This window comes from Pantoea sp. C2G6, from assembly GCF_051336815.1.
In the GTDB taxonomy this organism is placed as follows: domain Bacteria; phylum Pseudomonadota; class Gammaproteobacteria; order Enterobacterales; family Enterobacteriaceae; genus Pantoea.
Window position 1 is genome coordinate 1 of sequence record NZ_JBGMNJ010000021.1, and the last position, 42,121, is coordinate 42,121.

Annotated in this window: 37 protein-coding genes and 1 tRNA gene; 22 read left to right on the forward strand and 16 right to left on the reverse strand. The window is 56.8% G+C overall.

The window, feature by feature from the left end; all coding sequences use genetic code 11:
- Nucleotide 1: 1 nt before the first annotated feature.
- Nucleotides 2-77, reverse strand: a tRNA-Gly gene (locus ACCW71_RS19395).
- 154 nt (nucleotides 78-231) lie between these two features.
- Nucleotides 232-780, reverse strand: a complete 549-nt coding sequence (gene orn, locus ACCW71_RS19400; protein WP_436374199.1) for an oligoribonuclease — start codon at nucleotides 778-780, stop codon at nucleotides 232-234.
- A 101-nt stretch (nucleotides 781-881) separates the two neighbouring features.
- Between orn and rsgA the strand changes: the two genes are divergently transcribed.
- The 3 genes from rsgA to mscM all read left to right on the forward strand — a co-directional run bounded on the left by rsgA (nucleotide 882) and on the right by mscM (nucleotide 6,349).
- The gene (rsgA, locus tag ACCW71_RS19405) at nucleotides 882-1,931 is read left to right on the forward strand and encodes a small ribosomal subunit biogenesis GTPase RsgA (protein WP_436374201.1); all 1,050 of its coding nucleotides are present in this window, start codon (nucleotides 882-884) and stop codon (nucleotides 1,929-1,931) included.
- A gap of 171 nt (nucleotides 1,932-2,102) precedes the next feature.
- A complete protein-coding gene (gene asd, locus ACCW71_RS19410; protein ID WP_436374203.1) occupies nucleotides 2,103-3,002 on the forward strand; it encodes an archaetidylserine decarboxylase in 900 nt (299 codons plus the stop codon).
- 14 nt (nucleotides 3,003-3,016) lie between these two features.
- Nucleotides 3,017-6,349 (forward strand): miniconductance mechanosensitive channel MscM, encoded by a 3,333-nt coding sequence (gene mscM / locus ACCW71_RS19415; RefSeq protein ID WP_436374204.1) that lies wholly within the window; start codon nucleotides 3,017-3,019, stop codon nucleotides 6,347-6,349.
- 46 nt (nucleotides 6,350-6,395) lie between these two features.
- Here mscM and mdh read toward each other — a convergent pair whose 3' ends face one another.
- On the reverse strand, nucleotides 6,396-7,334 hold the full coding sequence (gene mdh, locus ACCW71_RS19420) for a malate dehydrogenase (protein WP_436374206.1): 939 nt from the start codon (nucleotides 7,332-7,334) through the stop codon (nucleotides 6,396-6,398).
- A gap of 429 nt (nucleotides 7,335-7,763) precedes the next feature.
- Here mdh and argR point away from each other — a divergent pair, with 429 nt between their 5' ends.
- The 4 genes from argR to yhcN (ACCW71_RS19440) all read left to right on the forward strand — a co-directional run bounded on the left by argR (nucleotide 7,764) and on the right by yhcN (ACCW71_RS19440) (nucleotide 9,692).
- Nucleotides 7,764-8,234: a transcriptional regulator ArgR gene (argR, locus tag ACCW71_RS19425; protein ID WP_031375110.1), complete on the forward strand. Its 471-nt coding sequence runs from the start codon at nucleotides 7,764-7,766 to the stop codon at nucleotides 8,232-8,234.
- A 472-nt stretch (nucleotides 8,235-8,706) separates the two neighbouring features.
- Nucleotides 8,707-8,970 carry a peroxide/acid stress response protein YhcN gene (yhcN, locus tag ACCW71_RS19430; RefSeq protein WP_436374208.1) on the forward strand — a complete coding sequence of 88 codons (264 nt, stop codon included), beginning with the start codon at nucleotides 8,707-8,709 and terminating at the stop codon, nucleotides 8,968-8,970.
- Nucleotides 8,971-9,064: 94 nt separating this feature from the next.
- Nucleotides 9,065-9,331 carry a YdgH/BhsA/McbA-like domain containing protein gene (locus tag ACCW71_RS19435; RefSeq protein WP_436374210.1) on the forward strand — a complete coding sequence of 89 codons (267 nt, stop codon included), beginning with the start codon at nucleotides 9,065-9,067 and terminating at the stop codon, nucleotides 9,329-9,331.
- Between the two features lie 97 nt (nucleotides 9,332-9,428).
- On the forward strand, nucleotides 9,429-9,692 hold the full coding sequence (gene yhcN, locus ACCW71_RS19440) for a peroxide/acid stress response protein YhcN (RefSeq protein WP_436374212.1): 264 nt from the start codon (nucleotides 9,429-9,431) through the stop codon (nucleotides 9,690-9,692).
- 52 nt (nucleotides 9,693-9,744) lie between these two features.
- On the opposite strand, the gene ACCW71_RS19445 is transcribed toward yhcN (ACCW71_RS19440), so the two are convergent.
- The 5 genes from ACCW71_RS19445 to aaeX form a co-directional block, all read right to left on the reverse strand.
- Nucleotides 9,745-10,014 carry a barstar family protein gene (locus ACCW71_RS19445; RefSeq protein WP_436374213.1) on the reverse strand — a complete coding sequence of 90 codons (270 nt, stop codon included), beginning with the start codon at nucleotides 10,012-10,014 and terminating at the stop codon, nucleotides 9,745-9,747.
- 55 nt (nucleotides 10,015-10,069) lie between these two features.
- Entirely contained in the window at nucleotides 10,070-11,521 is a 1,452-nt protein-coding gene (locus ACCW71_RS19450; protein WP_436374215.1) for an NAD-dependent succinate-semialdehyde dehydrogenase, read from the reverse strand.
- Nucleotides 11,522-11,634: 113 nt separating this feature from the next.
- Nucleotides 11,635-13,587, reverse strand: coding sequence for a p-hydroxybenzoic acid efflux pump subunit AaeB (gene aaeB, locus ACCW71_RS19455; protein ID WP_436374216.1), 1,953 nt, complete (start codon nucleotides 13,585-13,587; stop codon nucleotides 11,635-11,637).
- 9 nt (nucleotides 13,588-13,596) lie between these two features.
- Nucleotides 13,597-14,529 carry a p-hydroxybenzoic acid efflux pump subunit AaeA gene (gene aaeA, locus ACCW71_RS19460; protein ID WP_436374217.1) on the reverse strand — a complete coding sequence of 311 codons (933 nt, stop codon included), beginning with the start codon at nucleotides 14,527-14,529 and terminating at the stop codon, nucleotides 13,597-13,599.
- Between the two features lie 7 nt (nucleotides 14,530-14,536).
- Nucleotides 14,537-14,740, reverse strand: a complete 204-nt coding sequence (gene aaeX / locus ACCW71_RS19465; protein ID WP_031375118.1) for a p-hydroxybenzoic acid efflux pump operon protein AaeX — start codon at nucleotides 14,738-14,740, stop codon at nucleotides 14,537-14,539.
- 231 nt (nucleotides 14,741-14,971) lie between these two features.
- Between aaeX and aaeR the strand changes: the two genes are divergently transcribed.
- Nucleotides 14,972-15,889: an HTH-type transcriptional activator AaeR gene (aaeR, locus tag ACCW71_RS19470; protein WP_436374219.1), complete on the forward strand. Its 918-nt coding sequence runs from the start codon at nucleotides 14,972-14,974 to the stop codon at nucleotides 15,887-15,889.
- 33 nt (nucleotides 15,890-15,922) lie between these two features.
- On the opposite strand, the gene tldD is transcribed toward aaeR, so the two are convergent.
- From tldD to csrD, 8 genes are all read right to left on the reverse strand, one after another.
- Nucleotides 15,923-17,368: a metalloprotease TldD gene (gene tldD / locus ACCW71_RS19475; RefSeq protein WP_436374221.1), complete on the reverse strand. Its 1,446-nt coding sequence runs from the start codon at nucleotides 17,366-17,368 to the stop codon at nucleotides 15,923-15,925.
- 64 nt (nucleotides 17,369-17,432) lie between these two features.
- The gene (yhdP, locus tag ACCW71_RS19480; RefSeq protein WP_436374223.1) at nucleotides 17,433-21,254 is read right to left on the reverse strand and encodes an AsmA2 domain-containing protein YhdP; all 3,822 of its coding nucleotides are present in this window, start codon (nucleotides 21,252-21,254) and stop codon (nucleotides 17,433-17,435) included.
- Nucleotides 21,255-21,401: 147 nt separating this feature from the next.
- On the reverse strand, nucleotides 21,402-22,871 hold the full coding sequence (gene rng, locus ACCW71_RS19485) for a ribonuclease G (protein ID WP_436374224.1): 1,470 nt from the start codon (nucleotides 22,869-22,871) through the stop codon (nucleotides 21,402-21,404).
- Nucleotides 22,861-23,454, reverse strand: coding sequence for a Maf family protein (locus tag ACCW71_RS19490; protein ID WP_436374226.1), 594 nt, complete (start codon nucleotides 23,452-23,454; stop codon nucleotides 22,861-22,863). Before ACCW71_RS19490 ends, rng begins: the two co-directional genes overlap by 11 nt.
- Nucleotides 23,455-23,462: 8 nt before the next feature.
- Nucleotides 23,463-23,951 (reverse strand): rod shape-determining protein MreD, encoded by a 489-nt coding sequence (mreD, locus tag ACCW71_RS19495; protein ID WP_436374228.1) that lies wholly within the window; start codon nucleotides 23,949-23,951, stop codon nucleotides 23,463-23,465.
- Nucleotides 23,948-24,970, reverse strand: coding sequence for a rod shape-determining protein MreC (gene mreC / locus ACCW71_RS19500; RefSeq protein ID WP_436374230.1), 1,023 nt, complete (start codon nucleotides 24,968-24,970; stop codon nucleotides 23,948-23,950). Before mreC ends, mreD begins: the two co-directional genes overlap by 4 nt.
- Nucleotides 24,971-25,119: 149 nt before the next feature.
- Entirely contained in the window at nucleotides 25,120-26,163 is a 1,044-nt protein-coding gene (gene mreB, locus ACCW71_RS19505; protein WP_003855260.1) for a rod shape-determining protein MreB, read from the reverse strand.
- A 309-nt stretch (nucleotides 26,164-26,472) separates the two neighbouring features.
- The gene (gene csrD / locus ACCW71_RS19510; RefSeq protein WP_436374232.1) at nucleotides 26,473-28,422 is read right to left on the reverse strand and encodes an RNase E specificity factor CsrD; all 1,950 of its coding nucleotides are present in this window, start codon (nucleotides 28,420-28,422) and stop codon (nucleotides 26,473-26,475) included.
- 286 nt (nucleotides 28,423-28,708) lie between these two features.
- Here csrD and msrP point away from each other — a divergent pair, with 286 nt between their 5' ends.
- From msrP to ACCW71_RS19580, 14 genes are all read left to right on the forward strand, one after another.
- Entirely contained in the window at nucleotides 28,709-29,713 is a 1,005-nt protein-coding gene (gene msrP, locus ACCW71_RS19515) for a protein-methionine-sulfoxide reductase catalytic subunit MsrP (RefSeq protein WP_436374234.1), read from the forward strand.
- 3 nt (nucleotides 29,714-29,716) lie between these two features.
- Nucleotides 29,717-30,319 carry a protein-methionine-sulfoxide reductase heme-binding subunit MsrQ gene (msrQ, locus tag ACCW71_RS19520; RefSeq protein WP_436374236.1) on the forward strand — a complete coding sequence of 201 codons (603 nt, stop codon included), beginning with the start codon at nucleotides 29,717-29,719 and terminating at the stop codon, nucleotides 30,317-30,319.
- A gap of 232 nt (nucleotides 30,320-30,551) precedes the next feature.
- The gene (gene aroQ / locus ACCW71_RS19525; RefSeq protein ID WP_436374255.1) at nucleotides 30,552-31,004 is read left to right on the forward strand and encodes a type II 3-dehydroquinate dehydratase; all 453 of its coding nucleotides are present in this window, start codon (nucleotides 30,552-30,554) and stop codon (nucleotides 31,002-31,004) included.
- A 25-nt stretch (nucleotides 31,005-31,029) separates the two neighbouring features.
- Entirely contained in the window at nucleotides 31,030-31,488 is a 459-nt protein-coding gene (gene accB / locus ACCW71_RS19530) for an acetyl-CoA carboxylase biotin carboxyl carrier protein (RefSeq protein WP_436374238.1), read from the forward strand.
- Between the two features lie 11 nt (nucleotides 31,489-31,499).
- A complete protein-coding gene (accC, locus tag ACCW71_RS19535; protein WP_436374240.1) occupies nucleotides 31,500-32,849 on the forward strand; it encodes an acetyl-CoA carboxylase biotin carboxylase subunit in 1,350 nt (449 codons plus the stop codon).
- Nucleotides 32,850-32,921: 72 nt separating this feature from the next.
- The gene (locus tag ACCW71_RS19540) at nucleotides 32,922-33,164 is read left to right on the forward strand and encodes a YhdT family protein (protein ID WP_436374241.1); all 243 of its coding nucleotides are present in this window, start codon (nucleotides 32,922-32,924) and stop codon (nucleotides 33,162-33,164) included.
- Entirely contained in the window at nucleotides 33,154-34,599 is a 1,446-nt protein-coding gene (gene panF / locus ACCW71_RS19545) for a sodium/pantothenate symporter (RefSeq protein ID WP_436374243.1), read from the forward strand. Before ACCW71_RS19540 ends, panF begins: the two co-directional genes overlap by 11 nt.
- A 17-nt stretch (nucleotides 34,600-34,616) precedes the next feature.
- Nucleotides 34,617-35,498, forward strand: a complete 882-nt coding sequence (prmA, locus tag ACCW71_RS19550) for a 50S ribosomal protein L11 methyltransferase (protein ID WP_436374245.1) — start codon at nucleotides 34,617-34,619, stop codon at nucleotides 35,496-35,498.
- 367 nt (nucleotides 35,499-35,865) lie between these two features.
- Entirely contained in the window at nucleotides 35,866-36,831 is a 966-nt protein-coding gene (gene dusB, locus ACCW71_RS19555; protein WP_436374257.1) for a tRNA dihydrouridine synthase DusB, read from the forward strand.
- A gap of 23 nt (nucleotides 36,832-36,854) precedes the next feature.
- Nucleotides 36,855-37,151 carry a DNA-binding transcriptional regulator Fis gene (gene fis / locus ACCW71_RS19560; RefSeq protein ID WP_003855228.1) on the forward strand — a complete coding sequence of 99 codons (297 nt, stop codon included), beginning with the start codon at nucleotides 36,855-36,857 and terminating at the stop codon, nucleotides 37,149-37,151.
- 545 nt (nucleotides 37,152-37,696) lie between these two features.
- A complete protein-coding gene (locus ACCW71_RS19565) occupies nucleotides 37,697-38,722 on the forward strand; it encodes an amino acid ABC transporter substrate-binding protein (protein ID WP_436374247.1) in 1,026 nt (341 codons plus the stop codon).
- A gap of 68 nt (nucleotides 38,723-38,790) precedes the next feature.
- Nucleotides 38,791-39,969 (forward strand): amino acid ABC transporter permease, encoded by a 1,179-nt coding sequence (locus ACCW71_RS19570; RefSeq protein ID WP_436374249.1) that lies wholly within the window; start codon nucleotides 38,791-38,793, stop codon nucleotides 39,967-39,969.
- A gap of 15 nt (nucleotides 39,970-39,984) precedes the next feature.
- On the forward strand, nucleotides 39,985-41,085 hold the full coding sequence (locus ACCW71_RS19575; protein ID WP_436374251.1) for an amino acid ABC transporter permease: 1,101 nt from the start codon (nucleotides 39,985-39,987) through the stop codon (nucleotides 41,083-41,085).
- A gap of 8 nt (nucleotides 41,086-41,093) precedes the next feature.
- Nucleotides 41,094-41,855, forward strand: coding sequence for an amino acid ABC transporter ATP-binding protein (locus ACCW71_RS19580; RefSeq protein WP_436374253.1), 762 nt, complete (start codon nucleotides 41,094-41,096; stop codon nucleotides 41,853-41,855).
- Nucleotides 41,856-42,121 lie beyond the last annotated feature (266 nt).

Consider the following 42,121-nt stretch of genomic DNA (forward strand, 5'->3'; position numbering starts at 1 on the left):
CTGGAGCGGGAAACGAGACTCGAACTCGCGACCCCGACCTTGGCAAGGTCGTGCTCTACCAACTGAGCTATTCCCGCGCCTTGTACCGTTAATAAATTCTTCACCGGTACGGGGTGCGCATTATACGAGAAATCGTTGCTGCTGCAAGCCTCTGAAAGCAAAATTTTGCGCTTTCCGCGCGATTGCCGATTAATTCAGCAACCTGACGATTTCCTGCGCACCCACCGCTGATTAAAGCTGCAAAAAGTGTTCGCGATAGTAAGCCAGCTCCGCCACCGACTCGCGAATATCATCCAGCGCCTGGTGCGAACCGCTTTTTTTGAAGCCGGGAAGAATCTCCGGTTTCCAGCGACGCGCCAGCTCTTTCAGGGTGCTGACATCGAGATAGCGATAGTGGAAGTACGCTTCCAGCTCCGGCATATACTTAAACAGGAAGCGGCGATCCTGGCCGATGCTGTTGCCACAGATGGGCGAGGTGTTCGCCGGCACCCACTGCTTCAGAAACTCAATGGTCGCCAGCTCCGCCGCGCGATCGTCAATCTGACTCTCCTTGACACGCGCCACCAGCCCGCTGTTGGTGTGGGTGCGGACATTCCACTCATCCATCAGCGCCAGCTGCGCATCGGACTGATGCACCGCCATCACCGGCCCTTCCGCCAGGATGTTGAGGTTGGCGTCCGTTACCAGGGTCGCAATCTCAATAATGCGATCGTGCGTGGGATCGAGGCCGGTCATCTCAAGATCGATCCAGATCAGATTCTGTTCATTTCCAGTTGCCATGCTGTTTCCTGCGGTTGCTGTAGTCGTCATTCGGGGTGAATAGGGTGTATCATAGACGTTTTGCCCAGCCGGGCGAAATCTGGCTAACGCTGTGAGGGTGAGTGAGTAAAAATAAACTGTCGAAAGGCCAACAACGCCGCGTAAGCGCTAACCACGATCGCCGTCTCAACCAGCGCAGAGAGCGTCCCGAAGCGGATGACAACCTGTTTGGTGAAGCTGTTGATGGGGTCGTTGTCAGCCGTTTTGGCATGCATGCCGACGTTGAGGATAGCGCAGGCGTTGCCCACCGCTGCAATATCCGCCGCACTATCCGTTCGCTGGTGACCGGCGACCGCGTGCTGTGGCGTCCGGCCACCAGCGGCGGCAAAGGCATTGTCGAAGCGGTGCATGAGCGCAGCAGCGTCCTGACCCGCCCCGATTTCTACGACGGCGTTAAACCGATCGCGGCCAATATCGATCAGATCATCATCGTCTCCGCGATCCTGCCAGAGCTGTCACTAAACATTATCGACCGCTATCTGGTGGCCAGCGAAACGCTGGATATTGAGCCTCTGCTGGTGCTGAACAAAACCGATCTGCTGGATGAGGCGGCACGTGCCTTTGTCGATCAGCAGATGGAGATCTACCGCGACATCGGCTATCGCGTGGTAATGGTCTCCAGCCGGGCGAAAAATGGGCTGGACGAACTGGAAGCGGCGTTAACTGACCGCGTCAGTATCTTCGCCGGTCAGTCGGGCGTCGGCAAATCGAGCCTGCTGAATGCCCTGCTGGGCCTCGACCAGGCGGAGCAGGTCGCTATTCTGACTAATGAGGTCTCTGACGGCTCCGGCCTGGGGCAGCACACCACCACCGCCTCGCGCCTTTATCACTTCCCGCACGGCGGCGATGTGATCGACTCCCCTGGCGTGCGCGAGTTCGGGTTATGGCATCTGGAGCCAGAACAAATCACCCGCGGTTTTGTCGAATTCAGAGCCTACCTCGGCGATTGCAAATTCCGCGATTGTAAACATGACAGCGATCCGGGCTGTGCGATTCGCGAAGCGGTTGAGCAGGGAAAAATCAATCGTTCCCGTTTCGAGAATTACCACCGCATCCTGGAAAGCATGGCGCAGGTGAAAACACGTAAAAATTTCCCTGACGGCGAAAGCTAACCGCGTCCTGAAGCGATAGCGTTGCCGGGTAGCTGACACAGCAGAGGAAGCGCCGCCGCGGGTTGATGACGCGCGGCGTACCCTAAATCGGGTATAGTCGCCATCTGGCCGGGGCGCTGTTACAATCCGTCCCCTTTTTTATCAACGTCATGAAATAGCCAGGAGGCTAAGGTGTTTGATCGTTTAAAACTCGGCTTGAATCATATTCTCCCGAAGAAATGGCTGACTGAACTCGCCGGCTGGGGTGCCAGTCGCCGCGGGGGCTGGTTGACCAAACTGGTCATCGACATCTTTGTCTGGTTTTATAAAGTCGATATGGCGGAAGCGCGCAAGCCTGATACCGCCAGCTATCGCACCTTCAATGACTTTTTTGTCCGTCCGCTGAAAGACGATGCGCGTCCGGTGGATGCCGACGCCAACCTGATCGCCCTGCCCGCGGATGGCGCCATCAGCCAGCTCGGTCATATCGATGGCGACCAGATCTTCCAGGCCAAAGGACATCATTACAGCCTTGAGGCGCTGCTGGCGGGTGATGAGCGGATGGCGGCCCGGTTTGTCGAGGGGGAGTTTGTCACCACCTATCTGGCCCCGCGCGACTATCATCGGGTGCATATGCCGTGCAACGGTATCCTGCGCGAGATGATTTATGTGCCAGGCGATCTCTACTCGGTTAACCCGCTGACCGCGCGCAACATTCCCAACCTGTTCGCCCGTAACGAGCGCGTGATCTGCTATTTTGAAACCGACATCGGGCCGATGGTGCAGATTCTGGTGGGCGCCACCATTGTCGGCAGCATCGAAACCGTCTGGGCGGGCACCATCACGCCACCGCGTGAAGGGGTGATTAAGCGCTGGCACTATCCCGCGGCCGAGGATGAAGGCGCGGTGGTGCTGCTGAAAGGTCAGGAGATGGGCCGCTTTAAGCTGGGCTCTACCGTGATTAACCTGTTCGCGCCAGGCCGGGTCAAACTGGCTGAGAGCCTGGAAGCGGAAAGCAAAACCCGTCTGGGCCAACCGCTGGCGATTGCGCTGCCGGTGGCGACAGACGTTTCCGGCGTTATCGTCGACTAAATTGAGTCTCCTCTGTGCGTTCAATCCTTCTCCTGCTGCTGAGCCTGTGGCTCAGCAGCCCGGCCTTCGCAGCCAGCCTTCCTGACGCCAGCCAGCTCAAGCAGCAGCTGGAAGAGATCAAATCTGCCAAAAGCTCACCCGCACAGGCAGAGCAGATCCAGTCGATTGAGGCCGCCTTAAACTTCCTTTCTGAACGCGATGATTCGCTGGAGCGCGCGGCGCAATATCAGCAGGTCATTGATGACTTTCCGCGTCTGGCACGCGAGCTGCGTCAGCAGATCGCCGCGCTGAGCGACAGCGGGAAAAGCGTGCGCAACAACATGAGCAGCGCCGATCTGGATCAGGAGATCCTCCAGGTCAGCAGCCAGTTGCTGGAAGAGGGACGCCAGGCGCGGCAGGAGCAGGATCGGGCGCGGGAGATCAGTGATTCGCTGTCGCAGCTGCCCCAGCAGCAGACTGAAGCGCGCCGGGCGATGACTGAAAGTGAACGCCGGTTGCAGGGAGCCAGTAACAGCAACACGCCTCAGGGCCAGCTGCAACTGGCGGCGCGCCAGGCGGAAAACGCCGCTGACAAAGCGCGCGTCGATGAACTGGAACTGGCGCAGCTCTCCGCCAACAACCGTCAGGAGCTGGCGCGGATGCGCGCTGAAATGCATCAGCGCAAGGCGGCTCAGCTCGACGATTATTTGCAGGCGCTGCGCAATCAGCTCAACGATCAGCGGCAACGGGAAGCGGAAGTGGCGCTGGCCCGTACCGAACAGCTGGCGGAAAACAGTGGCGATCTGCCGCCGTCGATCAGCGATCAGTTCCGGGTTAACCGTGAACTCTCCGTTGCCCTGAATCAGCAGGCGCAGCGGATGGATCTGGTGGCGTCGCAGCAGCGACTGGCCACCAACCAGATTATTCAGGTGCGTCAGGCGCTCTCCACGCTGCGAGAGCAGTCACAGTGGCTGGGTGCCTCTAACCTGCTGGGCGAAGCGCTGCGGGCGCAGGTTGCCCGCCTGCCGGAGATGCCAAAGTCGCAGCAGATTGATAATGAGATGGCGCAGCTGCGCGTACAGCGGCTCTATTATGAAGATCTGCTGGAGCGCGAAGAGGGCTTACGCAAAGGCCATCAGGCTGACGGCCAGCCCTTTACCAGCGAGCAGAAGCGCATCCTGGACGCCCAGCTGCGCACCCAGCGTGAGCTGCTGAACTCGCTGATCTCCGGCTGTGACACCCTAATCCTGGAGATCACCAAGCTGAAAGTCGGCAACACCCAGCTTCAGGATGCGCTGACCGAAGTGAAAGACGCCACCCACCGCTACCTGTTCTGGACCGCCGACGTCAGCCCGATTGGTCTGAGTTACCCGCTGGATCTGGCGAAAGATCTCTCGCGTCTGCTGTCGCTGGATACCCTGGGTCAGCTTGGCAAAGCGATGGCGATGATGTTCACCAACCGCAGTTCGGTGCTGCCGATTATTGGCGCGCTACTGCTGGTGAGCTTCAGCATCAGTTCACGTCGTCACTTCAACGCTTTTCTGGAGCGCTCAGCCAGTAAAGTCGGCAAGGTGACGCAGGATCGCTTTCGCCTGACCATCCGCACCGTGTTCTGGTCGATTCTGGTGGCGCTGCCGCTGCCAGTGTTATGGGGCGCGCTGGGCTACGGCCTGCAAAACGCCTGGCCCTACCCTATCGCCGTGGCAATCGGCGATGGCATCACCGCCACGCTGCCGCTGCTGTGGGTCTTTATGATCAGCGCCGCCTTTGCCCGTCCCAACGGCCTGTTTATCGTGCATTTCCGCTGGCCGCAGAATCGGGTGGCGCGCGCCATGCGCTACTACTCGCTGAGCATCGGTCTGATCGTGCCGCTGATTATGTTGCTGATCGCCTTTGGCAATCTGGAAGATCGGCAGTTCTCCTCCTCGCTGGGCCGCCTCTGTTTCATCCTGATTTGCGGCGCGATCAGCATCGTCACCGTGAGCCTGAAGCGTTCCGGCATTCCGCTCTATCTTGATAAAGAGGGCAATGGCGAGAACATGGTCAACCGGATGTTGTGGAACCTGATGATCGCCATGCCGCTGATGGCCGCCCTCGCCTCTGCCGTGGGTTATCTGGCCACCGCGCAGGCGCTGCTGGCCCGCCTGGAGACCTCAGTCGCCATCTGGTTCCTGCTGCTGGTGATCTATCACATTATCCGCCGCTGGATGCTGATTCAGCGTCGTCGCCTGGGCTTTGACCGCGCCCGCCAGCGCCGCGCCGATATGCTGGCGAACCGGGCGAAGAGTGAAGAGGAGAAGGAGCAAGGCGCGCAGAACGCCGATACCATCGAAATTGAGGAGCCGGTGATCGACCTGGATGCTATCAGCGCCCAGTCGCTGCGGCTGGTGCGCTCCATTCTGACGCTGATCGCACTGGTTTCGGTGATAGTGCTCTGGTCAGAAATCCATTCGGCTTTTGGTTTCCTGGAGAATATTCAGCTGTGGGATGTCAGCACCTCGGTGCAGGGCGTAGAGTCGATCCAGCCAATTACGCTGGGTTCGGTGCTGATCGCCATCCTGGTGTTTATTATCACCACCCAGCTGGTGCGCAATATGCCCGCGCTGCTGGAGCTGGCGCTGTTGCAGCATCTTAATCTGACGCCTGGCACCGGTTACGCCATCACCACCCTGACCAAATATCTGCTGCTGCTGATTGGCGGGCTGATTGGCTTCTCGATGATCGGTATTGAGTGGTCGAAGTTGCAGTGGCTGGTTGCCGCGCTGGGTGTGGGACTGGGGTTTGGTTTGCAGGAGATCTTTGCCAACTTTATCTCCGGCCTGATTATTCTGTTTGAAAAGCCGATTCGTATTGGCGATACCGTGACGATTCGCGATCTCACCGGCAGCATCACCCGCATCAATACCCGCGCCACCACCATTACCGACTGGGACCGCAAAGAGATTATCGTGCCGAATAAGGCCTTTATCACCGAGCAGTTTATTAACTGGTCGCTGTCGGACTCGGTCACGCGCGTCGTGCTGACCATCCCGGCCCCGGCGAAGGTCAACAGTGAGCAGGTGACCACCCTTCTGATCCAGGCGGCCGAGCGCTGTAGCTACGTACTGGATACGCCGCCACCGGAAGCCTTCCTGGTCGATTTGCAGCAGGGCATTCAGCTGTTTGAACTGCGGGTCCATGCGGCGGAGATGGGACACCGTATGCCGCTGCGCCACGAGCTGCATCAGCTGATCCTGAACGGATTTGAGCAGCAGGGTATTGAGATGCCGTTCCCGCCCTTCCAGATGCGGATGGAGACCCTGGGTAAGAAACTGCCCGCCAGTAACGGAACGCCTGCCGCCCGCGCCTATAAATCTGGCGGCCTGTAATGCAAAACGCCCGGCTGAGCCGGGCGTTGTCAGGTTATGCGGTGGGTTACTGCTTCACAAACTCTTCGCCCTGGACAATGTCTTTCTTCAGGGTATCCAGCATCCCCTCCAGCGCCTGCTGCTCATAGGCGCTGAGCGAGCCAATTGGCTTGCGTTCGGCGATGCCGTTTTTACCCAGCAGCAGCGGCTGAGAGAAAAAGCGAGCATATTCGCCGTCGCCTTCAACGTAAGCACACTCCACCACGTTCGCCTCGCCATTCAGCGCCCGCACCAGCGACAGACCGAAACGCGCGGCGGCCTGGCCCATCGACAGCGTAGCCGATCCGCCACCCGCTTTGGCCTCAACCACTTCCGTTCCCGCGTTCTGAATGCGTTTGGTCAGATCGCTGACTTCCTGCTCGCTGAAGCTGACGCCCTGCACCTGTGACAGCAGCGGCAGTATGGTGACGCCAGAGTGACCGCCGATAACCGGCACCTCAACCTGATCGGGCTGTTTGCCTTTCAGCGCCGCCACAAAGGTATTGGCGCGGATAATATCCAGCGTGGTGACGCCGAACAGACGATTTTTATCGTAAACCCCGTGCTTTTTCAGCACCTCCGCTGCGATAGCCACGGTGGTGTTGACCGGATTGGTGATCACGCCAATTAAGGCTTTGGGCGCGGTGGTGGCAACCTGTTCAATCAGGTTACGTACGATACCGGCGTTAACGTTAAACAGGTCAGCCCGGTCCATGCCAGGCTTACGCGCAACACCAGCGGAAATCAGTACCACATCGGCACCCTGTAAGGCTGGGGTCGCGTCTTCTCCGCTGAAGCCCTGAATCGCCACCGCGGTTGGAATATGGCTGAGATCAACAGCAACACCCGGCGTAACCGGTGCGATGTCATAGAGTGAGAGTTCTGAACCTGCGGGAAGCTGGGTTTTGAGCAGAAGTGCGAGCGCCTGGCCTATGCCGCCAGCGGCACCGAGAACGGCAACTTTCATTCTTAACTCCTTATTAAGGTGGGGCAGAGACGGGCCGAAATTCTATCTGTGTCAGACCTTAATCAACTGCTCAGGCAATGATGAATATCCGCTGTTAATTCTACGTGTTTTCACACTTAATCTCTGGATTCAAAAGTTACTTATCATCACCACCTGAATGACCGACAACTATGCCGTCGTCAGACAGAGAACGGCTATGTGCGTTTTCTGTTACTACACCACCAATAATATAACAACTTTGCAACCTTCGCCTGACGGCACTGTGACCGGGGTTTTGGTCTGAGCCGATTTATTTGCTATTATCGCCGCCCGCTGGCCGCCCGAACCCTGCTCACCCATTGAACGATTGCATAAAAATGCATTTAAATGCATAATCACCACTCTGCCGCGGGCGGATGCGCGGTTATTCCCTCTATTTATTGGTAACCTATGCGAAACCCATCAAAACAAGACGATCTGATCAAGGCATTCAAAGCCTTACTAAAAGAAGAAAAATTCAGTTCCCAGGGCGAAATTGTTCAGGCGCTTCAGGATGAAGGCTTTGAAAATATTAATCAGTCCAAAGTCTCGCGGATGCTGACCAAATTTGGCGCAGTGCGCACCCGTAACGCCAAAATGGAGATGGTCTATTGCCTGCCCGCCGAGCTGGGCGTGCCGACCACCACCAGCCCGCTGAAAAATCTGGTGCTGGACATTGATTACAACGATGCGCTGGTGGTGATCCATACCAGCCCTGGCGCGGCGCAGCTGATTGCGCGTCTGCTGGACTCACTGGGAAAGTCAGAAGGCATTCTTGGCACCATCGCCGGGGATGACACCATCTTTATTACCCGCGCGCGCGACTTCACGGTTAAGCAGCTGCACGGCGCCATTCTCAACCTGTTTGAACAGGAACTCTGATTGCTGACTGGCGACCGGCCCTTTCGCGCCGGGTCGTCAGCGGCTCTTCGCTTATCTCTTCCGCCTGACCCGACACGCGCGTTTCCGCGCTGAATGCCGGCCTTAGCGCCGCATCTCCCTGGTTTTATCCACTGCCTCACTGCGCGTTTACCGCTATTTTGCCCTGGCTGGCTTTATCCCTCTGGCACCTTGCTCCGGATCTCTCCCGCAGATCGGGCAGTTGCTCTGCACGCTTTCGCACGAAAAGATAAATTGATCTATCTCACTGTTTTTGTAATTAAATCCCGCCAAAAGTTCATTTTTCAACCGCTTTTTATAACGTTAAGTTATTAAAAGTAGCCATAAGGATAAAGAATCACAAAAAAACATTATTAGCCGGGTATTAATTTCTGGCGTTATTAGTTCTATACTTCTTTTCGTGATGCAGATCACACTAACTAGAAAGATAAAAACAGACGACGAGGAAAAAGAAATGAACGTTAAAACCACTATCGCAACTCTGAGCATTCTCTCTGCCCTGTCATTTGGCGCAGTTGCAGCGGAATCGGTCAATGCGTCACAGGCGCAGGAGCTGCACGCGGTCGGCACCATCAGTGTCAGCGGCGTCGCGGGTTCACCGATGGATATTAAGCAGCAGCTGAGTGACAAAGCCGATCAGCAGGGCGCAAAAGCCTATCGCGTGATCGAGGCGTACAACGACGGTAACTACCACGCCACCGCCGCGCTGTATAACTAAGTTCAGACCAACAGAATATCGCCCTCAGCCCGCTTTTTGACGCGCGGATATGCGCCTCGGTGGGGTGAGGCAAACATTTTCAGGAGAGTAAATCATGAAAAAAACTATCGCTATGACACTCGTGAGCCTGGCTGCCCTTTTCTCTCTGGGTGCCAGCGCCGCCAGCCTGGTGACTAACGAACAGGCACAGAATCTGCAATCGATGAACCAGACCATCAGCGTCAGCGGTCGTGACGGCGATCAGACCAATATCCGTCAGGTGCTTTCAGGTAAGGCGGACGCCCAGGGTGCCAGCCACTATCGCATCATCGAAAACAACCAGGATAACACCTGGCATGTGACCGCTGAGCTTTATAAATAATTCACCGTGACGACGCCCGAGCGGCGTCGGATAAATATCGACGACCCGCAGTCACGATTAACCGCAGGTTGTTGAATCTAATGAGGAGACGAAGAACATGAAAATCAAAACAACCATCGCTACAATCGGCCTGCTTTCTGTTATGGCGTTCGGCGCATCTGCCGCACAGCTGGTAACCGGAGAGCAAGCGCAGAATATGCAGCCTGCGGGTACCGTGACCATCAGTGGTACCGCGGGTGCGCCAATGGACTACCGTGCTGAGCTTTCACAGAAAGCGGAACAGCAGGGTGCCAGCGCCTATAAAGTGATTGAGGCGCGTACCGGTGACAACTACCACATCACCGCCCAGCTCTATAAGTAATTCCTCGTCAGATTAGTGACGAACCCTTTGGCCCCGCTCGCCGGGGCCTTTTTTATCTGACGTTAAAGTGAAGCTGGCCTTCCAGTTCCTCTTCCGCTTCATCAAACAGCAGAATCAGTGCGCCATAACGCCGTCGCTGTCCCTTCCCCAGATTCACAAACTCTATTTCCAGCGGCATCGGCAGGATAGCGCCCGTCACCACCTCCCATAATCCATCCAGATCGCAGATACGCCGCTCTTCCAGCGCAAAACGTTCGCTGAACTGACGGAAGAAGTGGGCCTGGTCGACGATCTCATTAAAATCAAAACGCTCAGTTTTCATGCTGACGGCTCCCATGCTCCGTCCGCGGGCGACCTGCGCCGCCCGCTCCTCTTCGCTAACCCAAACCGCCCAGGTGCAGCGCTTTGACCTCCAGATACTCTTCCATGCCGAGTACCGATCCCTCGCGGCCCAGACCCGACTCTTTGACGCCACCAAACGGCGCCAGCTCGGTTGAGACAGCACACTCATTAATGCCAATCATGCCGCTCTCCAGCGCCGCTGAAACGCGGAAAACCCGTTGCAGGTTCTGGGTATAAAAGTAGGCGGCCAGCCCGAATGGCGTGTCATTGGCGCGGCGGATCACCTCCTCCTCCTCGTCGAAACGGAAGCAGGCGGCCACCGGACCAAAGGTCTCTTCCTGCGCCAGCTGCATCCCTTCATGTGCTTCGGTAATCACCGTGGGCTGCCAGAAGTTACCGCCCAGCGCATGTCGCTCGCCCCCTGCCAGCACTTTGCCGCCTTTGGCTACCGCGTCTTTAACGTGCTGTTCAACCTTCTCCACCGCCGAGGTTTCAATCAATGGTCCGACAATCACGCCCTCTTCCATACCGTTACCCACTTTGAGCTTGTTCACTTCGGCGGCCAGCTGCTGGGTAAAACGGTCATAGACCGCGTTGTGGATATAGAAACGGTTGACGCTGACGCAGACCTGACCGGCATTGCGGAATTTGTTGGCGATGGCACCCTGTACGGCGGCATCAATGTCGGCATCCTCAAACACGATATAGGGGGCGTTGCCACCCAGCTCCATCGAGACCTTTTTCATCGTCTCCGCCGCATTACGCATCAGCAGCTTGCCCACCTCGGTAGAGCCGGTGAAGGAGATTTTACGCACCGCCTGACTGGCCATGATGGCATCGCTGATGGCATGGGTATCGCCCGCCACGGCGTTCAGGACGCCGTCGGGGACGCCCGCCTGCTTCGCCAGCGCCAGCAGCGCAAAGGCGGAGAGTGGCGTGTTGTTGGCGGGTTTAATAATGCCGGTACAACCTGCGGCCAGCGCCGGACCCAGTTTGCGGGTCAGCATCGCCATCGGGAAATTCCACGGTGTAATGGCGGCCACCACACCAATCGGTTCACGGGTCGCCAGAATGCGGGAGCCGGGTTTAGCGGGCGGAATGATCTCACCGTTAGCCCGTTTCGCCTGCTCGGCGAACCACTGAATAAAACTGGCGGCGTATTCAACTTCCCCCTCCGCCTCTTTCACCGGTTTACCCTGCTCACTGGTCATCAGCTGCGCCAGCCAGTGCTTGTTCTCAATCATCAGCTGATACCAGCGATAAAGAATTTCAGCGCGCGCTTTAGCGGTCTGTGCCCGCCAGGCGGGAAAGGCCCGCCCGGCGGCGGCAATCGCCTGCTCCGTTTCCGCTTTACCCGCTTTCGCTACCTGAGCGATGACCTCGCCGGTAGCCGGATTGGTGACGTCAAAGGTGCTGGCGGTGCGGTGCCACTGACCCTCCGCTAAATAGCCGGTCTGGAACAGTTCGCTCTCTTGCAGTGATTTCATTGATTCGCTCCTGTCGGTTTTGCGCTTCCGTCAGGAGAGTATAGTTGGCAAAAACGACAGAATTTGTGATGGCGGGGGATTGAGTGGGCCGCTGCGGGATACAGCGGCCAGTTTCAGATTTGGATGAGCGTGTTCTGGTACTTATCCAGCATCATCGCCAGCCGTTTCACCGGCTCCGTGACGCTGGCGGGTGCTTCGTAATGGGCCAGTTTTTCCTGATAAACCTCCAGCTCTTTCAGCAGGCGCTCAAAGTAGTAGCGCCGTTTGTCGTCGCTGCTGGCGGCGATGATCCGATCGGCGGTGTAACGCAGCTGCCGGTGATAAGCGGAGAGATCGGCATTGACCGGCACGTCGGCGTCGCGCAGCCGCTGATGGCCGATAATCAGCGTCAGTGCGATGCGATATTTATCAATATCGCCCGGAAACAGGTTCAGCAGCAGAAAGAGTTGCTGATAGAGCGCTGGCAGATGGTTCTCACGCCGACGCGCCTGGTTGGTCGTCATGGCGGAGACGGCTGCATACATAAAGCGGTTCAGCAGCTTGCGTCCGGTGCGCGCCTTCGATTTATCGCGAATCAGCAGAATCACCATCATCGCCACAAAGCAGCCAATCACCTGACCCAGCACGCTGTCGAGAAAGACGTTAATGTGGAATTGCATGGGATTATCGAGAACCAGCACGTTGAGGGTTCCGATCAACGCCCCTAAGGTGCCGAGCTGACGCCGCTGAATGAAAATGCCACCAATAAAACCGAGCAGGCCGATGGCGATGCAGAGCAGCAGTGCGCTCTGCTGCGTAGCGGGCAGCACATACATAAAGTAGAGCGCGCCCAGCGGCACGGCAACCGTCATGCCGTAGAGGAAATCTTTCGCCATCATCAGCGGATTGGGCATACGCATCGCCAGCGCGGTGATGACCGCCAGCATAACCATACAGCCGCTGCCGGAGGTCCAGCCGGTATAGAGCCAGAAGAGTGAACCCAGCGCGGTGGCGACAAAGGTACGGATGCCGTTGATCATCGCATGATGGGTTTCAGCGGAACGCGCCTGAATCACCACTTCGCGTTGCAGAATCTCCTCTTCCAGCGAGGTGATACGGCTGTTGCTTTTAATCCCTTTCAGCAGCAACAGATATTCCGTTGCCGCGCCGACCCAGCTGGAGAGCGTCACCGGTGTCGATTTGCCACTGGCGCCGATGACCCGCCGCATCACTTTCATCCGCCTGTGGACCTCTTCGACGGTCGAGGCTGGCTTTTCAATCATCAGACGATATTGCGGCGGAATGTAGTCAGGCCGGGAGTTCTGGATCAGAAAGGTTTCGGCGGCCTGGGTAATCAGGGTGAGCGACAGGGTATTGAGCATCTGCAAACGGCGGTTGCTGTTCTGCCAGCGTGATGACTCCATCATCAGCTGGCTGCGCATGCTGTTCAGCGCGCTGGTGCGCCGTACCAGCGCCCCCCAGGCTTTATCGACCTCTTCCTTGTCGGCATGGGCGACACACAATTGCAGCAACTGATAGTGCGACACCAGCAGCGCGTCGACTTCGGCATCAATCACTTTTTTAATCGAGCGCGGCGAGAAGATCATGTCGGCGACAATGGCGCACAGGATGCCGAGCACAATCTCACTGCATCGCTCAACCGCATATTGCGGCACCAGCGTCAGCGCGCCATTGGCGTCGGCGGTGACCACAATAATCAGCGCGGTGTAGCCCGCCAGGCCGAGCGCGTAGGAGTTTTCCACTTTGATCAGCGAAGAGAGCCAGACGCACAAGCCCGCCCAGATGCAGCAGAGCAGCAGCATCACCACCGGCGCGCGCACCGTGGCGATCATGATGGTCAGCGCGGCGATACAGCCGATAAAGGTTCCGATAATACGCAGCAGACCGCGGTAGCGTAACGCCCCGGAGTAAGGGTCGCCACCGGCGGCGAAAGCGGTGCCACCAGCCACGATACCGGCGGTCATCACCGCCCAGCGCGGCGTTTCAAGGTTGAGATGAAAGCCCACCATCAGCGCTAACACCAGCGCGAAGGTGAGCTTTACCGGGAAACGCAGGAACTCAATCATATCGCCCTCTTAACCAAACTCACGCAGGCGATTGAACAGCCGCACCATCGGCGAGACCTGCTCAGGCTGACGATCGGCCTGGCCGGTGATCACCACGGTCGCCGTGGTACCCGCCGGGAAGCGGTTGCCAGGCTGCTGATCCAGCCGGATGCGCACCGGCACCCGCTGCGCCAGACGGACCCACTCCAGGTTGGAGTCGACCGTGGCCATGCCTTTGCTGTCGACCGAGCTGCTGCTGTTGGTGACGCCCGCCGCGATACTGTCGACCGTGCCGCGCAACACAATGTTGCTGCCCAGCGGCGTCACCTCAGCGCGGAAGCCACGCTCCACACCGTGCAGTTTGGTCTCTTCCAGATAGGCCAGCACATAGAAGGAGTGCTGCTGAACCAGCGCCACCGCCACCGATCCACGGGTGATAAATTCCCCCTCGTAGACATTCAGGTTAGTGACCCAGCCATCAGACGGTGCGGTGACGGTGGTGCGCGCCAGATCGATCTTCGCCAGATCGCGGGTCGCCACCGCCTTCGCCAGCTGGTGCTCGCTGGTTTGCAGATCGTTGTTTGATTGCTCAATCGCCTCACGCGACATCGCCGAGGTGCCGAGCTGATTGCGCCGTGCGGCTTCGCGACGTTTCTCGCTCACCAGCGCCTGATAATACTCCACATCGGCCTGCGCCTGATCGAGCGCCTTTTGATAGCGCGGACGGTCCACCACAAACAGCGTATCGCCCTTTTTCACCAGCTGGTTATCGTGGACCGGTACATCGGTGATCAGTCCGGTGACGTCAGGTGAAATCGCCACCACATCGGCGGCAAAGCGCGCGTCACGGGTCCAGGGCGATTCGGTGTAAAACACCCAGGCGCGGAAGATAATAACCACGGCGATAATGACCAGCAGGATGGTGATCGCGTAGCGCGCGATTTTTCTTATGAGTGCTTTCACTTAAACCTCAGACAAATAAACGGGAGACAAGGTAAAACACACAGCAGTAAAGCGCTGTATTGAACAGTGCCGGATGCCAGACAAGATCGTAGATACCACTCGGCGTCAGCACACGTTTCACTAACCAGAACAGCATCAGCGAGATAATTAATTCGATGAAAACGGGCGGGAAAGAGAGCCCAAACATGACAAATACCGGAAGCACACTCATCAGAAATCCTTAGTTCGACCTTGCCGGGATACTCCTTTGCCTTATCCGCTGCCACGGCAACACCGCAGGCAGCGCTATCCGAACCGCAGCTGGCTTAATAATAGCGTATCATCGGAGGGCATCAGGCAATGAAGAATCACCGGGAAATACCCCGGCGCGCTTATAATAACGTGCATGACTATACGTTTTCTACAGAATGTGATCTAAATCACTTTTAAGCCAGAGTAAATAATGGAACGACTGAAAGGCATGTCCGTTTTCGCCAGAGTGGTCGAACTGGGTTCGTTTACCGCTGCGGCACGCCAGCTTCATCTGAGCGTCTCCTCAATCAGCCAGATTGTGGCGAAGCTGGAAGATGCGTTACAGGTTAAGCTGCTTAATCGCAGTACCCGCAGTATCGGACTGACAGAAGCGGGCAAAATCTATTATCAGGGCTGTCGCCGTATGCTGGCGGAAGCCAACCAGGTGCATGAGCAGCTCTACGCCTTTAATAACACGCCGATTGGCGTGCTGAGGATTGGCAGCTCCTCCACCATGGCGCAGAACGTGCTGGCTGGCATGACCAGCGATATGCTGCGCGAATATCCGGGACTGAGCGTCAATCTGGTCACTGGCGTACCCGCCCCCGACCTGATCGCTGATGGTCTGGATCTGGTGATTCGGGTGGGCGAGTTAAAAGACTCCAGCCTGTTTTCACGCCGCCTAGGTGCGATGCCGATGGTGGTCTGCGCGGCAAAAAGTTATCTGGCGCAGCACGGCACGCCGGAAAAGCCGGGTGACATCGATAATTTTGTCTGGCTGGAATATAGCGTGCGCCCCGACAACAATTTTGAACTGATTGCGCCGGAGGGACTGGTGACGCGGCTGGCACCCCAGGGGCGTTTTGTCACTAACGACTCCCTGACGCTGATCCGCTGGCTGAAGTCGGGCAATGGCATCGCCTATGTGCCGATGATGTGGGTGATCGATGAGATTACCAACGGCGAGATCGATATTCTGTTTCCGCACTATCAGTCCGATCCGCGCCCGGTCTATGCGCTCTATACGGAGAAGGATAAATTGCCGCTGAAGGTGCAGGTCTGCATCGACTATCTGACCCACTATTTTGAACAGGTGGCCGAGCAGTATCAGCAGCACCGTAAAAATTAACAACCCGCCAGGCGGCGGGTTGTCTGAGTCACATCAGGCGGTGCCGCCGATGGTGAGCTTATCCAGTTTCAGAGTCGGCTGACCTACGCCGACCGGCAGGCTTTGCCCCTCTTTACCGCAGACGCCGACCCCTTTATCCAGCGCGAGATCGTTACCCACCATTGAGATCTGCTGCATCGCCTCGATGCCGGAACCGATCAGCGTCGCGCCTTTCACCGGTTTGGTGATTTTGCCGTTCTCAATCAGATAGGCTTCCGAGGTAGAGAAGACAAATTTACCGGAGGTAATATCCACCTGGCCGCCACCAAAATTCGGCGCATAGAGGCCATACTCCACGCTTTCGATAATATCCTGCGGCGACGATTTGCCCGCCAGCATATAGGTGTTGGTCATGCGTGGCATCGGCAGGTGCGCATAAGATTCACGACGTCCGTTGCCGGTGGGACTCACGCCCATCAGTCGCGCGTTGAGCTTGTCCTGCATGTACCCTTTCAGCACGCCATTCTCAATCAGCATATTGTACTGACCCGGTACGCCCTCATCATCGATCGCCAGCGAACCGCGCAGCCCTTCCAGGGTGCCATCATCCACCACGGTGCAGAGTTCAGACGCGACCTGCTGACCGATTTTCCCGCTGAACACCGAGGTGCCACGGCGGTTGAAGTCGCCTTCCAGGCCGTGACCGACCGCTTCATGCAGCAGCACGCCCGGCCAGCCGGCACCCAGCACCACCGGCAGCGCGCCAGCAGGTGCCGCCACGGCGGAGAGATTGACCAGCGCCATCCGCACCGCTTCCCGCGCCCAGGCGTCGGCGCGCACTTCGCCATCTTCATCGGCGAGGAAAAAGGCGTAACCAGTACGGGCACCGCCGCCGCTGGCGCCGCGCTCGCGTTTGCCCTGATCTTCAACCTGAACGCTGACAGAGAGACGAACCAGCGGACGAACATCCGCGGCCAGCGTGCCGTCGGTCGCCGCCACCAGCACCTGCTCATACACCCCGGTCAGGCTGGCATTCACTTCCTGTACCCGCGGGTCAGCGGCACGGGCCACCCGGTCAACGCGATGCAGCAGAGCAATTTTATCTTCGCGCGTCAGGCTGCTCAGCGGATCAACCGCCGGGTAGAGCGAGCGGTTCATCACCGCAGAGAGGGTGTGCGCCCGGCCATTACCCTGTTCGCGCACAATGCTGCGCGCCGCTTCTGAGGAGAGACGCAGCGCATTCAGCGTGATCTGATCGGCATAGGCGAAACCGGTTTTTTCGCCGCTGACGGCGCGGACGCCCACGCCCTGATCGATATGGTATGAGCCATCTTTAATGATTTTGTCTTCCAGCACCCAGGATTCGTGAAAGCTGGACTGAAAGTAGAGATCGGCATAATCCAGACGACGTTCTGAAAGCTGCCCTAACAGGGAAAATAGGTCCTGCTGATTAATGTTGTTAGCAGTCAGTAACTGCTCACTTACCAGGTTCAGAGTCATCGTTTCTCACTCATTATGTGCTCAGATAATCATAGCCTGCGGTAATTCCGCTACGGCGTCAAATTCACTTGTTATCCGTTTCACGCGGTTTACGCAGCACTTCATTGATTTCGGGTTTATCCAGCGGGCCGCTGATGTGATACCGCAGCAGCGATATTTTGTTCCATAACGGCCCCAGCACTTTGCTGGCGGCGAAAACGGCCGCGCCAACCACCGGATTGATGACAAACGCCGTCGCTACGCCGACCGAGGCGGAGATTTCCGGGGCCACCACCGCTTCCATATCGATCTGACGCCGGACCAGATCAAGATTGCCGCGCATGGCAATGTCCGCTTCCAGCCCATCCACCAGCAGGTTATCGGTGCGCATTACCCCATTTTCGATCCAGGCGGTGCCGTTGATTGAGTCGAAATAGAAGGAGTTGGTAAAGGTGTCGCTGAAGTCAAAACGCAGCTTACGCAGCAGGGCGTCGAAACTGACCAGCCGCAGGATTTTGCCGGCGGTGCCGGTGTTCACATCGGCGATCTGGCCTTTGCCAAAGTGGGTCTTGAGGGTGCCGCTCAGCGTCTCCGCTGAGGGCTGCCAGGGAGCCGAGCGCCAGTGCAGGTCATAATCGATATTAAATGGCGCATCGCGCAGCGGGGTGTTAACCCCAAACCAGTTGGTGGCGTCGTTGATATTCGGCCCTTTCAGCGTGCCTTTCAGCGAGGTGCGCTGATCGTCGGGACGATTAACCCATTCGCCCTTAATTTTCAGCTGCGAACTGCCGGTATCCACCATTCCGTTAGTGAGTGCTAACGTATCTCCTTTCGGTTGCAGTGTCGCCGCCATCTCGCCATATTTCTGGCCCAGTACCCAGCACTCTTTGCAGCGCAGCTGCAAGGCGGGCCACTGGCTGAAATTAATCGTGCGGGTTTTTCCGCCGCGCCCGTTATCCCCTTTAGCCGCGTCGTTATCCCACTGCGGGTTGTAGTAGAGATAATCCAGGTTCACCTGCCAGGGCGCTTTTTCCGCCATGGTCAGCCTGCCGCGCAGCTCTTTCGCCTTCACGCTGACCTGAGCCGGATTTTGTGCCAGCGTCGCCTCGACCTGGTTCCACTGCTGCCCCGCCAGCGTCACCGCCGGACTGCGCAGCGTGATATTGCCTGGCAGGGTAACGCCACCAGAGTGATACCCATCGCTGCCGCCAGACGCGCCCATCGCCCCGGCATCGCCTGCCGCCAGCATCGCTACCCAGGCCTCGCCATCCAGCGCGGGCAGATTCAGCACCATTCCGGCGCTATCGGGCAGAGCGGGGGTTTTCCGCGCCGCGTTCAGCCAGATGCCGCGCTCTACGCGCAGCGTCGGCTCCAGCAGCCAGCGGCTGTTAAAGCGCTGGTCAGCGTTCACGCTGCCGCTGAGGTCGAATCGATGCAGGTCGCCGCTGGCCTTGATAGTGATGGGCATCGCCTGACCCGCTTTTTTGTCGAGCGGTGAAGGTAAGCGACTACTTACTTCCTTTGCATCCCCTTTCAGATCGACATCGTAGCGCGCACCGCCCTGATGCGGCAGGGTGATATTAACCTCACCCTGCCACGGCAGATGGCCGCTAAGCTGACGTTTTACCGCCGCCGGGATTTCGCTGATTTTCGCCGGTTGCCAGTCGCCCTGGAGTCTGACATTGACTCCGAAGTTATCCGGGTTTTCCTGCGTGCTGAAACTGACGCCCATCGGCTGACCAAACCAGTTCGCCCGCAGCACCTCACTTTGCAGATTGCCATTGTCATAACGGAAACGGCCGGTCAGGGCGGTGAGCGTGCTTTTCAGCGGTTTGATCAGCAGCGAATTGTTATGCAGATCGACATTGCCGCGGGCGTGCACCTGCTTGCCATCCAGCGGAATATCCAGATTGAGATGGCCACCGACGTTGCCTTTGATTTGCAGCTGCTCCAGTGCCGCGCCCAGGGAGGCTTTCAGCGGGGTTTGCTGAAAATAGTCCGCGATCTGTTTACCTTCGCCGCTGATGTCGCCATCCACAATCAGCTTCTCTTTCAGGTAGTCAGGGATCACGGCGCTGACGTTACGCGCACCAACCTCCCCCAGCCGGGCAGTCGGGGCATGCATCCACAATCCGTCATTGAGGAAGTTGAGGTCAATATCGAGATTCTCGATCGCTGGCCATTTGGGCTGAAACGCATAGGTCGCCTGGCGCAGCGGCACCCAGACCTGAAACATGCCATCGTTATGTTTAAACGGGAACAGCGCCGGATTACCGGCAAACAGCAGCGTGGCGTTGTCCACTTTACCGCCCTTCACCGCGCCACTCAGGTAGTGGGTCAGCCCGTTCCCCATCAGTGGCACCGGGAAATAGCGCCAGGCATCACCGGCGTCGGTCACGCGGATCCCGGCCAGAATATCCAGCCGAGGTTCGCCACCGCTGTTTTGCTGGTAGCTGAAGTCACCCCGCGCCCAGAGCGAGCGCGCCTGCACATCCAGATCCTCACCCGCCAGCGTCAGGCCATGCTCGTCACGCAGCCAGCGCAGCGCACCGGTCACTCGCTTGATCTCCAGCGGGGCCTGGAACATGTCGCCATAGGGCACGGTCGCCGTCCCCATATCGACACTCACCTGACCGTTGTTAAGGCTGCCGCGTGCTTCCCCGCTTAACCGGCTGATGCCTGGCAGCAGTTTCCAGTGCTGCCAGCTGAAATCCCGCCACTTCACCTGCAACCGGCTCTGTTCCGGCTGCTGCAACGGAATATCCAGCGCCAGGCCATCAATGGTGCCCTGCGGCTGTAGCCGCTGCCAGTTGTCAAACAGCGTTGGTGAGAGCGGCGCAAACAGCGGAATAATCGGCGCGACGTGATTGAGTACCAGCTGTGTGGCGCGCACCCGCACTTCCGCCTGTCCTTCTGGCCCGCGCTTCTGTTTATCTTCAGGACGCCACAACAGCGAGAAGTGCCCGGCAGGCCAGGGCTGGCCGTCGGTGGTGAGGCGGGTCTGCGGCACATTGACCACCCAGCCATTCTGGAAGCGAGAGAGGTGTGCGGTCAGCCCATCGACCTGTAGGCTGTGTCGCCCGGCCTCACCCTGCCAGCTGGCACCGCCCTGGCGCAGCAGCAGATCGCCCGCGTAAATATCGCCATCGCGCAGGTTAACCCAGGCGGCCAGACTAAAGCGGGCGCTATCCAGTCGGGTATTGTCCCGCATCCAGCGGCCCAGCCACGGACGCATATCGACATCATCGGCCTGCATCCAGATGCGGCCATCATTGAGTAAGCCGTTACTGTCGTTGAGATCGAGTCGCACCTGGACCACGCCGTGCTGACCGGTGAAGCTCGACAAACTGACCTCCCCTTCAGCCCGGTGGCGGTTATTTTCATTCACCCAGGTGAGGCGGGGGATCGCCAGCTCAGCGTGCTGACCGGAAGGGGTGCGGAAACCGATGGTACTGTCACGCAGGTCGAAGTGGTCAAACTGTCGCAGAAAGAGTTCGTTGATTTGCGCCGGGCGGAAGCTGTTTTTTTCTTTGTCGCTATCCAGCAGCGGACGAGGGGTGTCGAGATGCAGCTGCCAGAAGGTCAGATCGCGGAACTGCCAGCGCCAGTGCAGCAGAGACTGCCAGACGTCGAGGGCCAGATTGATGCGGGCAATGCTGAGTTTGCCGTTCTGATGCAGATCGACCTTCAGATCGCGCACCTGCAAAGTGGGACCGAAATTTTCCCATTTACCCTGCAACTGGCTGGCGTTGACGGAGACGCCGCTGCGATCGGAGATGAATTGCAGAAGGTTGCTGCGATAGCTGTCGAGATGCGGCATCACCAGACGCAATCCGCTGACCAGCAGCGCGACAATCACGATAATTGCCGCCACCAGCAGTAACAAAATCCTCGGCAACTGCCTCACTCTCGCCTCTCCTTGTCTTCCGTTAACGACGGATAGTTCGTTCTGATACCCGACCGTCTTCAGGCAAAAGCGGTTTAAACGCGCATTTTATCCCGGACAAGGGCGATTTTTAACCCGCCACCCCAGAAATCCGTGCCGGGGCTGGCGTTACATCATCACGACGTCGAACTGCTCCTGGGTATAGAGCGCTTCGACATGCACTTTAACCTGCTTACCCACAAAGATCTCCACCTCGGCCAGCGCATGAGACTCGTCGGTCTTTAGCGCTTCACCGACCGCGGGCGAAACGTAGACCAGGAAGCGGTCGGCATCGTAGGCGTGGTGTACCCGGACAATCTCACGCATCACTTCATAGCAGACCGTTTCGACGGTTTTCAGCGTGCCGCGTCCTTTACAGACCGGACAATCCTGGCAGAGTACATGCTCAATGCTTTCACGGGTACGCTTGCGGGTCATCTCCACCAGCCCCAGCGCCGAGAAGCCGTTGATACCGGTTTTCACCCGATCTTTGCTCAGCGCGGTTTCCAGCGAATGCAGCACCCGCCGCCGGTGATCTTCATTGCTCATGTCGATGAAGTCGATAATGATGATGCCGCCCAGATTACGCAGTCGCAGCTGACGCGCGATCGCCTGGGTCGCCTCAACATTGGTATTGAATATCGTCTCATCCAGGTTGCGATGGCCGACAAACGCACCGGTGTTGATGTCGATAGTGGTCATCGCTTCGGTCTGATCGATGATCAGATACCCGCCTGACTTTAGTTCAACTTTGCGATCCAGCGAGCGCTGAATCTCATTTTCTACGTCAAACAGGTCAAAGATAGGCTGTTTGCCGCTGTAAAGCTCCAGCTTACCAGCCATCTCCGGGATATATTCGCTGGTAAACTCCACCAGCATGTCACAGGTCAGGCGGGAGTCGACGCGAATGCGATCCAGCGCTGCGCCGGCGAAATCACGCAGAATGCGCTGGGCTAAGGCCAGCTCACCGTAGAGCAGACAGCGGGTCTGGTTGCGCTTTTTACGCTCGCTGACTTTGGTCCAGAGCCGTTTCAGAAAAGCCGCGTCCTGCGCCAGCTCCTCTTCCCCGATTCCCTCTGCGGCGGTGCGGATAATAAAGCCGCCCAGATCGTCGCAGTAGTCCGCCACCACCGCTTTGAGACGCTCGCGCTCTTTCTCACTTTCGATCCGCTGCGAGACCCCGACATGCGACGCGCCTGGCATAAAGACCAGGTAGCGCGACGGCAGCGTGATGTCAGTGGTGAGCCGCGCGCCTTTGGTGCCGAGCGGATCTTTCACCACCTGCACCACCAGATCCTGCCCCTGGCGCACCAGCTCGGCGATGTCCCGCACCACGAAGTTTTTCTTCTCGTCACCCGCCACACATTCGGTGTGCGGCATGATGTCAGAGGCGTGCAGAAAAGCGGCTTTCTCCAGCCCGATGTCGACAAACGCCGCCTGCATCCCCGGCAGAACCCGGCTGACGCGGCCCTTGTAGATGTTACCCACGATGCCGCGCCGCGCTTCGCGCTCTATGTGAATTTCCTGCAATATGCCGCCATCAATGTAGGCAACACGTGTTTCAGAAGGCGTGACGTTAACCAGTAATTCAGCCGTCATGTTGACCCCTTACCGCACGCAGTGACTGAAAATGGTTGAGTAACTCTTCGGTCTCAACCAGAGGGAGTCCCACCACCGCGTGATAGCTTCCATTAATTTTACGGACAAAGTTTCCGCCTTTGCCCTGAATACCGTATGCACCCGCTTTATCCATTGGCTCACCGGTGGCGATATAGTCGTCGATGTCGGTCGCGGTTAAGGTGCGGAAGGTCACATCGGTGGTGACAACACAATCGAGCGCCTGCCATGCATCTGCCAGCGCCACGGCGGTCATCACCTGATGGGTATGGCCGGAGAGTTTACGCAGCATGGCGCGGGCATCATCGGCGTCGCGCGGTTTTTCCAGCACCTCGCCATTCAGCACCACAATGGTATCCGCGCCCAGTACCGGCAGATCGCGCGTAGCCAGTCTGACACCCGCCTGCGCTTTATCGTGCGCCAGACGGCGCACGTAGGTTTCTGCCGCTTCACCTGGCTGACGCTGCTCTTCTACGTCAGTGACGATGCGCTCAAAGGACAGGCCAAGTTGAGTCAGCAGCTCACGCCGACGCGGTGAACCGGAAGCAAGATAGAGGGTTACCATAAATTTCCTTATTGAACAGCGAACTGACGACGAATTTTTCTCATAAGTAAGAATAGCCAGGGCCAGAGAATCCCGTCGACAACACTGCTCCAGAAAATTTCAGGTCGGAATGAAACGTTGATCACCAGGAATTCAGCCCAGAAGACAATCACATCCGTCGCCAGTGACAGCACCATAACCATTAACGCTTGCTGCCACAACGCTAAGTTGCGGAATAACTGGAACTTAAAGGCAATCAGATAGGCGATGATACTGAGCGCCAGCGCGCGCACGCCGAGCGTTGAACCGGCAATCAGATCCATAATGGCACCCAGCACGAATCCGCTGCCGACGTTAACCCGATGCGGCAGGGCCAGCACCCAGTAGATGAGGATCAGTAACAGCCATGAAGGCCGGAACATGTAAATCTGTTCCGGCCACGGCATGATCTGAAGGACAAGGGCAACCAGGAAAGAGAGCCAGATAACCCAGCGCCCCTGACTTCGATAGCGACTCAAGGCTGGCCCCCGCGCGATCGCGATGAGCCTGTGCCCTGCCCGCTGCTGCTGGTCGACGGCGCGGGCGGCCCCATCTGAGCGGCGGGCGCAGGCGGTCCCATCTCACCGGCGGGAGGTAGCACCTGCGGCATCATCTGCATCAGACGTTCGTTCGCCACGCGATGCACTTCATCCTGCGGCAGCGGCATATCGCCATTGCGATCGGCCCCCCACAGTAGCAGCAGGTAACGCAGACGTTGCAGACCGGCGGTCGGATGCGCCTGAATCACTGTGTAAGCGCGCTGAGTATCGACTTTCACCGATGACACCACGCCCACCGGATAGCCTTCCGGGAAGCGGCCACCGATGCCCGACGTCACCAGCACATCACCCACCCGAATATCCGTATTGCCCGGCAGATGTTCAAGCTGGAGATCTTCATTACAGCCATTGCCGGCGGCGATCACCCGGATGTCGTTACGCAGCACCTGAATCGGCAGCGCGTGCGACGCATCACAGATCAGCAGTACCCGGCTGGTCAGTTGTCCGACCGCAATCACCTGGCCGACCACCCCTTTATCGCTGATCACCGGCTGACCTTCATAGACACCGTTCACGCTGCCTTTGTCGATCACCACCTGATCGGTGTAGGGGTCGGTGCCGGTCGAAATGACCTGCGTCACCATCTTGTGCTCATCCTGACGCAGCGGTGAACCCAGCAGTTCACGCAGGCGGGCGTTCTCCTGCTTATATTGCCCCAGCATCAGCAGGTTACTGTTTTTCAGGAAGAGCTCACGACGTAATGCTTTGTTCTCCTGCTCAAGCTGCTGACGCGACGCCAGCGACTCCGACACGCCATCCAGCAGCTGACGTGGCCCATTGGCCAGGAAGTAAAACGGACTGACCGACGTATCCAGATAGTTGCGTATTTGGGTAAACGACCCTACACGGCTGTCAGCAATGATGATGGCGATCGCCACGACAACGGCCAGGAAAAGACGCAATTGCAGGGAGGGTCCCCTGCTAAAAATCGGCTTCATATAATCTGCGTAATCCTCGACGACAGGTAAGGAAGACACGGCACAACACCGCGCTTCCCTGGGCTGGACGCACTATACCGGCACAGATGGTAGCCGTTCACGCGCCACTCCCTGCGCATGATCATGACGTTCTCAGCCGGTTGAGGCAATTATTCTTCGCTGAACAAATCGCCGCCATGCATGTCGATCATTTCCAACGCTTTGCCGCCACCGCGAGCCACACAGGTCAGCGGATCTTCAGCGACAACCACCGGAATGCCGGTCTCTTCCATCAGCAGACGATCCAGATTACGCAGCAGCGCACCACCGCCGGTCAGCACCATGCCGCGCTCAGAAATATCAGAGGCCAGTTCCGGCGGACACTGTTCCAGCGCCACCATCACCGCGCTTACGATGCCGGTTAACGGCTCCTGCAATGCTTCAAGGATTTCATTGGAGTTCAGCGTAAAGCCGCGCGGCACACCTTCTGCCAGGTTACGTCCACGCACTTCGATTTCACGCACTTCGTCACCCGGATAGGCGGAACCGATCTCATGCTTAATGCGCTCTGCCGTCGCTTCACCAATCAGTGAACCGTAGTTACGACGCACATAATTAATAATGGCTTCGTCAAAGCGATCGCCACCGATACGAACCGATGAGGAGTAGACCACCCCGTTCAGCGAGATCACGGCAACTTCTGTGGTACCGCCACCAATATCCACTACCATTGAACCGGTCGCTTCAGACACCGGCAGGCCAGCACCAATCGCGGCGGCCATCGGCTCTTCAATCAGGAAGACTTCACGCGCGCCTGCGCCCTGAGCGGACTCACGAATCGCACGACGTTCAACCTGCGTGGCCCCAACGGGTACGCAGACCAGCACACGCGGGCTGGGACGCATAAAACTGTTGCTGTGGACTTGCTTGATGAAGTGTTGCAGCATTTTTTCGGTGACGAAGAAGTCGGCGATTACGCCATCTTTCATCGGGCGAATCGCTGCGATGTTGCCTGGCGTACGGCCGAGCATCTGTTTGGCGTCATGACCCACGGCCGCGACACTTTTCGGTGAACCGGCACGATCCTGTCGAATAGCGACCACGGAAGGCTCGTTCAGCACGATGCCCTGTCCTTTTACATAAATCAGGGTATTCGCGGTACCCAGGTCAATGGACAAGTCATTGGAAAACATGCCACGAAATTTTTTAAACATACTAAGGGATAATCCTGCAAGCTGGGGGCGGAAAATAAAATCCGCTTACTTTACCAACCACACGAAGCTGCCACAAGGCGCAAAAACGTTCTGCTTCGGTGAAAAAAGAGGCCTGATTGCGTTTAAGTCATCTGAACCGGCTCTCTGAAACAGCAGAATGGCGACAAGACGCCATCGTCAACGGTTTTCACTCTTTGCCGTCCCGTCGTGTCCGACATAAAATCTAACATTTCCGGCGCGGCTGAGCAGGTCTGGCCGCCGTTCAAGGGTAAAAAAAGAGCCTGTCGCCCTCACTCACCTCGCAATCCGCTAAATCCGGTAGCGCTGGGAATACTTCTTCACGTTACTGTTTACCGGTAGCGAAGGAGCAAAGAAGTCACCCTGCCCGCCCGCGACGCCCAGCGCCACTAAGGTCTGCCACTCCGCTTTGGTGCGCACCCCGGTCGCAAACACTTTAGTATGCGTCGATTTACACACTTCCAGCAGGCTCTGAACAAACAGCTGATTTTCGGTACGCCGCTCAATGTTACGCACCAGACCGGCATCCAGTTTGATCAGCTCCAGCGGCAGCTGACGGATATAGGCGCTGCTCACCACGGTTAAACCCGCCTGGTTGACCGCAATGCGGCAGCCAAATGCGTTAAGCGCACGGAATACGGGCGTTAAACCATTGATGTGTTGACAGACATCTGCCTCGGCAAGTTCAAATAAAAATCGTTTTCTTTGCGCTTTGGGACATTGCAGCAGCATGCGCTGAAGCCAGAGGACAAAAGAGCGTTGCAGCAGCGAGTTGATGGTCACCGGGATCACCAGCGTCTCTTCCGGCCAGAGTTCCGAGAGCGCCGCGATGCGCGTCAGCAACTGGCGATCCCAGCTGTCAGCCATGCCAAGCTGTTGCACCAGCGGCATATATTCCGCCGCCAGTACCTCTTTATCGCCGTCAAAGATGCGGGTCAGCATCACCCGATGCTGCACTTTGCCGTCAATATTCACCGTGGGCTTCTGATAGAGCCGCGGCCCGCCACGGCTCAGCGTATTCTCCAGCAGGGTTCGCCAGCGCACGCTGCCCCGCCCGGCATCCTGCGGATTTCCCGCCCCATTGGTCCAGTTGTTGCCGCCCAGCAGCGCCGCGCGTCGCGTCGCCATTTCAACATTCTCCATCACCTGTGGCACCGTCTGCCCGCTGTGCCAGGCGCTGATACCGATATGGATCAGATCATCGCGGTTGACCAGACGCATCGGCGGCAGCGAGTCAACGGCGTTGATCAGTTGATCGGCAATGCTGTTAGCCTCTTTCAGGCTGCGGTGCGGCAGCAGTACGGCAAAATCACTGCGGAAATAGCGCGCCAGCAGCGCGCCGGGATAGCGCAACACAAAGGTCGAGAGCATGTTGACGAAGTTATAGAGGTACTCCTCCCCCAGTCCCGGATCCAGCCGCTCATGGAGCGTATCGAGATCGGGCAGGCGGATCATCATCACCACGCCGTGGGTGCCGACATCCTCCTGATCCTCCAGTAACGTGGCGAGCTGGTTGTCAAAAAACAGGCGGTTGTTCAGGCCGGTGCGCCCATCCTGAGCGGCAAAGGTGCGGATCAGGGTATCGATACGCAGACGCTGCTCACCCGCTTCCTGCAAATCGGAGAGCAACAGATCCAGCGCGCGGCTCGCCCTCGGTGGCCACTCCTCCACGTGGCGTCCTGGCATGATCCTGCGTTCACCCGCGAGAATCGCTTCCGCCCGCGCCTCCAGCAGCTCCATGCCGCGCCACTGACGGCTGAGCCAGCGGTGCATAAGAAACAGCAGCAGACTCATCACCAGCATGACGGTCAGCAGAATGCCCAGCGTCGAGGTGCCGGTGATTGAGCGCAGCCAGGTTTTCGCCGGATCAAGGATGATGACCCGCAGCTGTAAGCCGGTCTGGTGCATTAACGGCACATCCAGCTGGATATAACGATTGGGCTCGTCATCCAGCATCTGATTTTCGTGACGGGAGAGCGTGAGAAAGGTCTGGCGGCCGTTGTGCAGTCGAAGCTGCTCGGCGTTGATGATCGGCATCATGCGCCTCAGCCAGCTATGCATCTCTGCGGGCGTCTGGGTGAACATCGCCTGGTCCACTTCGGTGGCCAGTACCTGCGCCCGATATTCAACCCGTTGCTGGCTGAACCAGAACACGCTGCATGCGCAGCCTGCCAGCATCAATACGAGTGCCAGGAGGCTAAGAAAGGTAATAAACGCAGATAATTTTGTGGTTAATCGCATCCCTGTGCCTGTGTTACTGCGGTGATCACCGAATCACCCCAACCTTGTACCGTCAGCCTGACGAAAACGCGAGCAAAATAGCATAATTTGCGTCTGCGGGCAGTGCTAAGAATTCAGAAGCGGAAGTATATCCTCGCGCTATCCTGACCGATGTTGATCCCGCTACTTTTCGGTGCATTCTCATCGCATCGGGCAACCAGGAAATTTCACATTTTCACAGCGAAAGTGGCTGACATCAGTAATAGTCATCATGCTGGATAATACGATCCCGTCTGGAGAAGGCACCATGAAGCGCAAATCCTGTCTGACCGAAGCCGACGTAACGCCGGAAAGCATCTTTAATATGAAGCGCCGTCAGGTGCTGAAAACGCTCGGCCTGAGCGCGGCGGCCGTGGGCATGCCGGGCGTGGCGAATGCCGATATTCTCAGCTGGTTTAAAGGCAACGATCGCCCACCGGCTCCGGCGGGTCGGGCGCTGGATTTTACTAAACCGGCGCAATATCAGGCCGACCTGACCTTAACGCCCGCCGACAAAGTCTCCGGCTATAACAACTTCTATGAGTTTGGTCTTGATAAGGCGGACCCGGCCGCCAATGCCGGTACGCTGAAGACCGAGCCCTGGAAACTGACGATTGATGGCGACGTGGCGAAGCCGATCACGCTGGATATGGATGACATCTTTAAACGCTTTGCCATGGAGCAGCGGATCTATCGCATGCGCTGCGTCGAGGCCTGGTCGATGGTGGTGCCCTGGGTCGGCTTTGAGCTGAATAAACTGCTTTCGCTGGCGGAACCCACCAGCAAGGCGCGCTTTGTGGCGTTCCAGACCCTCTACGATCCTGAACAGATGCCGGGCCAGAAAGATCGATTTATTGGCGGTGGCCTCAATTATCCCTATGTCGAAGGGTTACGGCTGGATGAGGCGATGCATCCGCTGACGATACTGACCACCGGCGTCTATGGCAAAGCGCTGCCGCCGCAGAATGGCGCGCCGATCCGGCTGACCGTGCCGTGGAAGTATGGCTTCAAAGGGATTAAGTCGATCGTTAAAATCACCCTGACGGCTAATCAGCCGCCTACCACCTGGAACCAGATTGCCGCTGACGAGTATGGTTTTTATGCCAATGTGAATCCGCATGTCAATCATCCGCGCTGGTCGCAGGCCACCGAACGCTTTATTGGTCCGGGGGGCGCGCTCAAGGTGGAGCGTCAGCCAACGCTGCTGTTTAACGGCTATGCCGACCAGGTCGCCTCGCTCTATCGTGGTCTGGATCTGCGGGAGAATTACTAAGTGGTGCGCCTGTCGATAAAACAGATCACCTGGCTTAAGGTGATTCTGCATCTGGCGGCATTTTTGCCGCTGGTCTATCTGGTGCTGGCGGCGATGCAGGGCGGACTGAGCGCGGATCCGGCAAAAGATATTCAACATTTCACCGGGCGCATGGCGCTGAAACTGCTGCTGGGTACGCTGCTGGTCTCACCGCTGGCGCGTTACGGCAGGCAACCGCTGTTGATCCGCACCCGTCGCCTGCTCGGCATCTGGACCTTTGTCTGGGCCTCACTCCACCTGGTGAGCTACTACCTGCTGGAATTAGGCGCGGATAATCTGCGTCTGCTGGGCAGTGAACTGATTTCGCGGCCCTATTTAACCCTGGGGATTATCAGCTGGCTGGTACTGCTGGCCCTGGCGCTGACCTCGTTCCAGCGCGCGCAGCGTCAGCTGGGCAAACGCTGGCAAACCCTGCATAACGCCATCTATCTGGTGGCTATCCTGGTGCCGATTCACTATATCTGGTCGGTAAAAGTCCTGTCACCCCAGCCGGTTATCTATGCGCTGCTTGCGGCGATACTGTTAGCCTGGCGTTACAAAAAATTCCGCAAATGGTGGCCCCGCTAGCGCCTGACCCGTTGTTTTCCTCTCCGCTTTTCTGATAAAAGATGTGGCCCGCGGGCCACATCCGATCATCTTCGCAGATAAGACCAGTATTTTGCTGCGAAATGACACGAAACGGATATAATGCCCGGCTTTATTGCACGTCGGATCGCCTTTTTCATTCTGAAAGGTGACAAATGATGATTCGCAAGGTATTTTACGCGATGCCTCAATGATTGCGGGAGATGGCAGCAAGATGGCGCATAAATTACATATTCTGCTTTTGAACGGACCCAACCTGAATCTGTTGGGAACCCGTGAACCTGAGAAGTATGGTCATACCACGCTGCGTCAGATCGTAGACGATTTGAAACGTCAGGCAGACCAGCTGAATGTGGAGTTAAGCCACTTACAGAGCAACGCTGAATTTCAGCTGATTGATCGCATTCATGAGGCCAAAGGCAATGTGGATTATATCATTATCAATCCTGCCGCGTTTACCCATACCAGCGTCGCACTGCGGGATGCCCTGTTAGCCGTGGACATTCCGTTTATTGAGGTTCATCTCTCAAATGTGCATGCCCGCGAGCCCTTCCGCCATCACTCCTATCTTTCTGATGTCTCTGCTGGCGTAATTTGTGGTCTCGGCGCTGACGGCTACACATGGGCTTTACAAACGGCAGTAAAACGCCTGTCTCAAACTAATTAATCAAACTGAGTACGGAACCCCACTCATGGATATTCGTAAAATTAAAAAACTGATCGAACTGGTTGAAGAGTCTGGCATTTCTGAGCTGGAAATCTCCGAAGGTGAAGAGTCCGTTCGCATCAGCCGCGCACCTGCAAATGTGGGCTACCCGATGATGCAGCAGGCTTACGCCGCGCCAGCACCACAGCCTGCGCTGGCCACCGCGGTTGCCCCGGTTGCCGTTGCGGAAGCCGCACCAGCTGAGATCAGCGGACATATTGTGCGTTCCCCAATGGTGGGTACCTTCTATCGTACGCCGAGCCCGGACGCAAAAGCCTTTGTGGAAGTGGGCCAGAAAGTCAACGCCGGCGATACCTTGTGCATCGTTGAAGCGATGAAAATGATGAACCAGATCGAAGCTGACAAGTCTGGTGTGGTGAAAGCCATTCTGGTCGAGAGCGGTCAGCCGGTCGAATTTGACGAGCCACTGGTTGTCATCGAATAACGGGGCGGACCATGCTGGATAAAATTGTTATTGCTAACCGTGGTGAGATTGCGCTGCGCATTCTGCGTGCCTGTAAAGAGCTGGGCATCAAGACTGTCGCGGTACACTCAAGCGCGGATCGTGACCTGAAGCACGTGCTGCTGGCGGACGAAACCGTCTGCATCGGCCCGGCGCAGTCAGTCAAAAGTTATCTCAACATCCCGGCGCTGATCTCGGCTGCCGAGATCACCGGCGCGGTGGCGATTCACCCGGGCTACGGCTTCCTCTCTGAGAATGCCGATTTTGCTGAACAGGTTGAGCGCTCTGGCTTTATCTTTATCGGTCCGAAAGCGGATACCATTCGCCTGATGGGCGATAAAGTCTCCGCGATCAACGCGATGAAGAAAGCTGGTGTACCAACCGTACCAGGCTCTGACGGATCGCTGACCGATGATATGGAAAAGAACCGTGCCTTTGCCAAGCGCATCGGTTATCCGGTGATCATCAAAGCCTCCGGCGGCGGCGGCGGTCGTGGTATGCGCGTCGTGCGCAGCGACAAAGATCTGGAACAATCCATCAACATGACGAAAGCGGAAGCCAAAGCGGCTTTCAACAACGACATGGTCTACATGGAGAAGTATCTGGAGAATCCGCGTCACATCGAGATTCAGGTTCTGGCCGATGGTCAGGGCAACGCCATCTATCTGGGTGAGCGCGACTGCTCCATGCAGCGCCGTCACCAGAAAGTGGTGGAAGAAGCGCCAGCACCAGGCATCACGCCGGAACTGCGCAGCTTCATCGGCGATCGCTGTGCCAAAGCCTGTATTGAGATTGGCTACCGTGGTGCCGGTACGTTCGAGTTCCTGTATGAAAACGGCGAGTTCTACTTCATCGAGATGAACACCCGTATCCAGGTAGAACATCCGGTCACCGAGATGATCACCGGTGTCGATCTGATCAAAGAGCAGCTGCGTATCGCAGCGGGCCAGCCGCTGTCGATCAAACAGGAAGATGTGATCATTCGCGGTCATGCGGTCGAGTGCCGTATTAACGCCGAAGATCCGGTCTCCTTCCTGCCAAGCCCGGGTAAAATCACCCGCTTCCACGCGCCAGGCGGTTTTGGCGTGCGCTGGGAGTCGCATATTTACTCAGGTTACAGCGTGCCGCCTTACTATGATTCAATGATTGGTAAGCTGATCACCTATGGCGAAACCCGTGACGTGGCCATCGCCCGCATGAAAAACGCGCTGGCGGAACTGATCATCGACGGTATCAAGACCAATATCGAATTGCAGATGAAAATCATGTCCGACGAAAACTTCCAGCAGGGTGGCACCAACATCCACTATCTGGAGAAAAAACTCGGCCTGCACGAGAAGTAGTCGCAACGCTGAGTTAGTCTGAGGCCGGTTAATCCGGCCTTTTTCTTTTGCCGCTGGCGTTAAGGTTGAATCATGGATGCTCGTTTTATACAGGCACATAAAGAGGCGCGCTGGTCACTCTATCTGACCCTGCTCTGGCTCGCGGTCTGGGGGCTTTCTGCCTGGCTGGGTGGCACCGCAACCGGCATTACCGGGCTGCCGCGCTGGTTTGAACTCTCCTGCGTTTTCGCGCCTCTGCTGTTCATTTTCTTGTGCTGGCTGATGGTGCGCGTGGTGTTCCGCGACATGTCGCTGGAGGATAAAAATGAACGTTGAAATTATCCTGCCATTATTAATTTATCTGCTGCTGATCGCGGCGCTGTCGGTCTTCGCGGTGCGCAAACAGCGTCAGGGCAACTTCCTGACCGAATATTTCCTCGGCAGTCGCTCAATGGGCGGCTTTGTGCTGGCGATGACCCTCACCACCACCTATATCAGCGCCAGTTCGTTTATCGGCGGGCCTGGTGCCGCCTATAAATATGGTCTGGGATGGGTGCTGCTGGCGATGGTGCAGGTGCCCGCCGTCTGGCTCTCGCTGGGTGTGCTGGGGAAGAAATTCGCTATTCTGGCGCGCAAACATAACGCGGTGACGCTGAATGATATGCTCTATGCCCGTTATCAGAGCCCGTTGTTAATCTGGCTGGCGAGTCTGAGTCTGCTGGTCGCCTTTATCGGCGCTATGACGGTGCAGTTTATCGGCGGTGCGCGTCTGCTGGAAACCGCTGCGGGCATCCCTTACGACACCGGCTTGCTGATTTTTGGCGGCACTATCGCGCTCTATACCGCTTTCGGTGGATTCCGCGCCAGCGTGCTCAACGACGCGATGCAGGGTATCGTGATGCTGATCGGCACGTTTCTGCTGCTGTTCGCGGTGATCCATCAGGCGGGCGGGCTGAGCAGTGCTGTTGAAAAGCTGCATACGATTGATCCAGCTTTACTGTCACCCCAGGGGCCGGGCGAGATTATTACGCCGACCTTCCTCAGCTCCTTTATCGTGCTGGTCTGTTTCGGGGTGATTGGCTTACCGCATACCGCCGTGCGCTGTATCTCCTATAAAGACAGCAAAGCGGTGCATCGGGCGATTATTCTGGGCACCATTGTGGTGGTGATGCTGATGCTGGGGATGCATCTGGCGGGCGCGCTGGGCCGGGCGATCGTACCGGATCTGACGGTGCCGGATCGGGTGATCCCGATCCTGATGATCACCGTGCTGCCGCCGTTAGCGGCCGGGCTGTTTCTGGCCGCGCCGATGGCGGCAATTATGTCGACCATCAACGCCCAGCTGTTACAGGCGTCGGCCACGCTGATCAAAGATCTCTATCTGCGGGTGGTCCCGCAACAGATCGAGAACGAGAAGCGACTGCGTCGCCTCTCTGGCACCATTACCTTCGCGCTGGGCCTGCTGCTGCTGTTCGCCGCATGGAATCCGCCCGATATGATTATCTGGCTCAACCTGCTGGCCTTTGGCGGCCTTGAAGCGGTGTTCCTCTGGCCGCTGGTGCTGGGGCTTTACTGGGAACGTGCCAATGCCGCCGGTGCCATCACCGGCATGGTGGTGGGCGGCGGCTGCTACGCTTTGCTGGCCAGCCTTAACCTACAGATTCTGGGTTTCCACCCCATCGTGCCCTCCCTGCTTTTAAGCCTGCTGGCATTCCTGGTGGGCAACCTGTTTGGACGCGCGCCGCAGACCTTCGACGCGCCGCAACATTGACCGTAAAGAGAGACGATATGCCCTGGATTCAAATCAAAATTAACAGCTCAGGTGAGCACGCGGAAACGCTGAGTGATGCACTGATAGAGATCGGTGCGGTGTCAGTGACCTTTCAGGATACTCACGATACCCCGGTGTATGAGCCGCTGCCGGGCGAGACCCGCCTGTGGGGCGACACCGATGTCATCGGCCTGTTTGACGCGGAAACTGACATGGCTGCGGTCACCCACGAACTGGCGCAGCATCCGCTGCTGGGTGCAGATTTCCGCCATAAGATCGAACAGATCGAAGATAAAGACTGGGAACGGGAATGGATGGAAAACTTCCATCCGATGCGCTTTGGCGAGCGTCTCTGGATCTGCCCGAGCTGGCGCGATGTGCCGGATCCCGATGCCGTCAACGTGATGCTCGATCCGGGCCTGGCGTTCGGAACCGGCACGCACCCGACCACCTCACTCTGCCTGACCTGGCTGGATGGGCTGGATCTGACGGGTAAAACGGTGATCGACTTCGGCTGTGGCTCCGGGATCCTGGCGATCGCCGCCCTGAAGCTGGGGGCGGCTCAGGCAATCGGCATCGATATTGATCCGCAGGCTATTCAGGCCAGCCGCGATAACGCCGAGCGTAATGGCGTTGCAGATCGTCTCTCGCTCTATCTGCCCCACCAGCAGCCGGAAAATTTGCAGGCCGATGTGGTGGTGGCGAATATCCTGGCAGGTCCGCTGCGTGAGCTGGCGCCGCTGATCAGCGTGCTGCCGAAGTCTGGCGGCCACCTCGGGCTATCCGGGGTGTTAGAGAGCCAGGCAGAAAGCGTTTGTGAAGCCTACCGCGATCAATTCGCGCTCGATCCGGTTGCGGTAAAAGAGGAGTGGTGCCGGATTACCGGGGTTAAAGCCTGACTCCAGCCTCTGGCTCAGCCGTCTGCGCGCGGTCACTACCGCCATAAACCGGCCTGACAGAACATTCAGCCAGCCCGTGGTGTAAGCTGCGGGCTTTCTGACCCTGAACCGGATGCTTGTATCGTTAATCACGGCATGTGACGTTTTTTATCTGGCTATTTGGCGTACTTTTCTGGAAAAATTTTTGTTCACAATTTCATCATTAAAGATTAACTGGCTGATATTTATCGTTATTTAATTCAGGACCTGCTGATCGCCCGGATTTCATTGATCTTTCTTGCTGATTGTTCAAAGTTTGGCCTTTCATCTTCCTGAAAAAATGCGTAATATACGCCGCCTTGCAGACACAGTATGGCATTCTGACTTCATGCGTATTGGAAACCTCCAGCTGAGAAATCGACTGATCGCAGCGCCGATGGCCGGTATTACCGACAGGCCGTTCAGGACACTGTGTCATGAGATGGGCGCTGGCATGGCAGTTTCTGAGATGTTGTCTTCGAACCCCGAAGTCTGGGCTAGCGACAAATCTCGTTTACGGATGGTGCACAGTGATGAGCCAGGCATTCGCGCCGTGCAGATCGCCGGTTGCGATCCCAGCGAAATGGCGCAGGCGGCGCGCATTAATGTTGAGGCGGGTGCACAGCTGATCGACATTAATATGGGGTGCCCTGCCAAGAAGGTTAACCGCAAAATGGCGGGTTCCGCCTTACTGCAATATCCCGCCGTGGTGGAGTCGATTCTCTCGGCCGTGGTCAATGCAGTAGAAGTGCCGGTCACGCTGAAAATTCGTACTGGCTGGGATCCTGAAAACAGGAACTGTGTCGCGATTGCCCAATTGGCTGAACGCTGCGGTATTCAGGCTCTGACGATACATGGCCGCACTCGTGCCTGCCTGTTCAACGGAGAAGCTGAATATGACAGCATTCGGACAGTTAAGCAGAGTGTCTCCATTCCGATTATCGCGAATGGAGACATAACTGACCCGCATAAAGCCAGAGCCGTGCTCGACTATACAGGGGCTGATGCTCTGATGATAGGACGCGCTGCTCAGGGAAGACCGTGGATCTTCCGGGAAATCCAGCATTATCTGGACACTGGGGAGTTGCTTGCTCCGCTGCCGATGGCAGAGGTCAGGCGCTTGCTTGTTTCGCATATACGTGAGCTGCACGACTTTTACGGTTCAGGCAAGGGATACCGTATAGCGCGAAAGCACGTCTCCTGGTACCTACAGGAGCACGCCCCGAATGACCAGTTTCGGCGCACATTCAACGCCATTGAGGATGCCAGCGAACAGCTGGAGGCGTTGGAGGCATACTTCGAAAATCTTGCGTAACGAAATAAAGAGCTGAAAGAACTATGTTCGAACAACGCGTAAATTCTGACGTACTGACCGTTTCAACCGTTAACTCACAGGATCAGGTAACTCAAAAACCTTTACGTGATTCGGTTAAACAGGCACTGAAGAACTATTTTGCTCAACTGAATGGTCAGGATGTGAGCGACCTGTATGAGCTGGTTTTGGCTGAAGTCGAGCAGCCTCTGTTGGACATGGTGATGCAGTATACCCGTGGCAACCAGACTCGCGCTGCCCTGATGATGGGTATCAACCGCGGTACGCTGCGTAAGAAATTGAAAAAATACGGCATGAACTGATTTTTAGTTCAGTCTGTTAATCACGCCAGCCTTCGGGCTGGCGTTTTTATTTGTGCGCCAATGCACAAAGCGTCAGCAAAGCAGGTGAAACAGTTGCCCGCAACATGGTAACTATAGTTGCAATCGCTGACGTGATATTTCACCCTCTCGCTTTCGTCCGCACCAATTTGACTTAATACTTATTCTGACTGCCGCCCTGCTGCACGCCCCATTACTGCCGGGTATGTGACTTTCTGCGCATTAACTTAGCAACGCTATCTTTCCATACATTCCTGCCTGAGCGCACGCTCACACTACTTCCACATAGTGAAACTTTTTGCACTAAATGTGATCGGGTCGACTCGCATTGCTTCCTTTTGGTGCGCCATATTAGCGGAACTTTCTAAGTGCTTCCGATTATTAACCGTTCTTTCATACGAATTCAGGAACCTGCAAACCTGGCATCAGCTTTGCAGTGTCGTGAATGGCTGATCGCCATAGACAGGAAAAAACGCACACTAAAGTGCGCAAACATAACAACATGATCCCGCCACACAGGATGATTTATGAAAAAGATGATGCTCTCTACGCTGATCGCGGCCGCCTCTCTGGTTGCCATTACTCAGCAGGCACACGCAGGCACGACACTGGATGCGATAAAGAAAAAAGGGTTTGTTCAATGCGGCATCAGTGACGGCTTGCCCGGCTTCTCCTACGCCGATGCCAGCGGCAAGTTTACCGGTATTGATGTGGATGTCTGTCGCGCCACCGCAGCCGCGGTGTTTGGCGATGCTACCAAAGTAAAATATACCCCGCTGACCGCCAAAGAGCGTTTTACCGCCTTGCAGTCAGGCGAGGTGGATATTCTTTCCCGTAATACCACCTGGACCTCATCCCGTGATGGCGGTATGGGTTTCCTGTTTGCCGGTGTGAACTACTACGACGGCATCGGTTTTCTGACTCACCAGAAAGCGGGCCTGAAGAGTGCGAAAGAGCTGGATGGCGCGACCGTCTGTATTCAGGCGGGAACCGACACCGAGCTGAACGTGGCGGACTTCTTTAAAGCCAATAAGATGCAATATACGCCGGTGACCTTTGATCGTTCTGATGAATCCGCCAAAGCGCTGGATAGCGGCCGCTGCGATACGCTCGCCTCGGACCAGTCTCAGCTCTATGCGTTACGCATCAAACTTGGCAAACCGGACGAATTTATCGTGCTGCCAGAAGTGATCTCCAAAGAGCCGCTGGGGCCAGTGGTGCGTCGCGGCGATGATGACTGGTTCACCATCGTGAAATGGTCGCTCTACGCCATGCTGAACGCCGAAGAGATGGGCATTTCTTCCAAAAACGTTGACCAGATGACCGCTAAGCCGACCACGCCAGATATGGCCCATCTGCTGGGCGCAGAGGGTGATTTTGGTAAGGATCTGAAGCTGGATAACAAATGGGCTTACAACATTATCAAGCAGGTTGGTAACTATCAGGAAAGTTTTGACCGTAACGTCGGCAAAGATAGCGCCCTGAAGATCGCTCGTGGTCAGAATGCGTTATGGAACCAGGGCGGCATTCAGTACGCACCGCCAGTACGTTAACAGACCTCGCCAACCGGGCACCGTATTCTGCGGTGCCCTGCTCCAGCTTCTATCACTGAGGTTCCAACATGTCACAACGCCCAACCGTGAAAAGGGATTTTTCATTTGGTAATCCCACGGTTCGCGCCTGGCTTTATCAGTTAATAGCGATAATTGCGGTGCTTGGTGTGGTGGGTTATCTGATACATAACACCATTATCAACCTTGCCAGCCGCGGTATTACCTCTGGATTTGGTTTTCTGGAGCGCACCGCCGGTTTTGGTATCGTCCAGCATCTGATTGATTACACCGAGGGAGACACCTATGCACGTGTGTTTCTGGTCGGGTTAACCAATACCCTGCTGGTTTCCGCGCTCTGTATTGTTTTCGCGTCGATTCTCGGATTCGCGGTCGGTCTGGCTCGCCTTTCCGATAACTGGCTGCTGCGTAAGCTCTCCAATATCTATATCGAAACCTTCCGCAATATCCCGCCGCTGCTGCAAATCTTCTTCTGGTACTTTGCAGTGTTACGTAATTTGCCGGGCCCGCGTCAGGCGCTTGATGCTTTTGGTCTGGCCTTTGTCAGTAACCGGGGACTCTATGTGCCGTGGCCGACCTATGCGCCGGGCAGCTGGCCGTTTATTATCGCGCTGCTGCTGGCGATAGCCTGTAGCTTTGGCCTCTACCGCTTTAACCGTCAGCATCAGTTAAAGACCGGTCAGTTACGGCGCTCCTGGCCGGCGGCGGTGGCGATGCTCATCCTCTTTCCGCTGATTGCGCATCTTGGCTTTGGCGCTGCCACTCACTGGGATCTGCCGCAGCTGCGTGGCTTCAACTTCCGTGGCGGCGCGGTGATGATCCCGGAACTGGCGGCACTCACGCTGGCGCTGTCGATCTACACCTCATCGTTTATCGCGGAAGTGATTCGATCCGGGATTCAGTCGGTGCCACATGGTCAGCATGAGGCGGCTCGTTCGCTGGGGCTGCCTAATCCGGTTACGCTGCGCCAGGTGATTATTCCTCAGGCGATGCGCGTCATTATTCCGCCGCTGACCAGCCAGTATCTGAACATTGTGAAAAACTCCTCGCTGGCCGCAGCCATCGGTTATCCCGATATGGTCTCCCTGTTTGCCGGATCGGTGCTGAATCAGACCGGTCAGGCCATTGAGACCATTGCTATCACGATGGGCGTTTATCTGATTATCAGCCTGCTGATATCGCTGCTGATGAATTTCTACAACCGCAAAATTGCGCTGGTTGAGCGTTAAGAGAACGGGATAACTATGTCTGTGACGACACACGAAACGCCTCCGGTTCCGACGACTCTGATGAGTCGCAGCTGGCGCTGGGCGCGTAAAAATCTTTTTTCAAGCTGGTTCAACACTTTACTGACCCTGTTCTGTCTCTGGCTTATCTGGCACCTTATTCCGCCAGCGCTGAACTGGCTGGTTTTTCAGGCCAACTGGATTGGTACTACGCGCGCCGATTGCACCAAAGAGGGAGCCTGCTGGGTGTTTATCCACGCCCGCTTTGGCCAGTTTATGTATGGCCTCTACCCGCATGAGCTGCGCTGGCGGATTAACCTGGCGCTGGTGATTGGCCTGGTGTCGATTGTGCCGATGTTCCTCAAAAGTCTGCCCTTCCGTGGACGCTATATTGCTGCCTGGGCGGTGATCTATCCGATCGTTGTCTGGTTACTGCTCTATGGCGGCTATCTGGGGCTGGAGCGCGTTGAAACTCGCCAGTGGGGTGGATTGACGCTGACCCTGATTATCGCGTCAGTCGGTATTGCCGGCGCGCTACCGCTGGGTATCCTGCTGGCGCTTGGCCGTCGTTCTAAGATGCCAGTGGTGCGCATCTTATCGGTTATCTTTATCGAGTTCTGGCGTGGCGTCCCGCTAATCACCGTGCTGTTTATGTCATCGGTGATGCTGCCGCTGTTTATGTCTGAAGGCACCACCATCGACAAGCTGGTGCGGGCACTGGTGGGCGTTATCCTGTTCCAGTCCGCTTATGTCGCGGAAGTGGTGCGCGGTGGTCTACAGGCTCTGCCGAAAGGTCAGTATGAAGCTGCGGAGTCACTGGCGCTGGGCTACTGGAAGACGCAGATGTTAGTCATCCTGCCTCAGGCGCTTAAGCTCACCATTCCTGGCCTGGTCAACACCATCATCGCCCTGTTTAAAGATACCAGTCTGGTGATCATCATCGGTCTTTTCGATCTGTTCAGCAGCGTCCAGCAGGCGACAGTGGATCCCACCTGGCTGGGGATGTCGACCGAAGGTTATGTTTTTGCTGCACTGGTCTATTGGATCTTCTGTTTTAGCATGTCGCGCTACAGCCAGTACCTGGAAAAGCGCTTTCACACCGGGCGTAAATCGCATTGAGGTTTTACATGACTGACTCTATGACACACTCTTCCGACGCATTGATGATTTCGCTTGAGAATGTGAATAAATGGTACGGGCAATTCCATGTACTGAAAGATATTAATCTACAGGTTAAACCCCGTGAACGTATCGTGTTATGTGGTCCATCTGGCTCCGGCAAGTCCACCACGATTCGCTGCATCAATCATCTGGAAGAGCATCAGCAGGGGCGCATTGTCGTTGATGGTATCCATCTTAATGACGACGTGCGTAACATTGAACGGGTACGTACGGAAGTCGGCATGGTGTTCCAGCATTTTAATCTGTTCCCGCATCTGACCGTGTTGCAGAACTGTACGCTGGCCCCTTCCTGGGTCAGAAAGATCCCGAAGAAGGAAGCGGATGAGCTGGCAATGCACTATCTGCAACGGGTGCGTATCGCCGAGCATGCGCATAAGTTCCCTGGCCAGCTTTCTGGCGGACAGCAACAGCGCGTTGCGATCGCCCGTTCACTCTGCATGAAGCCCAAAATAATGCTGTTTGATGAGCCCACGTCAGCACTGGACCCGGAGATGGTTAAAGAGGTGCTGGATACCATGATTGGCCTGGCTGAGGATGGGATGACCATGCTCTGCGTTACTCATGAAATGGGTTTTGCACGCACGGTTGCTGACCGGGTGATCTTTATGGATCGGGGTGAAATTGTCGAGGTGGCACCGCCGCAGGAATTCTTTGCGCATCCCAGGTCGGAGCGCACCCGGGCGTTTCTGTCGCAGGTTATTCACTGATTCAGCGCTTATACAGACTGACTACCCGGCCTGGTGCCGGGTTTTTTATTGCCTGAAGCGCAGGATCAATGATTTAACTCACCGATTTATGCGGGTAATACAACGAGATATAGCATGTAAAGCGGCTGTCTGATTGCCGGCTGCCACAACGAAAAAAGCCCTTCGCATATGCGAAGGGCTCTCTCTTATTTGATGCCTGGCAGTTCCCTACTCTCGCATGGGGAGACCCCACACTACCATCGGCGCTACGGCGTTTCACTTCTGAG

What these genes read in the sequence shown, in the direction of transcription:
- msrP (WP_436374234.1), top strand. Translation starts at nt 28,709, where the DNA reads ATGAAGCGCAAATCCTGTCTGACCGAAGCCGACGTAACGCCGGAAAGC.
- panF (WP_436374243.1), top strand. Translation starts at nt 33,154, where the DNA reads ATGAACGTTGAAATTATCCTGCCATTATTAATTTATCTGCTGCTGATC.
- orn (WP_436374199.1), bottom strand. Translation starts at nt 780, where the DNA reads ATGGCAACTGGAAATGAACAGAATCTGATCTGGATCGATCTTGAGATG.
- dusB (WP_436374257.1), top strand. Translation starts at nt 35,866, where the DNA reads ATGCGTATTGGAAACCTCCAGCTGAGAAATCGACTGATCGCAGCGCCG.
- aaeR (WP_436374219.1), top strand. Translation starts at nt 14,972, where the DNA reads ATGGAACGACTGAAAGGCATGTCCGTTTTCGCCAGAGTGGTCGAACTG.
- argR (WP_031375110.1), top strand. Translation starts at nt 7,764, where the DNA reads ATGCGAAACCCATCAAAACAAGACGATCTGATCAAGGCATTCAAAGCC.
- fis (WP_003855228.1), top strand. Translation starts at nt 36,855, where the DNA reads ATGTTCGAACAACGCGTAAATTCTGACGTACTGACCGTTTCAACCGTT.
- aroQ (WP_436374255.1), top strand. Translation starts at nt 30,552, where the DNA reads ATGGCGCATAAATTACATATTCTGCTTTTGAACGGACCCAACCTGAAT.
- ACCW71_RS19490 (WP_436374226.1), bottom strand. Translation starts at nt 23,454, where the DNA reads ATGGTAACCCTCTATCTTGCTTCCGGTTCACCGCGTCGGCGTGAGCTG.
- accB (WP_436374238.1), top strand. Translation starts at nt 31,030, where the DNA reads ATGGATATTCGTAAAATTAAAAAACTGATCGAACTGGTTGAAGAGTCT.
- aaeX (WP_031375118.1), bottom strand. Translation starts at nt 14,740, where the DNA reads ATGAGTGTGCTTCCGGTATTTGTCATGTTTGGGCTCTCTTTCCCGCCC.
- ACCW71_RS19445 (WP_436374213.1), bottom strand. Translation starts at nt 10,014, where the DNA reads ATGAAAACTGAGCGTTTTGATTTTAATGAGATCGTCGACCAGGCCCAC.
- rng (WP_436374224.1), bottom strand. Translation starts at nt 22,871, where the DNA reads ATGACGGCTGAATTACTGGTTAACGTCACGCCTTCTGAAACACGTGTT.
- ACCW71_RS19565 (WP_436374247.1), top strand. Translation starts at nt 37,697, where the DNA reads ATGAAAAAGATGATGCTCTCTACGCTGATCGCGGCCGCCTCTCTGGTT.
- mreB (WP_003855260.1), bottom strand. Translation starts at nt 26,163, where the DNA reads ATGTTTAAAAAATTTCGTGGCATGTTTTCCAATGACTTGTCCATTGAC.
- tldD (WP_436374221.1), bottom strand. Translation starts at nt 17,368, where the DNA reads ATGACTCTGAACCTGGTAAGTGAGCAGTTACTGACTGCTAACAACATT.
- aaeB (WP_436374216.1), bottom strand. Translation starts at nt 13,587, where the DNA reads ATGATTGAGTTCCTGCGTTTCCCGGTAAAGCTCACCTTCGCGCTGGTG.
- ACCW71_RS19580 (WP_436374253.1), top strand. Translation starts at nt 41,094, where the DNA reads ATGACTGACTCTATGACACACTCTTCCGACGCATTGATGATTTCGCTT.
- prmA (WP_436374245.1), top strand. Translation starts at nt 34,617, where the DNA reads ATGCCCTGGATTCAAATCAAAATTAACAGCTCAGGTGAGCACGCGGAA.
- ACCW71_RS19450 (WP_436374215.1), bottom strand. Translation starts at nt 11,521, where the DNA reads ATGAAATCACTGCAAGAGAGCGAACTGTTCCAGACCGGCTATTTAGCG.
- accC (WP_436374240.1), top strand. Translation starts at nt 31,500, where the DNA reads ATGCTGGATAAAATTGTTATTGCTAACCGTGGTGAGATTGCGCTGCGC.
- mreC (WP_436374230.1), bottom strand. Translation starts at nt 24,970, where the DNA reads ATGAAGCCGATTTTTAGCAGGGGACCCTCCCTGCAATTGCGTCTTTTC.
- ACCW71_RS19435 (WP_436374210.1), top strand. Translation starts at nt 9,065, where the DNA reads ATGAAAAAAACTATCGCTATGACACTCGTGAGCCTGGCTGCCCTTTTC.
- csrD (WP_436374232.1), bottom strand. Translation starts at nt 28,422, where the DNA reads ATGCGATTAACCACAAAATTATCTGCGTTTATTACCTTTCTTAGCCTC.
- ACCW71_RS19570 (WP_436374249.1), top strand. Translation starts at nt 38,791, where the DNA reads ATGTCACAACGCCCAACCGTGAAAAGGGATTTTTCATTTGGTAATCCC.
- yhcN (WP_436374212.1), top strand. Translation starts at nt 9,429, where the DNA reads ATGAAAATCAAAACAACCATCGCTACAATCGGCCTGCTTTCTGTTATG.
- ACCW71_RS19540 (WP_436374241.1), top strand. Translation starts at nt 32,922, where the DNA reads ATGGATGCTCGTTTTATACAGGCACATAAAGAGGCGCGCTGGTCACTC.
- mdh (WP_436374206.1), bottom strand. Translation starts at nt 7,334, where the DNA reads ATGAAAGTTGCCGTTCTCGGTGCCGCTGGCGGCATAGGCCAGGCGCTC.
- yhcN (WP_436374208.1), top strand. Translation starts at nt 8,707, where the DNA reads ATGAACGTTAAAACCACTATCGCAACTCTGAGCATTCTCTCTGCCCTG.
- ACCW71_RS19575 (WP_436374251.1), top strand. Translation starts at nt 39,985, where the DNA reads ATGTCTGTGACGACACACGAAACGCCTCCGGTTCCGACGACTCTGATG.